The organism is Azospirillaceae bacterium (assembly GCA_028283825.1).
Taxonomy (GTDB): domain Bacteria; phylum Pseudomonadota; class Alphaproteobacteria; order Azospirillales; family Azospirillaceae; genus Nitrospirillum.
In genome coordinates this window covers 1-57,671 of record JAPWJW010000002.1, presented here as the reverse complement: position 1 = coordinate 57,671, position 57,671 = coordinate 1, and the positions used below count along the sequence as shown (strand labels likewise).

Below are 57,671 nucleotides of genomic sequence, written 5' to 3'. Positions count from 1 at the left end.
GAACAGGTGGCGCATGTCCCAGGATTTGGTCTCCCCGGTCGAACGGTCGCGGGTTTCCATGCCTTGCAGGCCGCTGCCGGCGTCGCCCGACAGGGTCGTCACCTCCGTATGGAAGTGCAGGGTGACATTGGGCAGGGCGTTGATGCGGTCGATCAAATAGTGGGACATGGTCGCCTCCAGCCCGGCACCGCGGGCGAAGACGTGCAGGTGGCGGACGCGCGGCGCCAGGAAGACGATGGCCTGGCCGGCGGAATTGCCCGCCCCCACCAGCGCCACCTCCTCACCCGCGCACAGCCTGGCCTCCACCGGCGAGGCCCAGTAGGCCACACCCGCACCCTCGAACGTCGGCAGTTCGGGCACGTCCAGCCGGCGGTAGCGGGCGCCGGCGGCGATCACCACCGATCGGGCCCGAACCGTGCGGCCGTCGGTCAGGGTCAGGACGAAAGGCTTGGGCGGATGCTGGTCCCGACCGCTGCAATCCACCGTGCGCACGGCCAGGGGGGTGGCGATGCGGGCACCGAACTTCTGCGCCTGGTTGAAGGCGCGGCCCGCCAGCGCGTGGCCGGAAATGCCGGTGGGGAAACCCAGGTAATTCTCGATACGGGCCGAGGCGCCAGCCTGCCCGCCATAACCCTGGCCGTCCAGCACCAGCACGCTCAACGCCTCCGACGCGGCATAGACCGCGGCGGCCAGGCCGGCGGGGCCGGCACCGACGATGGCGACGTCGAACAGTTCGGCCGGGTCCAGGGCCGGCATCAGGCCCAGGCCGGCGGCCAATTCCACGTCCGACGGCGCCTTCAGCACCGCACCCCCGGGGCACAGCACCAGGGGCAGGTGCTCCGTCGCCAGGCCCAGGCGCTGGACCAGGCCCTCGGCTTCCGGGTCGTGCAGGTCATGCACGGAATAGGGCTGGCCGTTGCGGGTCAGGAAACCCTCGATGCGCACCAGGGCGGGATCGGTGGGCCGGCCCAGCAGCACCGATCCGGCACCACCGTCGGCCAGCAGGGACATGCGGCGCAGGATGAAGGCGCGCATCACCGCCTCGCCGATCTCCGCCGACCCGATGATCAGGGCACGCAGGTGGGCGGCGTCGAAACACACCGCCTCGCATCCTTCATCACCGGCCCGCACCTCCACCAGGGCGCCGCGGCCGCCCAGCTGGCTGACATCGCCGGTGATCTCCCCGGGCCCGTGGGTGGTGACGGTGCCCTTGGCGCCGGCGCCGTCACGGCGGTAGATGACCGCCTGGCCGCTCAGCACCAGGAAGGACGGGGCGCCCACCTGGCCGATGGCGGCCATCTCCTCACCGCCCGCGAAGCTGCGGGGCGGTCCCTCGGCGAAGCGCCGGGCCACCGCCACCTGGGCGGCGGTCAGGACGGGGAAAATCTGGTCGTGCCGCGTGTCGATCAGGCTCATGGGGGCAGGTCCTTATCCCGGTTGGGGTCGAGCATCCCATGGGCGGGCATGCGGTTTCTTGTACGGCCATCCGGAAATGATTCTGAGAGAACCCGATAATGGCGCTATCACGCGATATTCGATGACGGGGCAGACGGGTGGAGATGAACCATGACGGCGTATAGCCATGGCGCCGTGCCGGGCGTGACCCTGGTGCTGGGGGGCGCCCGCTCAGGCAAAAGCCGCTTCGCCGAAGGGTTGGTGACGGCGCTGCCCGGGCCCTGGACCTATATCGCCACCGCCCAGGCCTGGGACGACGAGATGCGCGACCGCATCCGCCAGCACCAGGCCGACCGCGCCCCCGGCTGGACGACGGTGGAGGCGCCGTTGGATCTGGCCGGCGCCATCGCGGACGCCCCGCCGGGCCCCGTGCTGGTCGATTGCCTGACCCTGTGGCTGACCAACGTCATGTTGGCTGAAAACGATGTGCCGGCCGCCCTGGCGGGGCTGGAGGCGGCGTTGGCCGCCCGGTCCGGCCCGGTGGTGCTGGTGGGCAATGAGGTGGGTTTGGGCATCGTGCCGGACAACGCCCTGGCCCGCGCCTTCCGCGACCATGCCGGCCGGCTGCACCAGCGCCTGGCGGCCAATGCGGGCCAAGTGTTCCTGACGGTGGCGGGCCTGCCCCTGAAGGTGAAATAAGGAACGGTGAGGAGAACGCGTGATGACTGTCGAACCTGAGACCCCGCCGCCTGATGATGACGCCGCCCGCCATCGCGAGAAGATGCAGAAGCGCAAGGCGGTGCAGGACGCGCGCGTGGCCCAGGCGACGGGGGAGAAAGGCCTGCTGATGGTCCACACCGGCCCCGGCAAGGGCAAGACCACGGCGGCGCTGGGCATGATGATCCGCACGGCGGGCTACGGCCTGCGCGTCGGCTTCATCCAGTTCGTCAAGGGCAACTGGGCGACGGGGGAACAGCCGGCGCTGAAGCGCTTTTCCGACCTGATCGACCACCATGTGATGGGTGAGGGCTTCACCTGGGACACCCAGGACCGCGACCGCGATGTCGCCGCCGCGACCCGCGCCTGGGACCTGGCCCGCACCATGATGGCCGACCCGCAATACCATCTGGTGGTGCTGGATGAGATCAACATCGTGCTGCGCTACGGTTATCTGGACGTGGCCGAGGTGCTGGCCGGGGTCAATGCCCGCCGGCCCGACCTGCACGTCCTGCTGACGGGGCGCAACGCCAAGCCGGAACTGATCGAGGCCGCCGACCTGGTGACGGAGTTCCAGGCGGTGAAGCACCCCTTCCAGGCCGGTATCAAGGCGCAGCGCGGGATCGACTTCTGATGGACGGTGGCAACAGGCCCGCCCGCGCCCTGATGATCCAGGGCACAGGCTCGGACGTGGGCAAGTCGCTGATCGTGGCGGCGCTGGCGCGGGCCTATGTCCGGCGCGGCCTGGCGGTGCGCCCGTTCAAGCCGCAGAACATGTCCAACAACGCCGCCGTGACCCCGGATGGGGGGGAGATCGGACGGGCCCAGGCGCTGCAGGCACGGGCCTGCGGCGTGGCGCCATCCGTGGACATGAACCCCGTGCTGCTGAAGCCGCAGACCGACGTGGGCGCGCAACTGGTGCTGCGCGGCCGGGTGCTGGGCAATGCGGAGGCCGCCGCCTATCAGCGGCGCAAGGGCGAATTGCTGCCCGCCGTGCTGGAAAGCTTCGACCGGCTGCGCGCCCAATGCGACCTGGTGGTGGTGGAGGGGGCGGGCAGCCCGGCGGAAACCAACCTGCGCGCCGGCGACATCGCCAACATGGGCTTCGCGCGGGCGGCCGGGGTGCCGGTGGTGCTGGCCGGCGACATCGACCGGGGCGGCGTGATCGCCAGCCTGGTGGGCACCCACCAGGTGCTGGATGCGGAGGATCGGGCCCAGATCCGGGGCTTCCTGATCAACAAGTTCCGCGGCGATGCCCGCCTGTTCGACAAGGGGGTGACGGAGATCGAAGCCCGCACCCATTGGCCCTGTTTCGGTGTGCTGCCGCACCAGAAGGCGGCAAGCCGGCTGCCGGCCGAGGACGGCATGGATCTGGCGCGGTGGGCGCGGGCCGCAGGCGGCGGGGCGTTGCGCATCGCCGTGCCCATGCTGTCGCGCATCGCCAATTTCGACGACCTGGACCCCCTGCGCCTGGAACCGGGCGTGACGGTGGAAATGGTGCCGCCTGGCCGTCCCCTACCGGGGGATGCCCACGGCGTCATCCTGCCGGGGTCCAAGGCCACCCTGGCCGACTTGGCCTTCTTCCGCGCCCAGGGCTGGGATATCGACTTGGCCGGCCATGTGCGGCGCGGCGGTTGGGTGCTGGGCCTGTGCGGCGGCTATCAGATGCTGGGTCGCACGGTGGCCGACCCGGACGGGATCGAGGGGCCGCCGGGCACGGCCGCCGGCCTGGGCTACCTGGACGTGGAAACGGTGCTGGCGCCGGCCAAGACCCTACGCGCCGTCACCGGGCGGGACACGCGCACCGGGGCCGCGCTGACGGGATATGAGATGCATCTGGGTGTGACCCAGGGCCCCGATCGCGCACGGCCCCTGCTGCATCTGGACGGGGGCGGGGATGAGGGCGCCGTCAGCCTGGACGGCCGCATCGCCGGCACCTATGTCCATGGCCTGTTCGGCCACGACGCCCAACGGGCGGCCTGGCTGGCGCGCTGGGGGGCGTCTTCCGCCCTGGACAGCTATGACGGCACGGTGGACGCGGCGCTGGATGAGCTGGCGGAGGCCGCTGAACGCCATCTGGATCTGGACGCGCTATGGGCCATCAGCCGATGAAACATGAGACGCCCGATTTCGACGCCGACTTCCGCCATCATTTCCGCGACCTGCTGGTGTGGCGGCGCGACGTGCGGCGTTTCCGTACCGATCCGCTGCCCGATGGCCTGCTGGAACGCCTGCTGGATCTGGCCTGCCTGGCGCCCTCTGTGGGCCTCAGCCAGCCGTGGCGCTTCGTCCAGGTGGAGGATCCCGCCCGCCGTGAGGCCGTGCGCGATGAATTCGAACGCTGCAATGCCGAGGCGCTGGCCAGCCAGTCCGCCGACCGCGCCGGCCTGTACGCCAGCCTGAAGCTGGCGGGTTTGCGTGAGGCGCCCTGCCACCTGGCGGTGTTCGTCGATCCCGATCCGGCGCAAGGCGCCGGCCTGGGCCGCCGCACCATGCCGGAAACCCTGGCCTATTCGGCGGTCGCCGCCATCCAGACCCTGTGGCTGGCGGCGCGGGCGGAAGGGGTGGGCCTGGGCTGGGTGTCCATCCTGCGGCCCGAGATGATGAACGCCGTGCTGGACGTGCCGGCCGCCTGGCGCCTGGTCGGCTATCTGTGCATCGGTTATCCCGCCGAGCCGGACGACGTGCCGGAACTGGAACGGGCGCAATGGGAACACCGTCGGCCCCTGGCCGAGGTATTGGTCAAGCGATGAGTGTTCCCTCAGTTGCCGGGCGCCGGCATCCGCCGGCTTGGCTTATCCTCGATCTCCAGTCCGCTGACGCTCCCCTGAAATCTCCGGCGGATGCGGTCGCATCCTTGTCGCTGCGCTCCGGGTGCGCGCTACATCAGCCACGCGGCCAGCAGCGCCAGGCCCCACAGCAGGGCCAGGCTGCGGCGGTAGAGGTCCAGCGCCCGGTCGATGTCGCCGGCGGTGGCCTCGGCCCGGCCATCGCCCATCCAATGGTCGTCCACCCGCACCGCGCCATAGGTGCGTGGGCCCGCCAGGCGCAGGCCCAGGGCGCCCGCCATGGCGGCCTCCGGCCAGCCGGCGTTGGGGCTGCGGTGGTGGCCGGCATCGCGGCGCACGGCGGCCCACGCCGCCCGCGTGCCGGTACCACCCCGTGTCCACGCGGCCAGGACCAGCAGCAGGGCGGTCAGGCGCGAGGCCGGCAGGTTCACCAGATCGTCCAGCCGCGCCGCCGCCCAGCCGTAAGCCTCATGTTTAGGCGTGCGGTGGCCCACCATGCTGTCGGCGGTGTTGATGGCCTTGTAGGCCAGCAGGCCGGGCAGGCCGCCCACCGCCAGCCAGAAGGCCGGCGCCACCACGCCGTCGCTGAAATTCTCCGCCAGGCTTTCGATGGCGGCGCGGGCCACGCCGGCCGCGTCCAGGCTGGCCGGGTTGCGGCCGACGATATGGGACACCGCCTCGCGCCCGCCCTCCAGCCCGCGCGCCCGCAGGGCCCGGGGCACGGCGGCGACGAAGCGGTGCAGGCTGCGCTGGGCCAGCAGGCTGCTGGCCAGCAGGCCGGTGGCCAGGGTGCCCCAGAATCCGCCCAGCCGGGCCAGCATTCCTTGCAGCACGACGCCCACGGCCAGCGCCGTGGCCACCAGCACGATTTCCGCCAGAACACCCATGGCCTTGCGCGTGGCGAAGGGGCGGGCGTCGCCGTTCCAGGCCCGGTCCAGCCGGCCGATCAGGGCGCCGATCCACACCACCGGGTGGCGGATGCGGGCGTACAGGGCGTCGGGATAGCCCAGCACGGCCTCCAGCGCCAGGGCGGCCAGGGCCAGCCAGGGCAGGGCGGGGCAAAGGGGGGACAGATCGATCATGGCTGGGGGGATTTACCATGAACCACGCCCATGACGGTACCATCCGCCATGGCGGCGACCTGACCCAGGCGGCGCGCCTGTTCCCGGATGCGCCCGGCCCCTGGGTGGACCTCAGCACCGGCATCAACCCCTGGCCCTATCCGCTGCCCCCCATCCCGGATGCCGCCTGGACGGCCCTGCCCACGCGCGGCGCCCTGGATGCGGCGCTGGCCGCCGCCACGGTGGCCTATGGCGCGCCGGGACCGGACAGCCTGGTGGCGGCCCCCGGCACTGAACTGCTGATCCAGATGCTGCCCCGTCTGCGCCCCGTCGGCGATGTCGCCATCGTCAGCCCCACCTATGGCGACCATGCCCGTGCCTGGGATGCTGCCGGCCATCGCGTGCGGGCGGTAAGCGCCCCGGAAGATGCCGACGTGGTGGTGCTGTGCAATCCCAACAACCCGGACGGCCGCACCTGGGCGCCCGACGACCTGCTGGCCGCGGCCGACCGCCTGGCGGCGCGCGGCGGCTGGCTGGTGGTGGATGAGGCTTACGCCGACCTGGACCCGGCGCGCAGCCTGGCGGGCCACGCCGGCCGGCCGGGGCTGGTCGTGCTGCGCTCCTTCGGCAAGTTCTTCGGCCTGGGCGGCCTGCGCCTGGGTTTCGCCCTGGGGCCGGATACGGTGCTGGCGGCCCTGCGCGTCCAGCTGGGGTCTTGGGCCGTCAGCGGCCCGGCACTGGCCGTGGCCGCATCGGCGCTGGCCGACCTGGATTGGCAGGCGGCCACCCGCCGCCGCCTGGCCGCTGCCGCCGATGCCCTGGATGGCGTGCTGAGGGCCGGCGGCCTGCGCATCGTCGGCGGCACGGCGCTCTACCGGTTGGTGGACTGCGGCGACGGCCCGGCCCTATGGCGCCACCTGGCTCGGGCCGGCATCTGGACTCGGCCGTTCCCGGAGCATGCGGAGGGGGCGGGCTGGCTGCGGTTCGGCCTGGCGCCGGACGCGGCGGTGCTGGACCGGCTGGCGGTGGCGCTCATACCAGCGGCACGATTCTGACTCGTGCCGCTGTAGGCCCCAAGGGGGGCCGCCGCAGCATTTTGGGGAGCCGCAGGCGGACTGAAATGCGAGGAAGCCAAGCCGGCGGATGCCGGCGCCCGGCGCCTGAGCGGCGGCATTTGAACGTAACCGTTCAAATGCCGTGCGTATCAGACGATAATATCCGCCCATACGGCATCCGCCGCCTTCACCAAGTCGGCGGGCGCCAGGGCCAGTTGCAGGCCGCGCCGGCCGCCGTTGACGATGATCTCGGCATGCGCCTCGGCGGAGCGGTCCAGGAAGGTGGGCAGCCAGCGGCGCTGGCCCAGCGGGCTGATCCCGCCCACGACATAACCGCTGCTGCGTTCGGCGGCGGCCTGCGGCGCCAGGTCGGCCTTCTTGGCCTTGGCGCTGGCGGCCATGGCCTTCAGGTCCAGCCGCGCGCCGGCGGGGATGATGGCGCAGACCAGGCCGCCGGGCCCGCCCTCCAACTGGCACACCAGGGTCTTGTAGACCAGGGCGGGGTCCAAGCCCAGGGCCTCCGCCGCCGCCAGGCCGATGGCGGCGGCGTTGGGGTCGTAATCATATTCCAGCAGGCGGTAGGCCAGGCCCGCCGCCTCCACCATGCGCACCGCCGGTGTTCCCTTGGTCGCCATAATTCCTTGGTCCCCTTCATTCCGGGGACCGAGGGTATCAGATGCCCGCACCGTCGATGAAATTGTAAATGTCGAACGATGCCAGGCCCTTGGCGATATCGGCGACGGCCTTCTGCGCCTGGGGCAGGCGGCCGCCCAGGGTGATGAAGCCGTGCACCATGTCGGGATAGACGGTGTGCAGCACCGGCACGCCGGCCCCGGCCAGGCGGGCGGCGTAGTCGCGCCCCTCATCCCGCAAGATGTCCAGTCCGGCGGTCAGGACCACGGCGGGCGGCAATCCCGCCAGGCTGTCGGCCAGCAGGGGCGACAGGCGCCAGTCGTTGCGGTCGGCGCCGGCGGCGTAGTTGTCGACGTACCAGAGGTATTGCTCCCGGCTCATCAGATAGCCGTTGGCGCGGCGCTGGTGGGACGGGCGGTCGGCGTTCAGGTCGGTGCAGGGATAGATCAGCACCTGGGTCTTCAGGTGCGGCCCGCCGGCGTCCCGCGCCTTGAGGGCCAGCACGGCCGCCAGGTTGGCGCCGGCGCTGTCGCCCGCCACGCCGATGGCCAGCGGGTCGATGGCCAGGCGCTCGGCATTGTCGGCCAGCCAGGTCAGCGCCGCCCAGGAATCGTCCAAGGCGGCGGGGTAGGGGTGTTCCGGCGCCAGGCGGTAATCCACCGCCACGATGGTGTGGCCCGATGCCGCGGCCAACTGGCGGCACAGGATGTCATGGCTTTCCAGGTTGCCGATGGTCCAGCCGCCGCCGTGCAGGAACAGCAGGGCGGGCACCGGCCGCCAGCCGAAATTGGCGCGGTAGACGCGCACCCGCAACGGCCCGGCCGGCCCGCCGATGATCTGGTCCATGACCGAGGCGATGCCCGGCGCCTCCGGCGCCAGCGGCCGGCGGCTGGTCACGTAGCCGTTGCGCAGGCTGTCCAGCGGCACGTCGCGGTAATTGGGCGCGCCCAGTTCACGCAGCAGGGCCGCGACCTCCGGCGTCACGTCGTCGGGGACGGGGAACGAATCGTCTTCCGGCCGGCTGTCGGCGGGGCTGGCGGCCATGGCATCCTCATAGCACAGGAAATTACTGTCGGATGCCATTATTGGCGACGTCATATACGCAAGTCAACTTGTAATATTACATAAATAACACAGATAATATGTTCTATTGGGCGCGCCGCATGGCCAGGCCCACGGCGTTCAGGACCAGGGCCGCCAGCAGGGTGCCCACGAACAGGGTGATGCCGGTCCATTCCCACTCATGCCAGAAATAGCCGCCGGTGGTACCGGCCAGGGTGGAGCCCATGTAATAGGCGAACAGGTACAGGGACGACGCCTGGCCGCGATGCTGCTTCGCGCGCTGGCCGATCCAGCCCGACGCCACCGAATGCACGCCGAAGAAGGCGAAGGTGAACAGGCCCAGGCCGACGGCCAGGGTGTCCAGCCGGGTGATGTCCATGATCGCCAGACCGGCCGCCATCAGGACGCTGGAGGCCACCAGCACCCGGCCGGTGCCGAACCGCCCCGTCAGCCCGCCGAACAGGGGGGAACTGACGATGCCGAAGATGTAGACCAGGAACAGCACGGCCACGGTGGCGGGCGGCAGGCTCAAGGGCGGGGCCTGCAGGCGGAATCCCACATAGTTGAACACGGTGACGAAGGCGCCCATGGCCAGGAAACCGGTGGCGAACAGGGCCAGCAGGCCGCCGTCCGACAAATGCAGGCGCCAGGCCTCGATGAGGCCGGCCAGGAATCCGCCCTCGCGCTGGTGGAAATGGCGCGACGGCGGCAGGGCGACGGCCACGGTGATGGCGCCGGCGATGCCGACGGCACCCACCAGGCCCACCGCCACCCGCCAGTTGGAGAAATCGGTGATCAGCACCGTCAGGATGCGCCCACCCATGCCGCCCATGGCCGTGCCGCCGATATACAGCCCCATGGTCAGCCCGGCGGATTTCGGGTTCACCTCTTCCGAGACATAGGCCATGGCCACGGCCGGCAGGCCGCCCAGCGCCAGGCCCGCCAGGGCGCGCAGCACCAGGAACAGGGTCCAGGTGGGTGCGCATGCGCTGGCCAGGCCCAGCCCGCCCGACAGCGCCAATGAGGCCACCATCACCCCCTTGCGCCCCGAGCGGTCGGACAGGGCCCCGGCCAGCAGCAGGGCGAAGGCCAGCGCCGCCGTGGTGACGGACAGCGACAGGCTGGCCATGGGCGGGGTGATGGCGTAGGCGCGGGCGAAGTCCGGCAGCAGCGGCTGCACGCAGTACAACGTGGCGAAGGTGGAGAAACCGGCCACGAACAGCACCGCCGTCACCCGGCGATAGGCCGCCGTGCCTACCTCCAGGAAGGGGATGCCGTCGCTGGCCGGCTGTGGGGCCGGGGAAATGGCCGCGGGCGTGTCGCTGGGCATGCCGGGGGTCCTGAAAGCCAAACTGCGCCGCCTTTGTCGCAGGAAGGTTCCCGGCCCCGGAAGGCCCAATGCCGCATGGCACCATTTCCGGATACCCGCCCGGGGGCGGTCGTAAACCCGTCCTGGTGTGCAGGTGGACGATATTTCACACCGCCTGGTAGCGCAATTCGCTGGCATCGGCGGGGCTCCGCCCTGTATTCCTGGCGGGACCTGGAATAACAGGGCGGAACCATGTGCGGCATTGCGGGGCTTTGGGTATTCGGGGGCGCGGACGGCACGCGATTGGCGCGGCAGGCGGGCCTGATGATCGATCGCCTGGCCCATCGCGGCCCCGACGACCGGGGGGTATGGCAGGACGACCGCGCCGGCGTGGCCCTGGCCAACCGCCGCCTCGCCATCATCGACCTGTCGCCCCTGGGCCATCAGCCCATGACCTCGACCGACGGCCGGGTCACCGTCGCCTTCAATGGCGAGATCTACAATTACCAGGATTTGCGCCAGCAGCTGACGACCGAGGGCGTGACCTTCCGGGGCCAGTCCGATACCGAGGTACTGGTGGAGGCGATATCCCGCTGGGGCATGGACCGTGCGCTGGCCGCCTGCAACGGCATGTTCGGCCTGGCCGTCTGGCTGGCCGAACAGCGCCGGCTGGTGCTGGTGCGCGACCGGCTGGGGGAAAAGCCGCTCTATTGGGCCACGGCCAACGGCGCCCTGCTGTTCGCCTCAGAACTGAAGGCGGTGCGGGCCGAACTGGGGTATCACGCCGCCCCGGACGAGGCGGCGCTGGCCGACTATTTCCGCCACGGCTTCATTCCGGCGCCGCGCACCGCCTTCACCGGCATCCACCAGTTGCCGCCCGGCACCATGATGACGGTGGAGGCCGACGGCAGTTCGCAGACCCGCGCCTACTGGTCGGTGGCCGACGCCGGCCGCCGGGCCATGGCCAACCGCCTGATGCTGGGGGATGAGGAAATCCTGCGCCTGTCGCGCGACCTGCTGTCCGACGCGGTGCGCCGGCGCATGGTGTCGGATGTGCCGCTGGGCGTGTTCCTGTCGGGCGGCATCGACAGCGCCCTGGTCGCCGCCCTGATGCAGGCGCACAGCACGGCGCCGGTGCGCAGCTTCACCATCGGCTTCGATGAGGCGGCCTTCGACGAGTCGGCGGCGGCCGAGGCCACGGCGCGGGCGCTGGGCACCGACCATACCACCCTGCGCATCACCCAGGCGGACGTGCTGGACATCGTGCCCACCCTGGCCGGCATGTATGACGAGCCCTTCGCCGATGTCTCGGCCATCCCCACCGCCCTGCTGTGCCGCCTGGCCCGCCGCCAGGGCGGCGTCACCGTGGCGCTGTCGGGCGACGGCGGGGATGAGGCCTTCGCCGGCTATTCCCGCCATTTGTGGGCGGGTTCCATCGACCGCTGGCGCCGGCACCCCATCTGGCTGCGCCAGGGGCTGGCCGCCGCGGTCGATGCCGTGCCCGACGCTTGGGTCGATGGCGCCGTCCACCTGTTGCGGCCGGAGTTGCGGCAGCCGACCGACAAGGTGGGCAAGTTCCTGGGCGCGGTGGCCGCCTCGGACGAGGATCACGCCTATGTCGCCATGCTGGGCATGCGGGCGGACGATATCCTCCATTCCGGCATGATGCTGGAAACCGCCGCGCCTGTGGCCCTGCCCAAGGGCGCGGACCCGGCCTTGCGCCTGCAGATGCGCGATCTGTCCCGCTATCTGCCCGACGGCGTTCTGGTCAAGGTGGACCGCGCCAGCATGGCGGCGGGGCTGGAGGCGCGGGCGCCGCTGCTGGACCCCCGCGTGGTGGAATGGGGGCTGCGCCTGCCGGAAAAGCAGCGGGTGCGCGACGGCCGGGGCAAGTGGGTGCTGCGCCGCCTGCTGGCCGACCACCTGCCGGCCGGCACGGTCATGGCGCCCAAGAACGGCTTCGGCGCCCCCCTGGGCAACTGGTTGGCCGGCCCCTTGCGCGACTGGGGCCAGGATTTGCTGGACGGGGCCGCCAACGACCTCCTGATCCAGGCGCCGGTGGCCCACCGGCTGTGGCAGGAACATCTGGACGGCCGGCACGATCACGCCAGCCGGCTGTGGACCGTGCTGTCCTACCTGGCCTGGCGGCGCATGGTGGCGCAGCCGGTGTGATGGGGGTGGTTCAGACCGCCCGGTATTCCCGGAACCACTCCACGAACCGCCCCACGCCTTCCTCCACCGGGGTCTGGGGGGCGTAGCCGATGGCGTCGGCCAGGTCGTCGATGTCGGCCCAGGTGGCCGGCAGTTCGCCCGGCTGGATGGGCAGCAGGCGGATGTCGGCCGGCTGGCCCAGTTTTTCCTCCAGCAGGCGGACGTACCGCATCAGTTCCACCGGGCGGTCGCTGCCGACGTTGAAGATGCGGTAGGGGGCCACACCGCTGCTGGCGGGGTCCGGGCTGTCGCCCGACCAGGCGGGGTCACGGGCGGGCGGCCGGTCCAGCAGGCCCAGGATGGCCGCGACCACGTCGTCGATATAGGTGAAGTCGCGCTGCATGCGCCCCTCGCCATAGACTTCGATGGGGCGGCCGTCGACGATGGCCTGCGCGAACTTGAACAGGGCCATGTCCGGCCGGCCCCAGGGGCCGTTAGACCGTGAACAGGCGCAGGCCCGTCACCGGAAGGCCGAACAGATGGCTGTAGGAATGGGCCATCAGTTCGTTGGCGCGTTTGGTGGCGGCGTACAGCGTCGTCGGGTGGTCGGCACCCTTGTGCGGGCTGAACGGCAGGGCCGTGCTGGCGCCGTAGACCGAACTGGTGGAGGCGAAGATCAGATGGGCGGCCGCACTGCCGCGGCATCCCTCCAGCACATTGGCGAAACCGACCAGATTGCTGTCCACATAGGCCGCCGGCGCCTCCATGCTATAGCGCACGCCGGCCTGGGCGCCCAGATGCACCACCTGGCCGAAGCCGTGGTCGCGGAACAGGGCGGCCACCGCGTCGCGGTCGGCCAGGTCGATGCGCGCCTCGGTGAACGACGGGAATTCCGCCAGGCGGGCCAGCCGCGCCCGCTTCAGCCCCACGTCGTAATAGTCGTTCAGATTGTCCAGCCCCACGACCGGCACGCCCCGGCGCAACAGGGCCAGCGCCACATGGTTGCCGATGAACCCGGCACTGCCGGTGACCAGTACGGGAGACATGGGGGAACGGGCTTCCTGGCGGGGGATGAAGGGATGCGGTCCCAAGCGATTGGGATACCAACCTGAATACGCCCTGCCTACCACGTCCGCCAACGGCGCGCGACCTTCGCTTGGGGTGGGCGTGGGGCCTGCCATCCGGATAGGGCCCAAGCGGCACGGAGTTTGCGTTAACGGCATGTGTACAGCCTACGCACGGGTGCCGCCATGGACGACATTACCTATTACGATGCCGAGGAAATCCGCCAGAAATTGGAACGCGCGGCCGATGAACTGGATGCCGCCGGCGATCCCATTTTGGCTCGCAGATTGCGAGAAATTGTCGATCTGGATCGCGCGGGGGATGGTGCGCCCGCCGTGCGCCTGCGGGAAACCGATGCCGCGAAGGTGCCCTCGCGCGGACGCGGCTGGATACCCACCGTCGTCATCGGCGGTAACCAGGGGAAGTAGCGTAAGCCTGGCCCTCTCCCGGGGGAGCGCACCTGACAGGCGCATTACGCATCACGTAGGTCAACAAGCCGGTGAGCCCGGCGAAAGAGATCAACACCGTTTGTCCGGATTTGATCAATCCAGGCCGTCGCCGCCACGCGCGACACACCATGGCAACGTATTGCTGCTTCACGCACCAAGTGATGCTCGGCAAGAATGGTGGTGGGCATGATGGCCGGATCGTCGGTGTTCAGGCATATCGTGATCGGGCCATTGCGCAGTCCGAACCGGTTGAACTTTCCTCCAGGGGCGAGGGTGCCCGGGTCCGGCGGGTTCCAGCGAAATAACGGATGCGCATCGTATCCTGGGAGTTTCGCGATGTAGAGATTGGAGGTCGGACACGCCTCAATGACGATGCCTTTCGCATCGATAAGAGTCATCAGGTGGTCTTGTATGGCGGTGATAAGATCCAGTTCGTCCTGGCTGACGTAATCGACCAGTTCACCCAGCGTCCGCCCGCTTTCCCCGACACGGTTAAGTCGGATGCGCACCTGTTCTTGACCCCGCTGTGGCCCGGTGTCGGCATCGTGTGGGTTGAGGTAGCGTCGATACTCGGCGAATTCGGGGTGTTTCTGAAGATCCGGGACCTCCACTAGGTCTGGGGTCCAATAGATTGCGTCGTTGAGATTGGCATCGACGGCTTCGCCTAGCAGGCCGCGCGGGCAGTTTCTTCTCAGCCGCCAGGCGCGGTGCAAGGTCTCGAAGCTTGGTGGTTCATGGCCATGCAACTCATACAAGAAGAGATCAAGCCGACGGCGCAAATGAGGAAGCAAACGCGTGGCGATCTCTACCTTGGGGGCTAGGTGGGTGGCGTAATGCCAAAGCCAGACCATGTTGTCCACGTGCGCCTGCAAGGGGATGATCGCGATGCCCTGCCGTTTCGCCCAGCTTCGGGGGTCCAATCCCAGAGCAAGGCCATGACCGATACGGTCGTCGGTGCCAAGGCCACAGAACTCGACCGTTTCTTCCATGTGGCGCAGGCCGGAAACAAGGTGGCTGAAATCTTCACCGGCATGAATGCTGAAGAAACGCTTTGCGCAAACGCGGGTTTGGCCGCCAATGGTTTGAACGATGGGTTTGTCGCGTAGCCAGCGGAAGGCTGGTGCGAACACCTCCACCGGCATACAGGTTTCGTCACCGGCGATATCGAAACTGCGAATCCAACTGGTGATATTTTGCCGGATAGGGCCGCCGGTGGGGTGGTCCGCCGTTTCCCAGATGACGTTCGCCAACGCCGTTCTGAGTTTCTGGGCGACGTCCCTGGCTCGGTCGCGTTCCCGTCCGAAACGGATGGCCAAGTGTGGCGTGGTGCTGCTTTTCGGGGAAATGGCGCTGCGAATAAAATGGAGGGATAGATGGTATCGCTGCCAACCGTGTTGCGTCGGGTTTAGGAACGTGCCGACTCCGCTCGCTTCTTTTGCCGTTGCTTTTGCATGAGCGCTTAATTGGGTGCTCAACTGGCGTATTTTTTTTGGATGGGGCGGAGCGATCTTGGCATCGATCATATCCATGCCGTTGCCCAGCAAAGCCCGCCACTGATCCTTGGCGATAAAACTCCGCCCCCGGTACCGCATGGGATTTCGATAATATTCAACAAAAGTTCGAAGCCCAGCACCTGAGACGATGATGCAGGAGCGAAGGATATGGAAAGAATGTATGAACGCCAGGATAGATCGGTGCAGGCGCCATTCGCCTTGGTCTATTGCGGTGTGCAGGTAGAGTGCCAGAATGGCGAAAGTTTGCAGTGACTTGGCGGCGTTATCCATTCTTGCCGCACGCGCAACTCCCAGCGCCAGCTGTTGCGGAATGGATAAGGTGCTGGTGTTGGAGAGCCGCTCTTCAAAAAGCCTTGGCCATATGATCCGACGACCTTCCCATAAACCCCGGCGTTGTTCATCTGCAAGTTCCGAGAGGTCGGGCTTGAGCTGCATGCTAGCATATTCAAGAATATATCGAGCGCTCGCGCAAAACAGACGTTCTTGAAGCCGGAAATCGGAAGCGCTGCCTATTCCCAAGGTCGGGTCGAAGGCGATCTTGATGTCTGGATCGGACTTGTCGGGATAGAATAACAGTCCGGCCAAGGGGTGGGCGGTGATGCCGATGCCATATAAATGGACATGGTTATCGGCATGGGGACGGTCGGGATCCCCCAACGGCATCGCCAACGGGCTTTGCCGCTCCAACCCTGTGTCGAGGGTCGCGACATCCAGTTCTTCCTTGCACAGATGGTGCACATGGCGGGTCGCTATTAGGAAGATGGGATCGATGCTCCGTACCAAGTCACAGTAATTTTCCAGATGCTGGGCACGCACCTCATAGTGTCCACCCATGTGTTCCAAATATGTGAACGCAAGGTCCGCCAGGATGCCGTGCGGGCCCGCCGCGCCCAGGTCATATAGGCCATCGGGGCGCTTGGCCTTGTGCCACAAATCGCCGACGACGTCCTCGACATCATCCTGGCGCAGGACGTCGGCATGCGGCCGAAAAACGGTCGCAACCAAAGTACCGCGCACCTGCTTGTCGTTTATCGCCGGGTCGCCCTCGGCAAGTAGAAGTTGGGCCAGCAATCGGGCAAACGCCAGGGATCGAAGGAAGGCGATCCGCGGCGCTTGTTCCAGGATCGGCATGGCGCTCATTGCATGTCCAGGAGTAGGTGCAGAAGTTCCTCCAATCGGCCTGCGGCAGTCATGATAGATCTAATTTTCCAAGCTTCTCCGCCAATATACATTATTTGACTGGCTATCTGTTCTGATCTTCCAGTCACTTTATTGGCATTACTTCTTATCGCATCAATTATCATATCGGCGGTAATATTAGTATCGTTGCCATTTGGCGCGCCAGAAATCTTAATTCTTTCATGCAAGTTTTTTCCAAAAATACTACGCAATATTCTAGTATTAATTATCTTGTCTTCTTTGCTGAGATTATTAGCCGTATTTCTCAAGGAGTATAAATTAAAAACGAATGGCTTTTTTTCAGATCTATCATTTTTATTATCTTTCATTGTTGACCGACTCGATGCACTGGTGAGAGAGATTTCCTTGAGGGGCGGCATGTCTTCGAACAGCGGATGCGTGGAAATGGCGCCGACGAAAGTGTCTTCCACGGGATTTAGGAGCGGCACAATGTTCAGGTTCCATGCCGCAGCGGAACGGTAGTGGTTGAGTTCTCCGAGCGCGAAGTTCTCCAGCGCCAAGGCGTTTTTGTCATTCTCAAAGCTGGCGAAAGCATTCATCAGGATCAGCTTTAGTCGAAGATTCTGGTCATGGAGTGTGTCCGCAATAGCGGTCGTTGAATCGAGAGGTGCCTTGTATAAGTTAATCTGGCTAAAAAACTTGTTGATAACCTTATAGATTAGTTGTGCAGAGGGCGGCCGTTTCGCTAGCATGGGATGCCTTTCGTACCAGGTGCTGACGCGAACAAGCCATTTTTCTTCAAAGTCGCCTGTAGTTAATACGCCGGTGTTATGGTCATCCGCTGACGCCGCATCGTCCTCATCCTGTTCCGAAGATTCAATGTTGAGGTTGGTCGTCTGGGTCGGGTGGAAATAGAAATAGGAATAATAAGGAGGAGATTCCAAGATGGACCGCAGGTTCTTCTGATCAATCATCCCGAGGAGATGGGATATGATCATTTCGAGGGGGCGGCCAAAGAACAGAAGGTTCGCTGTCTGGTAGCTGGTATAATATCCCGAGTGTGTATAAAGCCGCATCATGAAGCGGGTGCCGGCATCGGTGCCGGGGATCGCAAATTTCCGCCAGTCGGCTTTCCGAATGAAAAGGTCGCGGGAAATCGTTTCAAAGGCCGGCATCGGTAACAGCGTGCGCGGCAAGGCGCCGCTCTGAATGTCGGCAAGGCTTTTCAGCAGGCGTGCGCGAAGGATAGCGGCTTGCGCGTCCAAGCTGTAGTTGGCGACGGTTTGGTCCTGCTGGCGCGGATCGAAAAACGCCACATCGGAAAGGCGTGCCGGCGGCTGTGGGGCGAGCAACTGCACGTCCGCCTGCGCGCGGATGTACAGTTCAGGCATGCTTTGATTGCGCCAATATTCATTCATGGCGTCGGCTAGGACGCGCCGTTTATCACGTGTGGTCCACGTTTTCTTGGACCATTCTTCTGACTTGATCGGTATGAGCTTTCGGCGATACAGGATAAGTAAAAGCTGCATGAGTTCGCGGGCTGTTTCAATTTCCACGGGAGGGCAGCTGCCCTCTACTCCATTTGCATTGAAGCTCAAGGCGTAGGCCAGCTGGCGCAGGAAATCGTTTAATTCAATTCCACCATCACCACATTCGATATGAATCGGTGCGTCATTCGTGTGTAGCAATTCCGGTATCGACTTGATGCGCACACGTTGATGCAGAGGCAGAACTTTCTTCAAGTATTCTCCTGCCAAGCCGCGGGCCATTGTCGGCAGGGCGGCGTTGCTCTTTTCGGACAAATCCGACGGCGTCAGCAGTTCCTTCCACGACAAGTTTCGCATTTCCGCGCTGATGCCAAGTTCCTTGGCAAAATGCGACATAACCAGTACTTCGTATTGCTTCAGATCTCCGCTGAGAATCGGAATGATCAGAGGACAGGCGAGATAACGACGCACCACCTCCAAAACCTTGAAGCCCCATTCTAAAGACATATCCACGTCATCGATCAGGATGACGAGAGCCTTGGCGGACAGGATCTCACAGGCGGCACGGAAAAAAAGGTTCAGGTTCAGTTCCAACTCGGCATGGTCACGCGTAGCCATGACGCGTTCTGCACCGAATACCTCGTTGCCAGAAAGCGTACCTCCTGCCTCCAATGCTTCAGCAACTTTTTCGAAAGTTTTCCAGAAACGATCCCCGGGACGCCCGTTCTGATGCTTGGAAACGATCCTATAGATTTGAGCAACGATGATATTGACGAAGCTGTCCGCACCATCCAGTAATGTCGGATCAATCGGGTTAAAGAAATAAAGGCTATCAGTTTGGTTAATATAATGTTCTTTCCATGATCTATTTAGGTTAAGCATGAATGCGGTCTTGCCAGAACCACGAGGTCCATTGACAAAAATGGCATTGTGAATACGAATTAACTCATCACTTGGGCTTGGAGTCAATGGTTGATTGCTCAAGAACTCATTGGCTTGCGATAGGCAGGACTCTAGACTTTGCATCACCTCATCATATGCCGTCTTTTGTAGACGGCTTTTAGCATCGAAGGAACGGGCTCGATCACCTAAAGTCACATCAATCGAAATTTTATTTTCCAAGATTTACCACCCTAAAACATTATTAGCCAACGCATGCATCCTTCGCTTTTTGCGATATGAGGGGAGGTCGCAAAGGTGGCGCAAGTTCCACGAGTATTTATGGCGAGATATAGGGGATTATATCAACCGATTTTTCCTTTCTTCGCTGGCTGGACCTTGATGGCAAAGGCATTTCCATCTCCCTTGGGGCGAACGAAAACGGCCGGGGACTGGCCCCGGCCGTTTCATGAAACGCATCACCTCGGACCGTTTTTACGCGACCTCGGCGATTTCCTTCAGACGCAGCGACTGGGCGGCGGCTTTGTGGTCCTTGGCGATCAGGGTGTAGACCGCCGGCAGCACGAACAGGGTGAACAGCGTGCCGATGGACATGCCGGTCACCACCACCAGGCCGATGGAGAAGCGGCTGGCCGCCCCCGCCCCCGACGCGGTCAGCAGCGGGAACAGGCCCACCACCATGGCGGCGGTGGTCATCAGGATGGGGCGCAGGCGCACGCGGGCGGCGTGCAGGATGGCGTCGCGCCGGTCCAGCCCTTCCTTCACCTGCATCTCGTTGGCGAATTCCACCAGCAGGATGCCATGCTTGGAAATCAGGCCGATCAGCGTCACCAGGCCGACCTGGGTGTAGATGTTGATGCTGGTGATGCCGATGAACAGGGGGATCAGCGCGCCACAGATGGACATGGGCACGCTGACCATGATGACCAGCGGGTCGCGCAGGCTTTCGAACTGGGCGGCCAGCACCAGGAAGATGACGATCAGCGCGAAGCCGAAGGTCGTGGCCAGCTGGTTGCCCTCCTGCACGAACTGCCGCGTCTGGCTCAGGTAGGAATGGCTGTAGCCGGCCGGCAGGTTCTTCACCTGGTCTTCCAGGAAGGCGACCGCCTCGCCCATGGACACGCCCGGCATGGGCACGGCCTGGAAGGTGGCGGAATTCATCTGGTTGTAGTGGGTCAGGGCGTTGGGGTCGGTGCCGTCCTCCAGCTTCAGGAAGGTGGACAGCGGCACCTGGTCGCCGGTGACGGAGGTGACGTAGAACCGCGTCAGCTTGTCCGGCGTCAGGCGGTCGATGCGCGGCACCTGGGGGATGACCTCGTACGACCGGCCCTGCAGGTTGAAGCGGTTGACGTAGTTCTCACCCACCATCAGGGCCAGGGTGTCGCCGATGGACGCCATGGTGACGCCCATCTCGTTGGCCTTGGACCGGTCGATGTGCACGCGCACCACGGGGGTGTTGTAGTCCAGGTCGCTGTCGACGATCAGGAACTTGTGGCTGGCATAGGCCGCCGTCTTGATCTTCTCCATCGTCTCATAGATGTCGGGGAAGCCGGCGGTGGAGTTCAGCACCATCTGCACCGGCAGGCCGCCGGTGGTGCCGGGCAGGGGCGGCAGGTTGAACACCAGCGCCTTGACGCCGGGCACCTGGCTGAAGGCGCCCTGCAAGGCCGCCAGCGATTGCTGCACCGGCCGGTCACGCTCATCCCACGGCTTCAGCAGCACGCCCGCGATACCCTGGGAGGTGCCGTTGGTGCCGCTGATCAGGAACCGTTCCCGCCCCTCGGGCAGGGTGCCGCCGGCGGCGTCCAGCTGCTGGGCGTAGTGCTGGGTATAGTCGATGTTGGCGTACTGCGGCCCCTTGAACAGGCTGAACAGGATGCCCTGGTCCTCTTCCGGGGCCAGTTCCGTGCGGCCGTGCAGGTACAGGTAGGGAATGCTGACCAGCACCACCGCCGCGAACAGCAGGGTGACGGGCCGATAGTCCAGCGACCGGGTCAGGCGCCGTTCGTAGAAGTTGGCCAGGCCGCCGAACACCCGGTCGATGGCGCGGGAGAAGCGGGTGTGGTCGCCGCCCTTGGGCATCAGCACCGACGCCATCATGGGTGACAGGGTCAAGGCCACGATGCCGGAGATGACGACCGCACCCGCCAGGGTGAAGGCGAACTCGCGGAACAATGATCCGGTGACGCCGCCCAGCAGGCCGATGGGGGCGTACACGGCGGCCAGCGTGATGGTCATGGCGATGACCGGTCCCGCGATCTCGCGCGCGCCCACCAATGCGGCCTGCACCGGCGTCTTGCCCTCTTCCAGGTGTCGATAGACGTTTTCCACCACCACGATGGCGTCGTCCACCACCAGGCCGATGGCCAGCACCATGGCCAGCAGGGTCAGCAGGTTCAGGCTGAACCCCGCCGCCAGCATCAGGCTGAAGGCGCCGATCAGGGACAGCGGGATGGTGACCACCGGGATCAGCACCGACCGCAGGGATCCTAGGAACAGGAAGATGACGACGATGACGATGCCGATGGCCTCGATCAGCGTGTGCTCCACCTCGCTGATTGAGGCGTTGATGAAGTTGGTGGCGTCATAGGCCACCTTCATCTCAATGGCGGGGGGCAGGTTGCGCTGGATTTCCGGCAGGATCTTGGTGCGGACGTCCTGCACCATCTGCAAGGGGTTGCCGGTGGGGGTGACCTGCACGCCGATGAACACGGCATTCAGGCCGCTGAACATGACGGCGCTGTTGGTGTTCTGGGCGCCCAGGGAGATGGACGCCACATCCTCCAGCCGCACCAGCGCCCCGCCGGACGACTTGACCACCATGCGGCGGAAATCCTCCACACTGGTCAGGTCGGTGTCGGCGGTGACGTTGGACACCGTGAACAGGCCCTTCACCTGGCCCGGCGCCGACTGCACGTTGTTGTTCTGCAGGGCGGTGGCGACGTCGCTGGCGGAAACGCCGCGCGCCGCCATGCGGGCCGGGTCCAGCCACAGGCGCATGGCGAAGGTCTGGCCGCCCAGGATGTCGGCCGAGGCCACGCCATCCACCGTCGCGATCAGCGGCTGCACCACCCGGGTGAGGTAGTCGGAGATGGCGGAGCCCTGAAGCTCCTTGGACGCGAAGCTCAGGTACATCACCGCTGTGGTGTCGCCGGTGGACTTGGTGATGACCGGGTCGTTGGCCTCTTTCGGGATCAGGTACTTGACCTGCTGCACCTTGGCCATGACGTCGGTCATGGCCTGGCTGGGGTCATAGTTCAGCTTGACGTAGACCGTGACCGTGCTCTGCCCCTGGATGGAGGTGGAGGTCATGTAGTCGATGCCGTCGGCGCTGGCCACCGCCTGTTCGATGGGGGTGGTGATGAACCCCTGCATCAGGTCGGCGGTGGCGCCCGGATAGGCCGTGGTGATGGCGATGGTGGTGGACGACAGCTTGGGATATACTGCCGGATGGGCAGCGTCGACAGCGACCGCAGGCCCACCAGCAGGATCAGCAGGCTGATCACCAGCGCCAGGATGGGCCGTTTCACGAATAGATCGGTGAATCTCATGACGATGGGTCCAATCCGATCCGGGTCACGGGCGCGGCGTCTGGGCCGGGGGCGGCGGGGCGCCCTGGTCCGACAGGGTGACGGTGCCGCCGTTCTGCAGCTTGTTCTGGCCCACGGCCACGACGCGGTCGCCCGGCTTGATGCCCGACAGCACCACGACCTTGCCGTCGGCGCGGTCGCCGGTCTTCACGAAGGTGCGGTCCACGTGCAGGCTGGGCTTGCCATCCTCGCCGTTCACCGGCTTGCCGTCCTTGTCCACCGTCGGGCGGATGACGTAGACGCTGTTGCCGTAGAGGGAATAGTCCACCGCCGTTTCCGGCAGGACCACCTGGTTGGGCACCACCGGCAGCACCACGGTGACGTTGCCGAACATGCCGGGTTGCAGGGCGTGGTCCTTGTTGGGGACGGTCGCCTGCATCTTCACCGTGCGGGTGTCGCTGCTGATCTGCGGGTCGATGGCGGTGATGGTGCCCTGGAACACGCGGGTGGGATAGGCGTCCACCGTCACCCGCACGGTCTGGCCCACGGACACGCGGCCGCGGTCCCCCTCCGCCAGGGTGAAGTTGGTGTACAGCTCATCCAGGTCGGTCAGGGTGACGACCGGATCGCCGGCCTTCACGTACTGGCCCACATCCACCTGGCGCACGCCCAGCACGCCGTCGAACGGCGCCCGCACCAGCAATTGCGCGATCTGCGCGCTGGTCTTGGCGATGTTGGCGTTGGCCTGGTCCAGCGTCGCCTGCTGCTGGTCCAAATTCTGCTGCGAGGTCGCCTGCTTGGCCACCAGGGTGCGATAGCGGGTCAGGTCCAGTTCGGCCACGCGGGCCTGGGCCTTGTAGTTGGCCAGATCCCCCTGCTGCGGCTTGTCGTTCAGTTGCAGCAGCGGCGTGCCGGCGGCCACGCTGGCGCCCGACTGGAACAGCAGCTTGGTGACGGAACCGCCCACCTCGGGCGTCACCGTCACCTGGTGCACGGCCTGCAAGGTGCCCACGGCGGGCAGCAGCTGGGGCACGTCCTCGCTTGTGGCGACGGTGCTGGCCACGGTGGTGGACTTGGGCATCATCTTGCCCAGCGCCTGGGCGATCATGGCCGGGCGCACGATCTTGTCGAAGGCGACGAACAGGCCGCCCACCACCAGCAGCACGATGATGGTCAGGGTCATGTACAGGGCCACGCGGGGTGGCCGCTGGCGCGTGCCGTAAGCCTGCTGGCCGGTCCGCGACATGCCGGCGGCCGGCGCGGCCGGCTGCGGTGCGGCGGTCGTCACGGTCGAATGGGATTCCATGTGTGGGTCTCGCTCGGCGCAAAGGGCCCGGTCCCGGCGGGGAATGCCGCCGACTGGGCTTCGTGGTCTCGACATTGGAAACGCGCACGCCCTCGCGTCGCCCGAACATCCTATGTCCGGCCGATGGCGGCCACCGGACTCGGGGGCGAACCCCAACGGGCCGCCCCCATCCATCGGGAAGGCGGCCGGATCCGGCAGCGGTGCGGTTTCCTAAACGATGGCCTGTTCCCCGGCGCGACCCGATGCCCCCGCACCCGATCTTATCCGATCCCAATGGCCCTCATTATTGTGGGCGACTATGGTTAGCGCGCGGTAAACTGCCAGTGAGCGGTGTCACATTCGCCCACTCGCTTTTCGGGAAAAGCGGAAAAATGCGATGATTGGTCCGCCGGCGCCGAATGATCGGGCTAACTGTTACCCGGCGTAATCGTCAGCCCGCGTGGCGCAGGCCGGCGCCGTCATCGCCGTCGTCATCATCCAGATCCCATTGGCTCAGCGCCAGCAGGCAGGGGGTGGGCAGGGCCGCCAGCACGTCGATGCGCCGCCGCAGGTCATGGAAGATGGCCTCGACCAGGATCTGCTGGTCCAGATCGTCGCCAGGGAACAGGGCGGGGTCGGGGTTGGGCAGGTCCCAGTGCGCGGTGGCCGCGCGGCCCGGCCACGCGGTGGCCAAACCTTCAGCTGCCAGCGCGCTGACGGTGATGATGATGTCGATGGCCGGCGCATCGGGCGCCATGAAACGGTCCAGCGGCGTGGGCGCCAGGCCGGATGTCGCGATGCCCTCGGCCCGCAGGCGGGCCAGGATGTGCGGGTTCAGGGCCGCCGCCGGCGCCAGGCCGGCGCTGTACGCCTCGAACCGGTGGTCGGCGTGGTGGCGCAGCATGGCCTCCGCCATCACGCTGCGGCCGGCGTTCACCCGGCCGACGAACAGCACGCCCAGGTGACGGTCCGGCGGGGGCAGCGGCCGGCCGGCGGGCAGGCCCGTGTGGGCGAAGGTCATGGCATCGCTTCCTTCACAGGTTCTGTATGGGGGCCGACCAGGCCTCGGTACTGTGCACCTCGGTGGTGTGCAACTCGGCCAGCCCTTCGACCGTCATGCGGGCCAGGCGCTGTTCCGGCAGGGAACAGAAGATGCGCACCCGCCGCTCGATCATGCCGAACAGCAGGTTGAACAGGGCACGCTGCTCCACGTCCGATCCCTTGAAGTCCCGCGGGTCGGGGAACCCCCAATGGGCGACGATGGGGTGCCCCTGCCACGCCGGGGCGTCCGCGCCGGCGCTCAGGTCACAGGTGTGGAAGATGAAGTCCAGGGGCTGGGCGTCCGGGCCGGCGAAGGCGTCCCAGGATTTGGGGTGCAGGCCGTCGGTGGGGATGCGGGCCTTGGCCAGCAGGTCCAGGGCGATGGGATCGCACTCCGCCACCGGATCGGACCCGGCGCTGGCGACTTCGAAGCGGCCGCGCCCCCAATGGCGCATCAGCGCCTCCGCCATGATGCTGCGGGCGGAATTGTGCCGGCACAGGAACAGGACCCGATAAGTATTGGTGGCCATCCGCGTTTTTCCCCAACCGCTGTTTGGGGCCATCGTAGACCCGCCGCGTGCCAGTCTTGTGACAGTGGCGTTGCAGACCGGCGACAGGAGAAGTCAGGCGCGATAGCAGATGCGCAGGCCGCCCCACAGGCGTCCGCGCACCCGGATGGGGGCGGACGCGTCCTTCATCAGCACGAACACGCCGCCGCCCATGTCGCGGCGATAGGTCTGCAACAGGAAGGGGGCGGTGCTGCGGCTGACGGCGGTGGCGGTCTTGTCGGCGTAGACGCGGCGGTTGCGGCCGTGGGCGGCGTTCCACACCGGATCGGTGCCATGCGGCTGGCGGAACTGCGGGTTATGGCTGGGGATCATACGGTTGTGGTCGGTGGGCGCGCAGAAGACCACGCGGGGGTCCATGGCCAGGACGGCGTCGTGCAGCGGCGCCACCGCCTTGTCCAGGAAGGGGATGTAGCGGGTCATATACTGCTGCGGGTCGGTGCCGGAGATGGGTTTCAGGTCGCGGTCGAACAGGTCGTCCAGGCTGATCTCCCCGGCCGCCACCGCCTGTTCCAGGCGGGTGGTGATCTGGGCCGCCACCTCCTGCGCGCGGTCGACGAAGGGCGTGTCCTCCGTGGCGAAGCCGGAGGTGACGGCCATCATCATGATGGCCTCCGCCCGGTCCAGCGTGCGGTCCAGGTGCGTGGACGCGGTCTTGAGGGCGGCCCCGGACGCGGCGGCGTCCTGGTTCAGCGCCTCCACCGTCTCCAGGAAACCGTCGCAGCGCTGGGCGATGTCGCCGGTGGCGGCGGCGATGGCGGCGGCGTTCTGTTCCACCTGGGTGACGGCGGCACCCACCGTTTCCACCGCCTGGCCGATGGTGGCGGTGCTGCGGCCCACGCGCTCGGCCTGCGTCGATCCGGCGGCCATGCGCCCAGCCAGGCGCCGCACCTGTTCCGTCAGGGCCTTCAGCGTGCCGTCGATCTCCGCCGTGGCCTCGGCCGTCTGGCGGGCCAGGGCCTTGACCTCCGACGCCACCACGGCGAAGCCTTTGCCGGCCTCGCCCGCCCGCGCCGCCTCGATGGTGGCGTTCAGGGCCAGCAGGTTGGTCTGTGCCGCGATGCGGTTGATGTTGGCCGACACCTTGGCCACCCGGCCCATGGCGCCCTCCAACCCCGATAGTTCGCCCGTGCTGGCGTTCACCGCTGCGACCAGGTCGCCGATGTCCGCCAGGGACTGGCGGATCTCCTCACCCGACGCCTGGATGTCGCGGCCGGCCAGTGCCGCCACGCCCTGGGTTTCCTGCGCCATGCCGGCGATGGTGCGGTTGCTGGTCACGATATCCCGGGTGGATTCCCGGATGGTGGCCAGTTGCCGTGCCTGGCCGTCGATGGCGCCGTCCACCTGGTGCACGCCGCCCACCACATCGGCGATATCCACGCTGAGGCGCCCGACCTCCGCCGCGATGGCAGCGATCAGGGACCCGGCCGTATCGGCAGACGTATCCAAGGCATGAGTGTCCAAGGCCATTTCCCCTCCCGTTTATCGTCCGTCGTCCGCACGCGGAGGCATCAAAGCCCACCTTTCGTGACGGAATCCAAGGCCAGCCGGCCTGGATGACACCACAGGATAGCCGGGCTCAGGGATTGGGGTTACCCCCACCTTGGTAGCGTAAACGTTGGGATAGGGCGCCGCCGCGGCGCCGTTTTGCGTTTCTGGCAAAAAGATTTGATCCCCGACTTTCTCTTGTAAAAGCCGGACATTCGACCAGATATGCAGTCGCAGCGATCCTGGGCAGAATATTTTCGCATTTGCGGAACGGCGCCTTGCCGCCATTCTGCCGGGCTTAAAGCATGTGTTTCCGGTGCGTCAGTCGAAAGGGTATGGCGAGGATGAGCGCGTTTCTGTCCGGCAAGGTCACCATGGTCCACCATTGGACCGATAACCTCTTCAGCTTCCGCCTGACCCGCGACCCGTCCTTCCGTTTCCGCAACGGCGAATTCGTCATGGTCGGGCTGGAGGTGGACGGCCGTCCGCTGATGCGCGCCTATTCCATCGCCAGCGCCAATTATGAAGAGCACCTGGAATTCTTCAGCATCAAGGTGCCGAACGGCCCCCTGACCTCGCGCCTGCAGCACATCCAGGAAGGGGACGAGGTCCTGTACGGCCGCAAGTCCACCGGCACTCTGCTGCTGGACAACCTGACCCCCGGCCGCACCCTGTACATGCTGGGTTCCGGCACCGGTCTGGCCCCGTTCATGGGCCTGATCAAGGATCCGGACGTCTATGAGCGGTACGAGAAGGTGGTGGTCACCCATACCGTCCGCCGCGTGGCCGAGCTGGCCTACTACGACGACATCACCAAGCACCTGCCGGAAGACGAGTATGTCGGTGAGATGCTGCGCGAAAAGCTGGTCTATTACCCGACCGTGACGCGTGAGCCCTTCCGCACCGAAGGCCGCCTGACCGACCTGATCCGCAACGGCAAGTTCTTCGCCGACATCGGCAACCAGCCGTTCGACGCCGCCCATGACCGCGTCATGATCTGCGGCGGCCCGGATGTGCTGAAGGAATTGCAGGGCCTGTGCGAGGAAGCCGGCATGAAGGAAGGCAGTTCCAACCAGCCGGGCCAGTACGTCATCGAGAAGGCGTTCGTGGAACGCTGATCCCGGCTTTCCCGATGGTTCTGAACGGCCGCGCCCCCAACCCGGGCGCGGCCGTTCGCGTTTCAGGGGCCGGTTGTCCCTGACGTCAGTCCCGATAGCTCAGCCACACCTTGTCGGCGACCTGCTTGGCCAGGGCGCGGGCCTCGTCCGCCGTGTCGCCCTGGGCCAGGGCCACGCCCATGCGGCGGTAGGGCCGGGTGGTGGGCTTGCCGAAGATGCGCACCTCCACGTCATGCTCGGTCGTGCCCAGGGCCAGGGCGTCGGCCAGGCCTTCCACGCCGAAATGGGCCGACTCTTGCGTTGCCAGGATGACGGCCGAGGCGGTGGGGCCGCGCAGGGTGATGTGGGGGATGGGCAGGCCCAGGATGGCGCGGGCGTGCAGGTCGAATTCCGACAGGTTCTGCGACATCAGCGTCACCATGCCGGTATCGTGCGGGCGGGGCGACAGCTCGCTGAACACCACGTCGTCGCCGGCCACGAAGAATTCGACGCCGAACAGGCCGTAGCCGCCCAGATTGTCCACCACCTTCTCCGCCATGTCGCGCGCGGCGGCCAGGGCCTTGGCGTCCATGGGCACGGGCTGCCAGGATTCCTGATAGTCGCCGCGCTCCTGCCGGTGGCCGATGGGCTCGCAGAACACCACACCCTGGCGGGTGCGCACGGTCAGCAAGGTGATCTCATAATCGAAGGCGATGAATTCCTCGACGATCACCTTGCGGCGGTCGCCGCGCATGTTGGCGACGGCGTAATCCCAAGCGGCCTCAAGCTCGTCCGCGCTGCGCACCGTGCTCTGGCCCTTGCCGGAGGACGACATCACCGGCTTGATGACGCAGGGCAGGCCGGTATGCTCCGCCCCGGCCTTCACCTCTTCCAGGCTTTCGGCGTAGCGATAGCGCGAGGTGCGCAGGCCCAGTTCCGTGGCCGCCACCTCACGGATGCGGTCACGGTTCATGGTCATGTAGGTCGCCCGGGCGCTTGGCACCACGGTGTGGCCCGCCGCTTCCATCTCCTGCAGCACCTCGGTGCGGATGGCCTCCACCTCCGGCACGATGTAGTCCGGCTTGTGACGCAGGATGGCGGCCTTCAGCGCCGCCCCATCCAGCATGGAGAACACCTCGAACTCATCGGCCACCTGCATGGCTGGTGCCGCGGCATAGGCGTCGCAGGCAACGACATGCGCGCCGTAACGCTTGGCGGAGATGACGAATTCCCGGCCCAGCTCACCGGAGCCCAGCAGCAGGATCTTGGCGGTCGCGGTCATGACGTCGATCCCGGCTCAGAAATAAGACTTGAGATTGGTGCGGATGCGCGCCAGCACACCGTCCTCATCCCGGGCGGGGACGTAGGTCTCACCCGTGATCATCTCATACGCCTGGATGTAGATGCTGGCGGCTTGCAGCACCACGTCGCCCGGGATTTCCGGAACATCATCGACATAGGGGTCGCAGCGGGCGACCACCCAGCTGCGCACGAAGTCCTTGTCGAAGCTCTCGGGCCGTTCACCCGCCTCGAACTTCGCGGGATAGCTGGCGGCGAACCAGTAGCGGCTGCTGTCGGGCGTGTGGATCTCATCGGCCAGGATGATGTTGCCGGCCTCGTCCAGGCCGAACTCGTACTTGGTATCCACCAGGATCAGGCCGCGCTTGGCCGCCAGCTCGCGGCCGCGGGCGAACAGGGCCAGGGCCTTGCCCGACAATTCTTCCCACTGGGCGGCGGTCAGCAGCTTCTTTTCCACGATCTCCGCCGGGGACAGCGGCTCGTCATGGCCGCCGTCGAAGGCCTTGGTCGTGGGGGTGATGATGGTTTCGGGCAGCTTCTGGTTGGGCCGCAACCCTTCCGGCAGGGTCACGCCGTAAACCGTGCGCTGGCCCTTCTTGTACATGGACAGGATGGAGGTGGAGGTGGTGCCGGCCAGATAGTCGCGCACCACCACCTCGACCGGCAGGATGTCCAGGCGCTTGGCCACCACCACATTGGGATCGGGGTAGTCAATCACGTGGTTGGGGCACAGGTCGCGCGTGGCCTCGAACCAATAGCGCGCCGTCTGGGTCAGCACCGCGCCCTTGTGCGGCACTGACGTCAGGATGCGGTCGAAGGCGCTGAGCCGGTCCGACGCGACGATGATGCGCCGCCCGTCGGCCAGGTCGTAATTGTCGCGCACCTTGCCCCGGTAGTGCTTGGGCAGTTCCGGGATGGTGGCGTCGGTGAGGACGTTGGCGGGGGCGAGGTCGGAAAGGGTGAGATCCACCGGACACCTGATGGGTTGCGGGTTGTTAACGCGGGCGCGATCCTAGTGCGCCGACGGCCGTTTGACCATTGCGCCGACGGTGGGGGGGTACCCGCACGGATGGCGGGGCGGCATCCATGCGGCGGCTTGTCCACGGGCCACTCTATATCAATATGGCAAGGGCAGGTTATGGTGGCCCCCGTCGCCACCGCATCTTGGGGCTTACCGGACCGCATGTCGCTGCGCCTTCGCCTCGCGCTCACCTTCGGTGTCCTGGTCGCCCTGGCGACGCTGGCGGCGACATTGGTCATTGGCGATCTGGCGGCGGCCCGCGTGCGCGCCGACATCGCCCGCCAGATGGCGGACATCGCCTTCCAGACGCGGGACAAGCTGGACCGTGGCATGTTCGAACGCTGGCGCGACGTGCAGGTCGCAGCCTCGCTCGACAGCATTTTCAAGGTCGGTACCGAAGAGGCGCGTCAACGCCGCTGGCTGGACCGGCTGAAGCAGACCTTCCCCTCCTACGCCTGGATCGGATTCGCCGATCCCCAGGGCCATGTCGTGGTGTCGGCCGACGGCGTGCTGGAGGGGGCGGACGTGTCGGAACGTCCCTGGTTCCAGGGGGCCCGCGCCAACGGCGCCTACGCCGGCGACGTGCATGAGGCCAAGCTGCTGCAAAAGGTGCTGGCCGAACCGGGCGCCGACCCCCTGCGCTTCGTCGATGTCGCCGCCGCCGTGCATGACGGGACGGGGGCGGTCCAGGGCGTGCTGGGCGCCCACCTCAGCTGGTCGTGGGCGGAGGAGGTGACACGCTCCGTCCTGGGGGCGGCGGCCGAGCGGTCGGGCGTGCAGATCATCGTCATGTCGCAGGGTGGTACCGTGCTGCTGGGCCCTGACGGTTTCATCGGCCGGCAGTTGGCCGTCAACAAGGACGGCCGGGGCGTGGTCAGCGTCGCCTGGCCGGATGGCGACACCAACGATTTCCTGATCGGCGCCAGCCAGAGCACCGGCTACCGCGACTATCCGGGCCTGGGCTGGTGGCTGGTGGCGCGCCAGCCCGCCGCCGTGGCCCTGGCCCCGGTGCACGACATGCAGCGCCTGGTGGCCTATGCCGGCATCGGCATCACCCTGCTGGCGGTGCTGCTGGGCTGGTTCGCCGCCGGGCGGCTGGCCGCCCCGCTGGAACGCCTGACCATTGCCGCCGAGCGCTTGCGCCTGCATCCCATCCCGGATGCCGGTGGCGGGCCCGATCCGCTGGTGGCCTTGGCTGTGGTGTCGGGGGATCGCGAGGTGGTGTCGCTGGCCGACAGCCTGCGCACCGCCTTCGCCACCGTGCGCGACCAGGCGCGCGAACTGGCCGCCGCCAACACCACCCTGGAGAAGCGGGTGGAGGAACGCACGGCCGCCCTGGCCACCGCCAACAACCGGCTGATGGACGACCAGATCCGGCTTGAGGGCCAGGCCGCCGCCCTGGCGGCCCTGGCGGAGGAACGCGACCGGGCCCGCGCCACGGCGCAGGCGGCCAGCCAGGCCAAGTCCAACTTCCTGGCAGCCATGAGCCATGAGGTGCGCACCCCGCTGAACGGCATCCTGGGCATCGCCCAGCTGCTGTTGGCCGAACCGCTGACCCCCGATGTGCGCCAGCAGGTGCGCACCCTGCACCAGAGCGGCCAGTCGCTGCTGACCATCGTCAACGACATCCTGGACGTCTCAAAGCTTGAGGCCGGCAAGATGGCGCTGGAGGAACTGGCCTTCGGCCTGGGCGATCTGCTGGACGGCGTGCGCCGCCTGATGGCGCCCAACGCCACCAAGAAGGGCCTGGCGCTGGCGGTGGCGGTCGACCCGGCCCTGTCGCCGGCCTATCGCGGCGACCCCGTGCGCCTGCGCCAGATCCTGCTGAACCTGATCAGCAACGCCCTGCGTTTCACCCAGGCGGGGGGTGTGACCGTCGCGGTGGAAGCGGCCGAGGCCGAGGCGGAGGGGGGCGGCGGCGTCACCTTGCGCTTTTCCGTCACCGACACCGGCGTCGGCCTGTCGCCGGCCCAGGCCGCGCGCCTGTTCGAACGCTATGTCCAGGCGGATGAGACCATCGCCCGCCGCTATGGCGGTACCGGCCTGGGCCTGGCCATCTGCCGCGACCTGGTGGAACTGATGGGCGGTCGTATCGGCGTGGACAGCCGGGAGGGGCAGGGCAGCCGCTTCTGGTTCACAATCCCCTTGGGCACGGCCAGTGCCGAGGAAGCGACGCGCCTGGCCCTGGACGCCGCCGGTCCCGTCCCGCTGTCCGATGCTTTCGCGGAGGCGGAGGACGCGCCCACCTTCGCCGACGGCGCCCAGCCGGCCGGTGGCGCCAAGGGCCGCCTGCTGCTGGTGGAGGACAACGTGGTCAACCAGCAGGTGGCGCTGCTGCTGCTGCGCCGCGCCGGCTACACCGTGCATCTGGCGGAGAACGGGCAGGAGGCGCTGGACGCCTTGGCGGCCGAGCCTGTCGACCTGGTGCTGATGGACATGCAGATGCCGGTGATGAACGGGCTGGAGGCCACGCGCCACCTGCGCGCGGCGGAGGCCGGCACCGGCCGGCACGTTCCGGTCATCGCCCTGACGGCCCACAGCCTGTCCGACCGGGCGGACGAACATCTGGCCGCCGGCATGGACGACCATGTGGTGAAGCCTTTCGACCATGACCGGCTGCTGGAACGGGTGGCCTACTGGCTGGCGCGCGGGTCATCCACCCCGGACGCGGGGGCTGTTGCGCCGGCACCGGACCCTGTGGCGGAGGAACGGGGACCGGCCTTTGATCCCGCCGTGATGGGGCGCCTGGCCGTCCTCGTGCCGGCGGACCAGTTCCAGATGCTGATCCGCGAGATGGTGGTCAATGGCCTGGCGCGGCTGGACCGCATCGCCGCCCAGGCCGAGGCCGACGACCTGCCCGGCCTGCGGCGTGAAGGCCACGACCTGGTGTCCACGGCCGGCAGCGCCGGCCTGAAGCGCCTGCAGGACCTTGGCCGCGACCTGGAGGCGGCGGCCATCGCCGGTGACAGCCAGCGCGCCCGCATCCTGGCCGCCGCCATCGCCGCCATCGGCCCGGGCGACTGGCGGCAGGTGGGGGGCTTGGCCCCCGACGCGCTGGCATCCTGATCCAGGCACACGGGACACGGTCGGAATGGGTCGGGCCGCAAACCTTTCGCAGGTGCGGTCGGCTGCGACCTTGTGCCTGTTGCGGTGCCGCGCTTTCCCATTGACGGTCGGGCCGGCCCAGGTTAGAACCCAATCACGTTATACTATAACGTAACAAAAACCAGGCAGTGCGGGGCCTGTCTCCCAGCCCAACCAGGCGTTCGCCGGCCGCCGTTCCCTAGATCCGTGGGGAATGGCGCCGGCGGCGGTGTGGCCGGGCCGGGTCTGTGAAGGGACCAGGGGTCGATTCCCGATGGGAAGACGGCCCCCTTGATTCAAGGTGGGAAGATGTATCGCATGTCGGGGCGCGCCGCGGTTGTTGGCGCTTTGTTGTTGGGTTCGGTCAGTTCCGTGGCACTTGCCGCCGATGAACCCGGTGGGGATATGGGCGGCAACACCGCCGGTGACCCGGGCAACATCGGCACGAATTCGGCCAGCGGCCCGGTGCCCGAGGTGGTGGTGACCGCCAAACGCCTGCTGGACGCCCGCAACAGCATCCAGCCGCAGCTGGGTGCCAGCAGCTACACGATGGATGAGAACGCGCTGGAGAGCCAGCCGGGCGGCCTGAACAACGGCCTGAACCAGGTCATCATGCAGGCCCCGGGCGTGGCGCAGGACAGCTTCGGCCAGCTGCACATCCGGGGCGAGCACGCCAACGTCCAGTACCGCATCAACGGCGTCATCCTGCCCGAGGGCATCAGTGGCTTCGGCCAGACGCTCAGCCCCCGCTTCGCCCACAGCGTCAGCCTGGTGACCGGCGCCCTGCCGGCGCAGTACGGCCTGCGCACCGCCGGCATCATCGACATCCAGACCAAGTCCGGCGCGTTCGACGACGGCGGCGACATCAGCGTCTATGGCGGCAGCTACGACACGCTGCAGACCAGCTTCGACATCTCCGGCTCGTCGGGCAACCTGAACTACTTCGCCTCGGGCGATTACAAGACCAGCGGCGTGGGCATCGAATCCCCCGACGGCAGCGGCAAGCCCAACCACGACCGCACGGAAAACGGCCGCGGTTTCATCTTCCTGCAGGACATCCTGGATCCGGACACCCAGGTCAGCCTGATGGCCGGCACCGAACGCGGGCAGTTCCAGATCCCCACCCGTTCCGGCCAATCCCCGGACCTGGGCTACAGCCTGAACGGCGTCACCGACTATCCCAGCAACAAGATTGACGAAGACCAGCGTGAGATCACCCACTACGCCGCCGCCACCTACCTGAAGGCGCTGGACACGGTGTCGGTGCAGTCGTCGGTCTACGCCCGCTATTCCAGCCTGTGGTTCAAGCCCGACGTCACCGGCGACCTGCTGTACAACGGCATCTCGCAGGAAGCCTACCGCCGCTCCATCGCCGGCGGCTGGCAGACGGACGGCAGCTGGGTCATCAACGACAACCACACCCTGCGCGCCGGCCTGCTGCTGTCGACCGAACGTTCCACCGGCACGACCACGTCGCAGGTGTTCCAGGTGGACGCCGACGGCAACCAGATCGGCACCAGCCCGACCACGGTGCAGGACAATTCCGGCAAGACCGGCTACAGCGAAAGCGTCTACATCCAGGACGAATGGAAGTTCGCGCCCAACTGGATCCTGAATTTCGGCGGCCGGTTTGACAGCTTCCAGGAATATGACAGCGAAAGCCAGTTCAGCCCGCGCGTCAACCTGGTGTGGACGCCGACGTCCAAGACGACGCTGCACGCGGGATATTCCCGCTACTTCACGCCGCCGCCGTTCGAACTGGTCTCCAACACCTCCATCCTGAAGTATGTCGGCACCAGTGCGGCCGCCGCCAACACCACCAACGACACACCCAAGGCGGAACGCGCCAACTACTTCGACGTGGGCGTGGAACAGAAGCTGACCGACGCGCTGACGGTCGGTTTGGACGGCTATTACAAGAAGTCCAAGAACATGCTGGATGAGGGGCAGTTCGGCGCCCCCATCATCCTGACGCCCTTCAATTACGCCGAAGGCACGCAGAAGGGCGTGGAGCTGTCGGTCACCTACGCGATCAGCAACTTCCAGGCCTACGCCAACTTCGCCGTGTCGAAGGCGGAGGGCAAGAAGATCACCTCCAGCCAGTTCAGCTTCGATCCCGAGGATCTGGCCTACATATCCTCCCACTACATCCCGGTGGACCACGACCAGCGCTTCACCGGGTCGGCCGGCGCCAGCTACCGCATCGACAAAACGCTGCTGACCACCGACCTGATCTATGGCTCCGGCCTGCGGGCCGACGGCGCCACGCCCAACGGTGCGGCCCTGGCCGGCTACGTCCAGGTCAATTTGGGCATCGTGCAGTCCATGGACCTGCCTACGGTGGGCGCCATGGACGTGCGGTTCGACGTCATCAACCTGTTCGATGAGAAGTACGAGATCCGTGACGGAACGGGGGTGGGCGTGGGCGCCCCGCAATATGGCCCGCGCCGCGGCTTCTATTTCGGCCTGACCAAGAACTTCTAAGGGCCCCTCAATACCTTAGGAATTCTCAAGGCTCAGGCCGGCAATTGAGCCCGGCCCCCCAGGCGAACCCGGCGGTCCCCCCGCCGGGTTCGCTTCGTTGGCAACGGATCATGCGCGCCCGCCCAAGACCACCCCTGTTCCGGGCGCTAGCCTGGCACCCGGTACAGCGGGGGATGGCATCATGGCGCACCACATCGACCTGCCGGACTGGGCGCATGCCCGGGGCCGGGGGCTGAACGACGTCCAGGCCCTGGATCCGGCCCGCACCGCCCTGTTGGTGATCGACATGCAGCGGGTGTTCATGGCGCCCGGCGAGGTGTTCGCCAACCCCCATGCCATGGACATCGTGCCGGCGGTCAACCGCCTGGCCGCTGCCGTGCGCACCGCCGGTGGGCGGGTGATCTGGACGCGCCAGACGGTCTCCACCGACCCCACGCTCGCCATGCCGGCCTGGCAATACGATCTTTCCATCCCCTTCGTGCGCGAGGCGGTGCGGGTGATGCACGCCGGTACGGCCCACCACGCCCTGCACCAGGATATGGATGTGCGCGACGGCGACACGGTGATCGACAAATACCGCTACAGCGCCTTCATGTGCCCCGCTGGCGCCCTGCGGGCGGAGCTTCAGGCCCAGGGCATCGACACGCTGCTGGTCGCCGGCACACTGACCAACTGCTGCTGCGACAGCACGGCGCGCGACGGCAACATGCTGGGCTATCGCGTCGTGGTGCTGGCCGACGCCTGTGCCGCCCCCACCGATGCCGAACACAACGCCGCCCTGTTGCTGGTCCGCCTGAACTTCGCCGACGTGAAGACGGTGGATGAAGTGGAAGGTCTGCTTTAACTTAAAGACTATCAAATAATATGACGCAGTGATGGCGGTGGCGGCCACCGGACGAACCTTGTATCAAGGCGCCATCGGCGCCCTGTCCACCTGATGGTGTCAGGTCGGGGCGCCTGGAATAGGGCACCGGGCATGAGCATCAGCGTCTTCGAACTGTTCAAGGTGGGCGTCGGCCCCTCCAGCTCCCACACCATGGGGCCGATGACGGCCGCCTGCCGCTTCGTACGCCGCCTGGCCGACGCCGGGCGGTTGCGGCCCGTGGTCCGGGTGGAGGTGCAGCTCTATGGTTCCCTGGCGCTGACCGGCCGGGGCCATGCCACCGACACCGCCGCCATGATCGGCCTGACGGGCCAGATGCCGGCCGACGCCGACCCCGACGCTTGCGCCGCCCTGGTGGCCCGCATCATCGCCAGCCGCAGCCTGCCGCTGAACGGTGTGGCGGGCCATGAGATCGCCTTCGATCCGGAGGCGGACATCCGCTGGGAAGGCGGCAGCCAGTTGCCCTTCCATCCCAACGCCATCACCTTCGTGACCTTTGACACCACCGGCGCGGAAGTCGCGCGCGGCACCTATTATTCCGTCGGCGGCGGTTTCGTGCTGGATGAGGATGAGGCGCGGGTCAACGCCCCCGCCAACCCGGGGCCGCCCGTGCCCTATGACTTCGCCAACGCCGACCAGTTGCTGGAGATGGCGGCCAAGGACGGCCTGACCATCGCCGATCTGATGCGCGAGAATGAACGCGCCGCCCGCAGCGATACGGACATCGGCGATGGCCTGGACCGCATCCTGGCCACCATGGACGCCTGCATCGACCGCGGCATGCGCGAGACCGGCATCCTGCCCGGCGGCCTGGACGTGCCGCGTCGTGCCGCCAAGATCCATGCCCAGCTGATGCAGCGCCAGGAACGCATGCTGCGCGACCCGCTGTCGGTCATGGACTGGGTGAACCTCTGGGCCCTGGCGGTGAATGAGGAGAACGCGGCCGGCGGCAAGGTCGTCACCTCCCCCACCAACGGGGCGGCCGGCATCATCCCGGCGGTGCTGCGCTATTACGAACGCTTCCACGACCCCGACCGCCGCCGCCTGCACATCTTCCTGCTGACGGCGGCCGCCATCGGCGGCCTGTACAAGCGGAACGCCAGCATCTCCGCGGCCGAGGTCGGCTGCCAGGGTGAGGTGGGCGTGGCCTGTTCCATGGCGGCGGCCGGCCTGACGGCCGCCATGGGCGGCACCAACGCCCAGATCGAGAACGCGGCCGAGATCGGCATGGAGCACAACCTCGGCCTGACCTGCGACCCCATCAGGGGCCTGGTGCAGATCCCCTGCATCGAGCGCAACGCCATGGGCGCCATCAAGGCCATCGACGCCGCCCGCCTGGCCCTGATGGGCGACGGCACGCACAAGGTCAGCCTGGATCGCGTGATCGAGACCATGCGGCGCACCGGCGCCGACATGAAGGACCTGTACAAGGAAACATCCCTGGGCGGCCTGGCGGTGAACCTGCCGGAGTGTTAGAGCAAGATGCGATCACGCGTGATCGCATCTTGCTCTTAAGCTGTTCATGATAGAGCGGATTTACACGATCAGGTGATGCCACCTGATCGTGTAAATCCGCTCTAGGCGGCCGGAAGCGGCGTTTGCGCCGGCCCTTCCCATTGTGTATAAGGATTGCCAAGTAGCTTGGGGTGCGGGAATATATCAAGTGCATGGAAGAACTCTCTAATTCTTTGCCATTTCCGCAAATTTTCTTTCTTTTGCCATATTGGTGACGGGATGGTTGGGAATTTCATGAAAAATTTGAAGAATATTAATGCGCTATTCATTCTTAATAGGGTTATTTGGTTGGTTTGTGCCCTGGTTTCTTTGGCCGGTGTGCGGCTCGCGTTAACAAATTATGTTCTTAATAGCGATTATTACTCTTCAGATAATTTTTATGTTCTTGCCTTCTTCCATGCGTTGCGCTCTGGAACTCTGGGTAGTTTCCATTTCTCGCATCTCCCAGACATTTTTCCAGAAGATTTTATAATTATTCCGCTTTTGGCGCTGCACGTTCCGTGGAAGTTGGCTTTCCTTACCTTTTCGGTGCTTTCCGTTCTGGCCTTTCTAATGGCCGCCTGCGCTATTTTGCGCAGATTACGGGTCGATACGGCTGGCCAAGTATTGCTGATCGCCCTTCTTGCGGGACTCGCCATTGTCCGTGATTTGGTGCATCTGCAATTCATCGTGGTCGGCGTTCACGGCGGTTCCTTTACCCTTTCATTTGTGATGGCTGCCATCGCCCCCCGTTTCCTGCGGCGTGCAGGGACGGTGCCGGCGTTGATGCTGTGGAATGGGGTGATCTGCCTGGCCGTGTTCTCGGATGCGCTTTTCATTTGGGAATTCGTGCTGCCGTTTATTTCCGCTCTGGTGGTGATGGCGTTATTGGGTCGCCTGCCTTGGCGTGCCGTGGCAATCATGGGAATGTCGGCGGGAAGCGCGACCGGCCTGGGAATGGGGCTGCTGCACCTGCTGCCCATCAGCCCGTTTCCGCCGGCCTCCGCCGGCCTGCTGCTGGAACGGGCGCGCCTGTTCGTGACGTCCCTTGGGCTCGAGCTTGGACTGCAACTGTTCGCCCCCCTGGTTGTGATGTTGGTCCTTTATATGGCCCGGTTCTGGTTCCGTCCCTCCGGCGGGAAGGATGGGCAAGACCAGGAAGTGGGGGACCCTGAAGTCTTTTTCTGGCATTTCGGCGTCACCGCGTCGTTGCTTTCCTTGGCCCTGATGGTCGTGGCCTACGAGGACCTGGGAACCTACCGTTACGCAACCTGCGCCCTGTGGTGGCCGATTTTGCTCTGTGTCGCGGCGGCACGGGACCAGATCAGCCGTCTGGCCAGGTGGTTTGCTTCCGCGTCCGTGGTGACCCTTGCGGCTTGCCTGATGCTTGCGGCGATTCTTCCCGCCCGATCGATCTTTACCGAGGATCTCGCGCGGTGTGTTGAGCGCGAAGGCAAGAATTTCCCTTTGAAATCGGGCCTCGGGCATTACTGGGTGGCCCATCCCGTGACCTTGTTCACCGAGTCCAGGCTTGTGGTATCTCCGCTTGATGGAAACGTTGATCCGTGGATGTGGCTTAACAATCGGACGGATTATTTCACCGACGATAAAATGACCACCGTCCGGGACTACAATTTCATCTTCATGCGCTACATGGATTCTGGCGTGGTACAGTCCCGTTATGGTGATCCGGATGGCGAGATTCGCTGCGGTGACGACCGGATTTTATTTTACCGGGATTCCAAGCGCCTGACGGATCATGTGGCGCAATGGTTGGCGGCACATCCGAAGGACTGAGTAACCCCGCTTCCCTCAGTCCGCCTCGGCCACATGCCCCGGCGGGTGGCTGCTGGCGTAACGGCGGGCCAGCACGGCGCAGACCATCAGCTGGATCTGGTGGAACAGCATCAGCGGCAGGACGATCATGCCGATGGCGTGGCCGGCGAACAGCACGTTGGCCATGGGGATGCCGCTGACCAGGCTTTTCTTGGACCCGCAGAACACCACGGCGATCTCATCGCCCCGCGACAGGTGGAAACGGCGGCTGATGAAGGTGGTGATGGTCAGGATCAGGGCCAGCAGCACGGCGTTGATCACCAGCACCTTCAGCAGGCTGGCCGCGTCCAGCTGGTGCCAGATGCCCTCGTTCACAGCGTGGCTGAAGGCGCCGTAGACCACCAGCAGGATGCTGGCGCGGTCCACCGGGCCCAGCACCTTCTTGTTGCGCGCCACCCACGCCCCGATGCGCGACCGCAGCAGCTGTCCCAGCGCGAAGGGCAGCAGCAGTTGCACGAACACCGACGTCAGGGCGTCGGCCGAAAAGCCGGCGCCGGCCTTGGACAGCAGCAGGCCCACCAGCAGCGGCGTGATCACCATGCCCATCAGGTTGCTGGCCGACGCGCTGCAAATGGCCGCCGCCACGTTGCCGCCGGCCATGGAGGTGAAGGCGATGGACGACTGCACCGTGGACGGCAGGGTGCACAGGAACAGCACGCCCAGATACAGGTCCGGCGTCAACATGCCCAAGTTCACCAGCGGCTTCAGGCACAGCCCCACGATGGGGAACAGCACGAAGGTGCACAGGGTCACCAGCAGGTGCAGGCGCCATTGCGTCAGGCCGCCGATCACCGCCTCCCGCGACAGGCGGGCGCCGTAGAGGAAGAACAGTAGGAACACGGCGATGTCGGTCGCCCAGTTGGACACGCCGATCATGGCGCCCTTGGCGGGCAGGACGGACGCCAGCGCCACCGTGCACACCAGCAGGATGGTGAAGGTGTCGGGCCTCAACCGCTTGAGCCAGACGGACAGGCCAGAGGGGACGTCGGACGGGGAAGAGGCGGCGGGGGCGGACATGGGCGAAACCAGCGGTCTGGGGTGTAGGGGTGATCTGTACCACTATAAAGCGCTGGACGGGTCATCTTGAAGACTGCTTACCATTGTTACTGTGATCGGTTTTCTGAATGGGTGGGGCGATGCTGGACCCGGTGCTGCTGCGGACGTTCATGGAGGTGGCGCGGGCCCAGGGCTTCAGTGAGGCCGGGCGGCGCCTGGGCCTACGTCAATCCACCGTCAGCCAGCAGGTCGGCCGGCTGGAGGACGCGGTGGGCCGCCGCCTGTTCGTGCGCGACACCCATACCGTGCGCCTGACCGGTGATGGCGAGGCGCTGGTGGAGTTCGCCCGTGGCATGCTGGACCTGGAGGAACGCGCCCGCCAGCACTTCGCCGGCGCCGATTTGCGCGGCCGGGTGCGGTTGGGGGCGGGGGAGGACTTCGTCATCTCCCATTTGTCGGAGGTGCTGCGCACCTTCGTGCGCCGCCACCCGGCGGTGGACCTGGAACTGACCGTGGGGCTCAGCGGCTTTCTCTACCAGAAGCTGGACGCGGGGGAGTTGGACCTGGTGCTGGCCAAGCGCCGGCCGGGCGACAGCCTGGGCCGGCCGTTGTGGCGTGACCGCTTCGTCTGGGCGGGGCGCGAGGGCGACGCGCACGATCCCGCCAAGCCCCTGCCGCTGGTGCTGTTCACCCCGCCCAGCATCAGCCGCTCCGTCGCCTTGCAAACCCTGGAGCGCCACGGCCGCGCCTGGCGCATCGCCTGCGTTAGCGGCAGCCTCAGCGGCCTGCGCGCCGCCGCATTGGCGGGCCTGGGCGTGACGGTGCAGCCGCGCAGCCTGCTGCCGGCCGGCATGGTGGAGGTGCCGCACCTGCCGGCCCTGGCCGATGTGGAGTTCGTGCTGGCCGGCCCCGGGGCGGCGGGGCGGGGGCCGGCGGCGGCGCTGGCGCAGGCCATCGTGGACAGTGCCGTGCGCCTGCAGGGGACGGGTTGATACCGCCCACGCTTCGCAAGGCGGCGGAACAGCCGGATACCTGCCACCGAAAATGGTAAAGATTTTATTAAGGTCCGCGACGAAAGGGCGGGTCGGCGCGATATTTCCTGCCGATTTTTGATAGTCAATCAAAGTCAGGTAGCCAAAATACGACGCATATCGAAATGTACTAATGAATCATTAAAATGAATTGTGACAATATCTGATGAAATGAGACTGCCGACGAATTCGTTATGTGATTGCAGCGCAGCACCAGTATTGGAAATTAATTGTATATCCGTAAGTTGTTATTGACGTATTCCCAACGCCATAAGAGAAGGAGGGTGATGGCCTATCCAGGTAGGTCTGGGATCGGGCCGGGCGCCTGTAATTTCGACGCCCCGAGGGACTGAAACCGAAGGTGGATGGCATGCCGGAAGGTCTAGCCCGGCAGATCAATCCAAGCCGCCTTCAGGGAATCGGTCGCGCGGGGTGGGCGATGGTTGGAGATTGAGTGCGATGACGAAGCGGACGATGAAGCCCGTGATTGGCCGGAAAGTTCAGCAGGGCTTTCTGCTGGGGGCGTCCGCTCTCGCCATCGGCATGTCGCTGGCGGCACCCAAGCCGGCGGTGGCGGCCGGCGTTTGCGGCAGCTTCGCCTCTTCCACCACCATCAACCCCACTTCCAATTGCACCAATTTCGTGTGGACCGGGACCGGCGGCGGCACCATCGTCAACAACGGCACCCTGGTGGCCGCCGCCAGCAGCGGCACCACGGTCGCCAACTATGCGGCGATGAGCATCCTGGGCGGCACCTCGCTGACCGCGCTCACCAACAACAGCATCATGGGGGGGGCCGGCACCCTGGGCGGGTACATGGCCCTGGCCATCACCGGCAGCCCCACCTACAACACCGTCACCAACAGCGGCACCATCACCATCAGCTACGGGGTCGCCGCCTACACCACCATCGGCACCATCGTGAACGGCAGCCTCGGCACCATCACGTCGGGCGGCGGCGGCGGGGCCATCAAGATTCAGGACGGTGTGCGCATCGGCGGCCTTTCCAACGCCGGCACCATCTATTCCAGCGGCAACAGCGCGGTGAACCTGGTCGGCGGCAGCATCGGCACCCTGACCAACACCGGCTTGATCCAAAGCACCAGCGGCGGCGCCATCGACGTCGACGTCGTCAATGTCATCAGCACCATCGGCACCCTGATCAACAGCGGTACGATCAAGGGCAACGTTTCCGGCGGCACCGGCGCGCTGAACGTGTTCGGCGTGGTGGGGTCGGTCAACAATTCCGGCACCATCGCCAACGGCGCCGGCGCCGGCGTGCTGGTGCGCAATTTCGGTGGCTGGGGCCAACGCCACCGTCGGCACCACCATCCTGCACAGCCATGTCGGCGTCGACGCCACCATCACCACCCTGACCAACACCGGCACCATCTCCGGTGTCGCCACCGGCGTCTCCATCGGCGCCGGCGGCAGCATCGTGCTGCTGACCAACAGCGGCACCATTACCGGCGCCAAGGGCCTGGTCATCGCCAACACGGTCGCGGGCAACGCCACGCTGACCCATACCGGCTATCTGGGCACCCTGCAGAATTTGAGCTCGGGCCTGATCGTCGGCGGCATCACCATCGCCGGCCAGTTGGGCATCCTGGGCAACAGCGGCACCATCCGCGGCGGCATCACCGGCGCCGGCACCCTGACCACGCTGGTCAACAGCGGCCTGATCCAGGGCAACATCTCGCTCGGCGGCCTGACCACCCTGATCGGCGGCACCGGCACCATCGGCACCTTCACCGGCACCTCCGGCAAGGGCACCATCATCAGCACGGTGGGCAATCTGGTGCTGGGCGGCGGCACGCTGCTGCTCAACGACAACATCAACGTCGGCACCGGTACCCTGATCAGCCAGGGCACCAAGCTGACCATTGGTGCCGGCTCCACCCTCACCGGCAATTACTACCAGACCATGACCACCAACACGCTGACCACCAGCGGGTTGACGGTCACCGGTTTCATCACCCTGGCCGGCGGCACCATCGCCACCTCCTTCACCAGCGGCGGCAACTACGTCGTCGGGACCCAGGCCACGGTGATATCGGCCGCCACCATCGTCAATTTGGGCGCCAACTTCCAGGCGGCCCAGTCGCTGACCGGCGCGCACTTCTCCGGCATCGCCGCCAGCGGTACCTCCCTGGTCTATTTCAACCCGCTGACCGACTATATCGGCGGCGCCATGGCCTCGCTGTCCATCGGCAACACGGTGCTGAACGGCGTCTCCAGCGTCTCGCGCACGGCGATCTACATCGCCTCCACCGGCACCCTGGGCACGCTGACCAACACCGGTACCATCCGTGGCGACATCATCAACCTCGGCGCCAGCAACCTGTCCATCCAGGGCGGCACCGCCACCACCATCGGCACCCTGACCGGCTATTTGGGCTCGCTGGGCACCATCACCAACACCACCAGCAACGTGGTGTTCGCCTCGGGCAACCTGCGGCTGAACGACAACGTCAATGTCGGCGCCAACACCCTGGTCAATGCCGGCGCCGCCGTGACGCTGGGCACCGTCGGCACCATCAACATCGCCGGCAATTTCGCCCAGACCTCCACCCTGGGCACGCTGTCGCTGGGCACCACCCAACTGTCGATCACCGGGGCGGCCAGCATCGCCGGCACGGTGCTGAGCGCCTTCGACACCGCCGTCAACCACACCGTGGGCGAAGGGATCACCCTGATCACCGCCGACGGCGGCCTGTCCCTCAGCTACGGCACCCTGACCGGCGTGGTCCGGTCTTCCGGCGTGGGCATCGCCACCAGCGGCAGCGTCAGCGGCAACAGCCTGCTGGCCATGGTGCAGAACTATTACATCGCCACCACCTACGGCACGATCACCAACACCGGCACCCTGGCCGCCACCACCGCCGTCTATGTCGCCTCGGGCGCCAGCCTGGGGGCGGTGTCCAACAGCGGCGTCATCCAGGGCAACATCGTCAACCTCAGCGCCAACGACCTGACCCTGCTGGGCGGCAGCGCCGGCACCTACGGCACCTACACCGGCCTCGGCGGCACGGCCACGGGCAGCATCCAGAATTCGCTGTCCAACGTGACCCTGGCGGGCAACGTGCTGTTGAACGATGGCGTCAACGTGGGCGGCACCACGCACGCGGTGGTGGCCGATGGGGCCTCGGTCCTGCTCAACGCCGCCATCAACGTCACCGGCAACTACAGCCAGACCGGCGGCACCCTGCTGGAGGCCGGCGGCGGCGGCGAACTGATCGTCAGCGGCGCCGCCGTGCTCAGCGGCGTCAGCTATTCCGTGGTTGGCGCCACCTCCGCCTATCATTACCTGATCGGCCCGGCCGGCCTGACGCCCATCGTCGCCGGCGGTGCGGGGTCCAGCTACACCAGCATCACCTACAGCAGCGGCATCGCCGGCCTGACCCTGGGCGGCTACACCCAGGGCAACAGCCTGTGGGGCACCGTCCTCAACGACTATGTCGGCGACAGCCTGGCCTCCATCGCCGTCGCCAACGGCACCACGCTCAGCTCCCCCAGCGTGCAGACGCTGATCTACATCTCCAGTGCCGGCACCCTGGGCACCCTGTCCAACAGCGGCGTCATCCAGGGCAACATCGTCAATAACGGCAGCGCTGCCCTGAACCTGGTGGGTGGCGCCAGCGGCACGGTGGGGACCTTCACCGGTGCCGGCGGCACGCTGGGCACCATCACCAACACGTTGAGCAACGTGGTGGTGGCCAACGGCAATGTCCGTATCGCCGACCAGGTCAACGTCGGCAGCGGCCTGCTGTACGTCACCAACGGCACGCTCAGCGTGGCGCCGGGTGTCACGGTCACCGGCAACTACCGGCAAGACAACCCCAACGGCACCCTGTCGCTGGGCGTGGGTGAGAAGCTGATCGTCACCGGTTCCGCCACCATCAGCGACGGCTACATCCAGGTCGGCAGCTTTGATGGCCTGACCAACCATGTGGCGGGCGAGACCGCCACCCTGGTGCAGGCGGGGGCGGCGTCATTCTACACCCTGACCAGCGCCGTCCAGGGCGTGCCGGTGGTTTATTCCACCGTGGATGGCTTGGGCGTCGCCGGCACCCAGGTGGGCAACAACCTGCTGGCCTCGATCCAGAACGACTATTTCGGGACCAGCACGGCGTCCTTCACGCAGGCCGGCACCATCGTGCTGGGCACCTACAACGCGACCCAATACGTGCCCAACGCCGCCCTGTTCGTGGCTGGCACCGCCAGCATCGGCACCCTGACCAACATCGGCGTGCTGGATGCCGAGGCCAGTGACGGCTACGGCATCTTCCTGGCGTCGTCCGGCACGCTGGTGGCCAGCATCGGCACGCTGGTCAACAGCGGCACCATCGCCGGCCGGGTGGGTATCGGCAACTTCTCCGGCGTCATCGGCACCATCGACAACAGCGGCCTGATCCAGGACAGCCTGCCCAACTCGGGCATCTACAACGGCAACACCATCACCCTGGTGAACAACCAGGCGTCCGGCACCATCGCCGGCGGCTACGGCATCTACAACAGCGGCCTGCTGTCCACCATCGCCAACGCCGGGCTGATCACCGGCACCGCCTCCAATGGCAGCAGCGGTGCTGCCGGCGTCGTCAACCACGCCACCATCGGCACGCTGACCAACAGCGGCACCATCGCCGCCTCGGGCACCATCAGCGCCTATACCTACAACGTCATTGCCGGTGTGCAGAACGGCGGCACCATCACCACCCTGTCCAACAGCGGCGTGATCACCGCCACCGGCAGTATCAGCGATCCCACCGGCACCATGAGCAACGGCCATAATGTGGTGGCCGGCGTCGCGAACTCCGGCACTGTGAATGCGCTGACCAACGCCAGCGGCGGCACCATCGCCGCCTCGGGCACCATCAGCGCCCATACCTATAACGTCATCGCCGGCGTGCAGAACCAGGGCAGCATCACCACCCTGTCCAACAGCGGCGTGATCGCCGTCAACGGCCTCATCACCAACTCCATCGGCACCGGCTACAACGTGGTGGCCGCCATCGCCAACGTCGGCGGCACGATTGATGCGCTGACCAACGCCAGCATCATCAGCGGCACGATGCCCGGCAGCGTCACGGTGTTGGACACCCACGCCTACCAGGTCGCCCTCTTCAACAGCGGCACCATCGGCACGCTGACCAACAACACCGGCGCCGTGATCCGCGACGATTACACCGGCGTTGAGAACTATGCCGGCGGCACCATCACGGCGCTGACCAACGCTGGCACCATTGCCGGCGGCGCCCGCAGCGGCGTCCATAACCAGGGGTTCATCGCCACCCTGACCAACAACGGCCTGATCAATGGCGGCAGCACCGGCGTCTGGTCCAACGCCAGCATCGGCACGCTGGTCAACAACGGCACGATCAATGGTGGGGCCGAGGCTTATGTCGGCTACTCCGGTGCCACCCTCGGCACGCTGATCAACGCCGCCGGCGCCACCCTGTCGGCCAACAACACCGCCATCAACAACGCCGGCCCCATCAGTCTGATCAGCAACAGCGGCACCATCGTCGGCAGCCTGTACAGCGGCCTGATCAACGGCATGGGTGGCGGCATCGGCACCGTCGTGAACGCGGCGGGTGCCGTCATCAGCGGTGGGTCGTCCGGCATCTTCAACGCCGGCAGCATCGGCACGCTGATCAACAGCGGGCTGATCAGCGGCAGCCAGGCCATCTTCAACGCGTCCAGCGGCACGCTGGGCGGCATCGCCAACAGCGGCACCATCGCCGGCACCATCACCAACGCGGCGGCCCGCGTCCTGACCATCAGCGGCGGCGCCGGCAGCACGGTGGGCACGCTGACCGGCAGCAGCGGCGGCCTGGGCAGCGCCGACAAGGGCCTGATCACCAACACGGCGGCCGGCCTGCTGTTCAGCAGCGGCAACCTGTTGCTGAACGACAACATCACCGCCACCGGCCAGACGGTGACCAACGCCGGCGCCTCGCTGCGCCTGGCCAACAGCGTCAGCATCACCGGCGCTTATGCCCAAGGGGCCACGGGCACGCTGGTCCTGGCCAGTGGTGCCGTGCTGACGGTTTCGGGTGCCGCCAACATCACGGTGGGCACCGTCACCTCCAGCGGCTTCAGCGCCACCAGCAACTATGTGGTGGGCGGCAGCAACGTCACCCTGGTGGCCGGCGGCACGGGCTCCAGCTACAACGCCACGGTGGTGGCGGGCGGCGGCATCACCGGCCTGGGCCTGACGGGCAGCGTCGCCGGCAACAACCTGCTGGCGGTGGTCGGCAACGACTATGTCGGCGGCAGCCAGGCGACCCTCAGCAACGCCGGTTCGCTGACCTACAATAACGCCAACACCGGCGCGGTCTATGTCGCCAGCACCGGCACGCTGGGGACCCTGGCCAACACCGGCACGATCACCGGTTCCATCGCGGTGCAGGTGGCCGCGGGCGGTACCCTGGGCCTGGTAGCCAACAGCGGCACCATCAGCGGCAACATCCTGAACCAGTCGGCCAATGCGCTGACCTTGGGCGGCGGCACGGTCGCCGGCACCTACACCGGCGGCACCATCACCAGCACGCTGGCCAACGTGGCCCTGGCCTCGGGCAGCCTGGTGCTGGGCGACGCGGTCAATGTCGGCAGCGGCACGCTGGTCAACAATGGCGCCTCGGTGCAACTGAACAGCATCGTCAGCGTCACCGGCAACTACAGCCAGGCCACCGGCACGCTGGCGCTGGCCAGCGGTGCCCAACTGGCGGTCAGCGGGGCGGCGTCCCTGACGGGCGGCACGGTCGTGTCCACCTTGTCCGCGACCGGCTATTACCTGGTCACCCAGGCGGCCACCACCCTGGTGGCCGGCGGCACCGGGTCCAACTATACCGGCGTCGCCGTTTCCGGCGGCGGCGTCACCGGCCTGGCCACGGGCGGCACGGTCAGCGGCAACAGCCTGCTGCTGGCCTATCAGAACGACTACATCGGCGGCAGCCTGTCGGGCGCCAACAACACCACGCTGCTGAGCGCCGCGACGGCCCTTTACGTGGCGTCCACCGGCACCCTGGTGGCCTTCGCCAACAACAGCACGCTGGCCACCCTGGTGGGCACGGCGGGGCCTGCGGTCTATGACGCCGGCATCATCGGCACCCTGTCCAACACGCGGGGCACCATCACCGTCATCGGCGGCGCCACGGCCATCTCCATCGCCAGCGGCGGCACCCTGGGCACCCTGGTCAACACCGGCGTGGTGGCCGGCAACATCGTCAACAGCGCGGTTGGCGCCCTGACCATCGTGGGCGACACCGGCACCCGCTACGGCACGCTGACCGGCACCCTGACCAACCAGGGCCTCATCAGCAATACCGGCGGCAATGTGGTGCTGTCGGGCGGCCTGGTGCTGAACGACCAATTCAACGTCGGTTCCAACACGGTCATCAACAACGGCGGCACCCTGACGCTGCCCGGCACCGTCAGCGTCACCGGCAACTTCCGCCAGGCCACCGGCACCATCGGCGTCAGTGTGGGCAGCGGCCTGCTGGCGGTCAGCGGCACGGCCAGCCTGACGGGCGGCACGGTGCGCGGCACCTTGAACAGCGGCGCCAACTACCTGGCGGGTGAGAGCTACACCCTGGTGCAGGGCGGGGCGGCCTCCGCCTACACCGGCCAGGCGGTCACCCTGGTGGGGGTGTCGGCGGTGCAGAGCATCACGTCCACCGCCACCGTGGGCGGCAACGTCGACCTGCTGCTGGGCATCACCAACGATTATGTCGGCGGCAGCCTGGGCAGCCTGGCCAATGCCGGCAGCATCGGTGGCAACAACGCCGTGGTGGTGGGCACCGGCGGCAATCTCGGCACGTTCAACAACACCGGCACCCTGGGCGCCTACTACGCCCTGACCAACCAGGGCAGCATCGGCACCATCCTCAACAGCGGCCGCATCCAAGGCGGCAGCACGGCGGTGAACAACGTCGGGACCATCGGCGTCCTGGCCAACAGCGGCACCATCAGCGGCGCCAGCCTGGGCATCTATACCAGCGGCCAGCTGGGCACGCTGGTCAACGCCGGCCTGCTGACGGCGGCCTCGCAGGCGCTGTACATCGACACCGGCGCCACCCTGGGCACGCTGGTCAACAGCGGCACCATCGCCGGCAACATCACCAACGTCGGCACGGCGGCCCTGGTCATCCAGGGCGGCACGGGCACGACCGTGGGCACCCTGACCGGCTACAGCGGCCTGGGCACGCTGACCGCCACCGGCGCCGACGTGACCCTGGCCTCGGGCAACCTGGTGCTGAACGACCGGGTGGTGGTCACCGGTCACACCCTGGTCAACAGCGGCGCCTCGGTGGCGCTGAACACCATCATCACGGTCAGCGGCAACTACGCCCAGTCGGCGGGCACGCTGACGCTGGCGACGGGCACGCGCCTGTCGGTCACGGGGGCGGCGGCGCTGAGCGGCGGCACGGTGGTGACCAACCTGGCCTCCAACGCCAACTACCTGGTGGGCCAGGCTGGCCCCACCCTGGTGGCGGGCGGCACCGGGTCCAGCTACACCGGCGTTACCGTGCAGTCGGCGCTGTTCCCGGTGGTGCTGACCGGCACCACGGCCGGCACCAACCTGCTGGCCACCAGCGTGAACGACTATGTCGGCACGGTCCTGGCCAGCCTGGGCAACACCGGCACCATCGCCAGCGCGCAGACGGCGCTGTTCGTGGCTTACAACACCGGCAGTCTGGGCACCCTGGTCAACAGCGGCACGCTGGCGGGTGTCGGCGGCCAGACGGCCTACGGCGTGCGCATCCAGGGCACCGTCGGCACGGTCAGCAACAGCGGCCTGATCAGCGGTGCGGGCAGCAACAGCGGTTATGGCCTGGCCAACAACAGCGGCACCATTGGCACCATCACCAACAGCCTGGGCGCCACCATCCAGGGCACCGCGACCTATGGCGGCGGCCTGGCCAACATCAACGGCGTCATCGGCACCATCAACAACGCCGGCCTGATCACCGGTCCGGCGCCCGGCCTGTCGAACAACGCCGGCGGCACCATCGGTGTGCTGAACAACAGCGGCACCATCAAGTCCACCAGCGACAGCTATGCCACCGGCATCGCCAACGCCGGCCTGATCAACGTGCTGACCAACAGCGGGCTGATCGGCAACCACACGGCCATCTGGCTGGGCGGCGGCACCATCGGCACGCTGTCCAACAGCGGCACCATCAACGCCCAGGGCGACGCCCTGCTGCTGACCGGTGCCGGCCGGGTCGGCACGCTGGTCAACAGCGGCCTGATCCGCGGCAATATCGAGAACTACGGCACCAGCGACCTTTCCATCGGCGGCGGCTCCAGCGGCACGGTGGGCACCCTGACGGGTGCTGTGGGCATGGGGACGATTTACAACACCCTGTCCAACGTGGTCTTCACCTCGGGCGCCCTGTACCTCAACGACCAGCTCAACGTCGGCAGCCGCACGGTCAGCAACACGGGCGCCAGCCTGGTCCTGGGCGGCAACGTGACGGTGACGGGTGGCTACAGCCAGACGGCGGGCACGCTGTCGGTCAACCCCGGCGTCAGCCAGCTGGTGGTGACGGGGGCGGCCAGCATCAGCGGCGGCACGGTGCTGGCCAGCCTGTCGGCCACGGGCGTGTACCTGGTGGGCAGCGCCTACACCCTGGTGCAGGGCGGGGCGGGGTCCAGCTACACCGGCGCCACGGCGACGGTCTCGGGCGTGGCGGGCCTGAGTGCGGTGGGCAGCATCAGCGGCAACACCTTCCTGCTGTCGGTCAGCAACGACTATGTCGGCGGCAGCATCGGCACGCTGTCCAACACCGGCACCCTGAGTGCTGCCACGGCGGTCTACATCGCCTCGACCGGCAACCTGGGAACGCTGGTGAACACCGGTGTCATCCAGGGCAATGTCATCAACAACAGCGCCAACGCGCTGACCATCAGCGGCGGCAGCGGCACCACGGTGGGCACGCTGACGGGCCAGTCGGGCCAGGGCACCATCACCAGCACGCTCGCCAACGTGGTGCTGGCGTCCGGCAACCTGGTGCTGAACGACGCCATCAATGTCGGCACCGGCACCCTGGTCAACGGCGGCGCCAACGTCCTGCTGACCAGCATCGTCTCGGTCAGCGGCGGCTACAGCCAGTCGGCCGGCACCTTGGGCCTTGGCGCCAGCCAGCTGGTGGTCAGCGGTGCCGCCAGCATCACCGGCGGCACGGTGACGGCCAGCCTGTCCAGCACCACCAACTACCTGGCGGGTGTGGCCAGTTCCACCACCCTGGTGGCGGGCGGCGCCGGTTCCAGCTACAGCGGTGCTGCGGTCGCGGTCGGCAACGTGGCCGGCCTGGCGGTGGGCGGCACCACCAGCGGCACCAACCTGGTGGTCCTGGGCCTGAACGACTATGTCGGCGGCAGCCTGGCCAGCATCGCCAACACCGGCAGCATCAGCGCCGACTACGCGGTCTATGTGGCGGCCACGGGCACGCTGGGCACGCTGTTCAACAGCGGCACGCTGCTGGGCGCCAGTGCCGCGCTGAGCAATCTGGGCAGCATCACCAGCATCCTGAACGGCACCTTGGGCACGGCGGTGAGCCCCGGCCTGATGGCGGGTGCGGTGGGCATCGCCAATGCGGGCTACCTCGGCACGCTGACCAACTACGCCACCATCCTGGGCACGACGGGGGCGGCGGTCGACAACCAGGGCACGCTCTTCGGCCTGGGCAACGCCGGCACCATGACGGGCGTGACGGCGGGCCTGAACAATGCCGGCAGCATGACCATCGTCCAGAACGCGGGCCTGGTCTCCGGCTCCATCGGTGTCAACAACACCGGCACGATCAGTGCGCTGGGCAACATCGGCTTCGGCACGCTGCTGGGCAGCATCGTCGGGTCGGCGACGGGCATCCGCAACAGCGGCAGCGGCGTGATCGGCACGCTGGCGAACGCGGGCCTGATCAGCGGCGTCACGGCCATCTACAACGCGGCCACGGCCACGCTGGGCACCATCGCCAACAGCGGCACCATTGCCGGCAACATCACCAACCTGTCGTCGGCCGACCTGGTGCTGGCCGGCAGCGGCGGCACACTGACCGGTGGCACCATCAGCAACACCGCCTCCAACGTGGTGTTCGCGGGCGGCAGCCAGCTCCTGGCCGACCAGCTCAACGTGGGCAGCCACACGGTGGTCAACAGCGGCGCCAGCCTGGGGCTGGGCGGCACCGTGACGGTGACGGGCAACTACAGCCAGGTCTCGGGCACGCTGTCGGTCAACCCCGGCGTCAGCCGGCTGGTGGTGACGGGGGCGGCCAGCATCACTGGCGGCACGGTGCTGGCCAGCCTGTCGGCCACGGGCGTGTACCTGGTGGGCAGCGCCTACACCCTGGTGCAGGGTGGGGCGGGGTCCAGCTACACCGGCGCCACGGCGGCGGTTGCGGGCGTGGCCGGCCTGGGTGCGGCGGGCAGCATCAGCGGCAACACCTTCCTGCTGTCGGTCAACAACGACTATGTCGGCGGCAGCATCGGCACGCTGTCCAACACCGGCACCCTGAGTGCGGCCACGGCGGTGTACATCGCCTCGACCGGCACCCTGGGTGTGCTGGCCAACAGCGGCCTGATCCAGGGCAACATCACCAACAACAGCGCCAACGCGCTGACCATCACCGGCGGCACGGGCACCACGGTGGGCACGCTGACCGGTCAGTCGGGCCAGGGCACCATCACCAGCACGCTCGCCAGCGTGGTGCTGGCCAGCGGCGCCCTGTTGCTCAACGACGCGGTCAACGTCGGCACCGGCACGCTGGCCAACAGCGGCGCCAGCGTCCTGCTGGCGAGCATCGTCAGCGTCACCGGCAACTACAGCCAGGCATCGGGTGTCCTGGCCCTCAACACCGGCAGCGAGCTGGTGGTCAGCGGTGCGGCCAGCATCAGCGGCGGCACGGTGGCGGCCAGCCTGTCGTCCGGCAGTCATTACCTGGCGGGCCAGACGGTGGACCTGGTCCAGGGCTCGACCCTGTCCAGCTACACCGGTGCCGCGGCGCAGATCCTGGGGGCGCATGTCGGCGCCACGCTGGGCAACACCGTGGTCTCGCTGGGCGAGGGCTCGGGCGGCGGTTCCGGCAGCCTGGTCAGCCTGCTGCGCGCCGTGCTGACCAGCGATTATGTCGGTGACAGCCTGGCGGGCATCACCAACACCGGCACCCTGGGCAGCAACGCGACGGCGGGTGTGTACGTCGCCAGCACCGGCACGCTGGGCACGCTGTCCAACAGCGGCACGGTGCTGGGTTCCAGCGCGGCGGTGAGCAACCTGGGTAGCATCACCAGCATCCTGAACGGGACGCTGGGCACGGTGGTGAGCCCCGGCCTGATGGCGGGTGCGGTGGGCATCGCCAATGCGGGCTACCTCGGCACGCTGACCAGCTACGGCACCATCCTGGGCACGACCGGGGCGGCGGTCGACAACCAGGGCACGCTCTTCGGCCTGGGCAATGCCGGGACCATGACGGGTGTGACGGCGGGCCTGAACAACGCCGGCAGCATGACCATCGTGCAGAACGCGGGCCTGGTCTCCGGTTCCATCGGTGTCAACAACACCGGCTCGATCAGTGCGCTGGGCAACATCGGCTTCGGCACGCTGCTGGGGACCATCACCGGTTCCGCCATCGGCATCAGCAACAGCGGCAGCGGCGTGATCGGCACGCTGGCGAACCAGGGCCTGATCAGCGGCGTCACGGCCATCTACAACGCGGCCACGGCCACGCTGGGCACGATCGCCAACAGCGGCACCATCGCTGGCAACATCACCAACCTGTCGTCGGGCGACCTGGTGGTGGCCGGCAGCGGCGGCAATCTCACGGGCGGCACCATCAGCAACACGGCCAGCAACGTGGTGTTCGCGGGCGGGGCCCAGGTGGTGGGCGACGCGATCAGCGTGGGCAGCCACACGGTGGTGAACAGCGGGGCCAGCCTGGTGCTGGCCGGCACGCTGAGCATCACGGGCAACTACAGCCAGGCCAGCGGCACGCTGGTGCTGGGCACGTACGCGGCGGTGGTCAGCGGTGTTGCCAGCATCAGCGGCGGCACGGTCAGCACCAGCGTGGACCCGACGCTGAACTACATCGTGGGCAGCAGCACGGGCGTGGTGCTGGTGCAGGGCGGTGCGGGGTCCAGCTACAGCGGGGTCAGCGTCACCTCCACCGTCACCGGCCTGACCCTGGGCAGCGGAGTGGCCACCGTGGGGTCCAACGTGGACCTGGTGCTGGCGGCCAGCAACGACTACATCGGCGGCACGCTGGGGACCCTGAACAACAGCGGCACCATCGCCGGCGTGCTGACGGCGGCCTACATCGCCAGTGCGGGCAGCATCGGCACGCTGTCCAACAGCGGTGTGCTGAGCGGCTCGCGCTACGGCATCGACAACCTGGGCAGCATCGGCCTGGTGAGCAACAGCGGCACGGCCACGGGGGTGATCGGGCTGTACAACCAGGGCGTCATCGGCACGGTGCTGAACAGCGGCAGCCTGCTGGATGAGCCGGAGATCAACGCGGCGGGGCTGAACAACGCCGGCCTGATCGGGGCGGTGATCAACCAGGGCACGGGCACCATCAGCAGCGTGTTCTACGGCCTGTACAACAGCGGCAGCATCGCCAGCGTGGACAACAGCGGGCTGATCAGCGCCACCAACACGGTCTCCGGCCAGGCGCTGGCCAACGTCGGCACCATCGCCAGCCTGTCCAACGGCGGTGTGATCACGGGTGTCACGGCGCTGTACACCAGCGGCAGCATCGGCACGATCGCCAACAGCGGCACCATCGCCGGCGCGGTGGTGAACACCAGCGCCAACGCGCTGACCTTCACCGGCGGTACGGGCACGGTGACGGGCACCCTGACCGGCCTGGCCGGGGCGCAGGGGACGATCACCAGCACTGGCGCCAACGTGGTGCTGGCCTCGGGCAACATCCTGCTGAACGACGCGGTCAATGTGGGCACGGGCACGCTGGTCAACAGCGGGGCCAGCGTCCTGCTGACCAGCGTGGTCAGCGTGACGGGCAACTACGCGCAGAGCGACGGCACGCTGGCGATGGGCATCGGCAGCGGCACGGCGGGTGAGCTGCTGGTCAGCGGCGACGCGGCGTTCAGCGGCGGCACGGTGGCGGTGACGGCGCTGACGGGCAGCAACCTGATCGCGGGGCAGAGCTACACCATCGCCGAGGTGGGCGGGACCCTGACGACCAGCAACCTGGCGGCGGCGGCCACGGGCTTCAGCGCCACGCTGGGCACCGGCACCAACGGGACGTCGACCGACCTGCTGCTGACCCTGCTGAGCGATTACGTCAGCGGCACGCTGGGCACGCTGACCAACAGCGGCACCATCAATGCGCCGACGGCGGTGATGATCACCAGCGCCGGCAGCCTGGGCACGCTGGCCAACAGCGGGACCATCATCGGCAACGTGGTCAACGCCAGCGCCAACGACCTGGTGATCACCGGTGGCACCGGCGGCACGGTGGGCAGCTTCTCCGGCGGCACGATCCACAACAGCCTGTCCAACCTGACCTTCGCGTCGGGCGCGGTCAGCCTGGGCGACGCCATCGACGTGAGCGGCCACACGGTCAGCAACAGCGGCGCCAGCCTGACGCTGGCGAATGACGTCAGCGTCACCGGGGCCTACAGCCAGAGTGCGGGCACGCTGAGCGTGGCGGGCCATGTGCTGAGCGTCAGCGGGGCGGCGGTGGTGACGGGCGGCCTGGTCGATGCCGGCCTGAGCGGGACGGCCAACTACCTGGTGGGTGACGGCGTCACCCTGATCCAGGGCGGCGAGGGCAGCAGCTATACGGGGGCCACCGTCACCAGCGGCCTGACGGGCCTGGACGCCACCGGCACCACCAGCGGCACCAACCTGCTGGCGGTGGCTGCCAACGACTACATCGGCGGGGCCTACGGCACGCTGGCCATCACCGGCACGCTGGCCAACACGGCCGGGGGTGCCACGGCGCTGTACATCGCCCGCACGGGCACGCTGGGGGCCTTGGCCAACAGCGGCACCATCGCCGGCAACATCACCAACCTGTCGTCGGGCGACCTCAGCATCACCGGCGGCAGCGGCAGCGTGGTGGGTGTGTTCACCGGCGGCACCATCGCCAACACCGGGGCCAACGTGGTGTTCGCCGGCGGGGCGGTTGCCCTGGGCGACGCCATCGATGTGGGCGGGACGCACACGGTCAGCAACATCGGCGCCAGCCTCAACCTGACCAATGACGTGGCGGTCAGCGGCACCTATGCCCAGAGTGCGGGCACGCTGACTGTGGGCGGCCATGTGCTGACGGTCAGCGGCCCGGCGCTGGTGAGCGGTGGCACGGTGTCGGCGGGCCTGGCCAGTGTGGGCAACTACCTGGTCGGCGACAGCGTGACGATGATCACGGGCGGTGCGGGGTCCAGCTACACGGGCGCCACCGTCACCAGCGGCCTGACGGGCCTGGACGCCACCGGCACCACCAGCGGCACCAGCCTGCTGGCGGTGGCGGCCAACGACTACATCGGCGCCAGCTACGGCACGCTGGTCGTGACCGGCACCCTGGGCAACACCGCCGGGGGTCTGTCGGCGCTGTACATCGCCTCGACCGGCACGCTGGGGGCCTTGGCCAACAGCGGCACCATCGTGGGCAGCATCACCAACCTGTCGTCGGGCGACCTCAGCATCACCGGCGGCAGCAATGGCACGGTGGGCCTGTTCAGCGGCGGCACGATCAGCAACACATCCGCCAACGTGGTGTTCGCCGCGGGGGCGGTCAGCCTGGCCGATGCGATCAACGTGGCCAGCCACACGGTCGGCAACATCG

The 57,671-nt window shown here is 66.9% G+C and carries 31 protein-coding genes and 2 pseudogenes (1 of these 33 running past the window's edge); 15 read left to right on the top strand and 18 right to left on the bottom strand.

Going from position 1 to position 57,671, the window contains the following annotated elements:
* Window positions 1-1,416, bottom strand: the 5' portion of a protein-coding gene (locus tag PW843_09120) for an FAD-dependent oxidoreductase (GenBank protein ID MDE1146767.1). The gene continues 267 nt to the left of window position 1, outside the view; 1,416 of the gene's 1,683 nt are visible here — the first part of the coding sequence; its start codon is at window positions 1,414-1,416; the stop codon falls past the left edge of the window.
* Between the two features lie 150 nt (window positions 1,417-1,566).
* On the opposite strand from PW843_09120, the gene cobU reads away from it, so the two are divergent.
* Genes cobU through bluB form a run of 4 tightly spaced genes read left to right on the top strand, consistent with a single transcriptional unit; the run spans window position 1,567 to window position 4,865 of the window.
* Window positions 1,567-2,094 (top strand): bifunctional adenosylcobinamide kinase/adenosylcobinamide-phosphate guanylyltransferase, encoded by a 528-nt coding sequence (gene cobU, locus PW843_09115; protein MDE1146766.1) that lies wholly within the window; start codon window positions 1,567-1,569, stop codon window positions 2,092-2,094.
* Between the two features lie 22 nt (window positions 2,095-2,116).
* Entirely contained in the window at window positions 2,117-2,746 is a 630-nt protein-coding gene (cobO, locus tag PW843_09110) for a cob(I)yrinic acid a,c-diamide adenosyltransferase (protein ID MDE1146765.1), read from the top strand.
* On the top strand, window positions 2,746-4,224 hold the full coding sequence (locus tag PW843_09105) for a cobyric acid synthase (GenBank protein ID MDE1146764.1): 1,479 nt from the start codon (window positions 2,746-2,748) through the stop codon (window positions 4,222-4,224). The genes cobO and PW843_09105 overlap by 1 nt, the downstream gene beginning before the upstream one ends.
* Window positions 4,221-4,865, top strand: a complete 645-nt coding sequence (gene bluB, locus PW843_09100; protein MDE1146763.1) for a 5,6-dimethylbenzimidazole synthase — start codon at window positions 4,221-4,223, stop codon at window positions 4,863-4,865. The genes PW843_09105 and bluB overlap by 4 nt, the downstream gene beginning before the upstream one ends.
* A 128-nt stretch (window positions 4,866-4,993) precedes the next feature.
* Here the strand turns inward: bluB and cbiB are convergent, their stop codons facing one another.
* On the bottom strand, window positions 4,994-5,983 hold the full coding sequence (gene cbiB, locus PW843_09095) for an adenosylcobinamide-phosphate synthase CbiB (protein MDE1146762.1): 990 nt from the start codon (window positions 5,981-5,983) through the stop codon (window positions 4,994-4,996).
* A gap of 17 nt (window positions 5,984-6,000) precedes the next feature.
* Between cbiB and cobD the strand changes: the two genes are divergently transcribed.
* The gene (gene cobD, locus PW843_09090) at window positions 6,001-7,017 is read left to right on the top strand and encodes a threonine-phosphate decarboxylase CobD (GenBank protein ID MDE1146761.1); all 1,017 of its coding nucleotides are present in this window, start codon (window positions 6,001-6,003) and stop codon (window positions 7,015-7,017) included.
* A 149-nt stretch (window positions 7,018-7,166) separates the two neighbouring features.
* Here cobD and ybaK read toward each other — a convergent pair whose 3' ends face one another.
* The 3 genes from ybaK to PW843_09075 all read right to left on the bottom strand — a co-directional run bounded on the left by ybaK (window position 7,167) and on the right by PW843_09075 (window position 10,042).
* Complete coding sequence (gene ybaK, locus PW843_09085) at window positions 7,167-7,652, bottom strand: Cys-tRNA(Pro) deacylase (GenBank protein MDE1146760.1); 486 nt, start codon at window positions 7,650-7,652, stop codon at window positions 7,167-7,169.
* A 37-nt stretch (window positions 7,653-7,689) separates the two neighbouring features.
* The gene (locus PW843_09080; protein MDE1146759.1) at window positions 7,690-8,733 is read right to left on the bottom strand and encodes an alpha/beta hydrolase; all 1,044 of its coding nucleotides are present in this window, start codon (window positions 8,731-8,733) and stop codon (window positions 7,690-7,692) included.
* A gap of 64 nt (window positions 8,734-8,797) precedes the next feature.
* Window positions 8,798-10,042 (bottom strand): MFS transporter, encoded by a 1,245-nt coding sequence (locus PW843_09075; GenBank protein ID MDE1146758.1) that lies wholly within the window; start codon window positions 10,040-10,042, stop codon window positions 8,798-8,800.
* Window positions 10,043-10,273: 231 nt separating this feature from the next.
* Between PW843_09075 and asnB the strand changes: the two genes are divergently transcribed.
* Window positions 10,274-12,193: an asparagine synthase (glutamine-hydrolyzing) gene (gene asnB / locus PW843_09070; protein MDE1146757.1), complete on the top strand. Its 1,920-nt coding sequence runs from the start codon at window positions 10,274-10,276 to the stop codon at window positions 12,191-12,193.
* 10 nt (window positions 12,194-12,203) lie between these two features.
* On the opposite strand, the pseudogene PW843_09065 reads toward asnB, so the two are convergent.
* Window positions 12,204-13,218 (bottom strand): annotated as a pseudogene (locus PW843_09065) (NAD-dependent epimerase).
* 204 nt (window positions 13,219-13,422) lie between these two features.
* Here PW843_09065 and PW843_09060 point away from each other — a divergent pair.
* Window positions 13,423-13,665 (top strand): hypothetical protein, encoded by a 243-nt coding sequence (locus tag PW843_09060; protein MDE1146756.1) that lies wholly within the window; start codon window positions 13,423-13,425, stop codon window positions 13,663-13,665.
* 44 nt (window positions 13,666-13,709) lie between these two features.
* Here PW843_09060 and PW843_09055 read toward each other — a convergent pair whose 3' ends face one another.
* From PW843_09055 to PW843_09025, 7 genes and pseudogenes are all read right to left on the bottom strand, one after another.
* Window positions 13,710-16,340 (bottom strand): hypothetical protein, encoded by a 2,631-nt coding sequence (locus PW843_09055; GenBank protein ID MDE1146755.1) that lies wholly within the window; start codon window positions 16,338-16,340, stop codon window positions 13,710-13,712.
* Window positions 16,337-18,949 (bottom strand): hypothetical protein, encoded by a 2,613-nt coding sequence (locus PW843_09050; GenBank protein MDE1146754.1) that lies wholly within the window; start codon window positions 18,947-18,949, stop codon window positions 16,337-16,339. Before PW843_09050 ends, PW843_09055 begins: the two co-directional genes overlap by 4 nt.
* A 252-nt stretch (window positions 18,950-19,201) precedes the next feature.
* Window positions 19,202-22,278, bottom strand: a pseudogene (locus PW843_09045) (multidrug efflux RND transporter permease subunit).
* Between the two features lie 25 nt (window positions 22,279-22,303).
* Window positions 22,304-23,563 carry an efflux RND transporter periplasmic adaptor subunit gene (locus tag PW843_09040; protein ID MDE1146753.1) on the bottom strand — a complete coding sequence of 420 codons (1,260 nt, stop codon included), beginning with the start codon at window positions 23,561-23,563 and terminating at the stop codon, window positions 22,304-22,306.
* 430 nt (window positions 23,564-23,993) lie between these two features.
* Window positions 23,994-24,563: an arsenate reductase ArsC gene (locus PW843_09035; protein MDE1146752.1), complete on the bottom strand. Its 570-nt coding sequence runs from the start codon at window positions 24,561-24,563 to the stop codon at window positions 23,994-23,996.
* 13 nt (window positions 24,564-24,576) lie between these two features.
* Window positions 24,577-25,113 carry an arsenate reductase ArsC gene (locus PW843_09030; protein ID MDE1146751.1) on the bottom strand — a complete coding sequence of 179 codons (537 nt, stop codon included), beginning with the start codon at window positions 25,111-25,113 and terminating at the stop codon, window positions 24,577-24,579.
* A 93-nt stretch (window positions 25,114-25,206) separates the two neighbouring features.
* Window positions 25,207-26,598 (bottom strand): methyl-accepting chemotaxis protein, encoded by a 1,392-nt coding sequence (locus tag PW843_09025; protein MDE1146750.1) that lies wholly within the window; start codon window positions 26,596-26,598, stop codon window positions 25,207-25,209.
* A gap of 383 nt (window positions 26,599-26,981) precedes the next feature.
* On the opposite strand from PW843_09025, the gene PW843_09020 reads away from it, so the two are divergent.
* Window positions 26,982-27,755 (top strand): ferredoxin--NADP reductase, encoded by a 774-nt coding sequence (locus tag PW843_09020; protein MDE1146749.1) that lies wholly within the window; start codon window positions 26,982-26,984, stop codon window positions 27,753-27,755.
* 85 nt (window positions 27,756-27,840) lie between these two features.
* On the opposite strand, the gene purT is transcribed toward PW843_09020, so the two are convergent.
* On the bottom strand, window positions 27,841-29,016 hold the full coding sequence (gene purT / locus PW843_09015; protein MDE1146748.1) for a formate-dependent phosphoribosylglycinamide formyltransferase: 1,176 nt from the start codon (window positions 29,014-29,016) through the stop codon (window positions 27,841-27,843).
* A 15-nt stretch (window positions 29,017-29,031) separates the two neighbouring features.
* Window positions 29,032-30,003 (bottom strand): phosphoribosylaminoimidazolesuccinocarboxamide synthase, encoded by a 972-nt coding sequence (locus PW843_09010; protein MDE1146747.1) that lies wholly within the window; start codon window positions 30,001-30,003, stop codon window positions 29,032-29,034.
* A 213-nt stretch (window positions 30,004-30,216) separates the two neighbouring features.
* Between PW843_09010 and PW843_09005 the strand changes: the two genes are divergently transcribed.
* The 5 genes from PW843_09005 (at window position 30,217) to PW843_08985 (ending at window position 39,796) form a co-directional block, all read left to right on the top strand.
* Window positions 30,217-33,120 (top strand): ATP-binding protein, encoded by a 2,904-nt coding sequence (locus PW843_09005; GenBank protein MDE1146746.1) that lies wholly within the window; start codon window positions 30,217-30,219, stop codon window positions 33,118-33,120.
* Window positions 33,121-33,510: 390 nt separating this feature from the next.
* Entirely contained in the window at window positions 33,511-35,622 is a 2,112-nt protein-coding gene (locus tag PW843_09000) for a TonB-dependent receptor (GenBank protein MDE1146745.1), read from the top strand.
* Between the two features lie 181 nt (window positions 35,623-35,803).
* The gene (locus PW843_08995; protein MDE1146744.1) at window positions 35,804-36,466 is read left to right on the top strand and encodes a cysteine hydrolase; all 663 of its coding nucleotides are present in this window, start codon (window positions 35,804-35,806) and stop codon (window positions 36,464-36,466) included.
* Window positions 36,467-36,598: 132 nt separating this feature from the next.
* The gene (locus tag PW843_08990; GenBank protein ID MDE1146743.1) at window positions 36,599-37,981 is read left to right on the top strand and encodes an L-serine ammonia-lyase; all 1,383 of its coding nucleotides are present in this window, start codon (window positions 36,599-36,601) and stop codon (window positions 37,979-37,981) included.
* Window positions 37,982-38,254: 273 nt separating this feature from the next.
* A complete protein-coding gene (locus PW843_08985) occupies window positions 38,255-39,796 on the top strand; it encodes a hypothetical protein (GenBank protein ID MDE1146742.1) in 1,542 nt (513 codons plus the stop codon).
* A 15-nt stretch (window positions 39,797-39,811) separates the two neighbouring features.
* Here PW843_08985 and PW843_08980 read toward each other — a convergent pair whose 3' ends face one another.
* Window positions 39,812-40,852, bottom strand: coding sequence for a bile acid:sodium symporter (locus PW843_08980; GenBank protein MDE1146741.1), 1,041 nt, complete (start codon window positions 40,850-40,852; stop codon window positions 39,812-39,814).
* 107 nt (window positions 40,853-40,959) lie between these two features.
* On the opposite strand from PW843_08980, the gene PW843_08975 reads away from it, so the two are divergent.
* On the top strand, window positions 40,960-41,823 hold the full coding sequence (locus PW843_08975; protein MDE1146740.1) for a LysR substrate-binding domain-containing protein: 864 nt from the start codon (window positions 40,960-40,962) through the stop codon (window positions 41,821-41,823).
* Between the two features lie 539 nt (window positions 41,824-42,362).
* On the opposite strand, the gene PW843_08970 is transcribed toward PW843_08975, so the two are convergent.
* A complete protein-coding gene (locus PW843_08970) occupies window positions 42,363-42,575 on the bottom strand; it encodes a hypothetical protein (GenBank protein ID MDE1146739.1) in 213 nt (70 codons plus the stop codon).
* A 309-nt stretch (window positions 42,576-42,884) separates the two neighbouring features.
* Window positions 42,885-43,154, bottom strand: coding sequence for a hypothetical protein (locus PW843_08965; protein MDE1146738.1), 270 nt, complete (start codon window positions 43,152-43,154; stop codon window positions 42,885-42,887).
* A gap of 5 nt (window positions 43,155-43,159) precedes the next feature.
* On the opposite strand from PW843_08965, the gene PW843_08960 reads away from it, so the two are divergent.
* Window positions 43,160-57,671, top strand: a 14,512-nt coding sequence (locus tag PW843_08960) for a hypothetical protein (GenBank protein MDE1146737.1), incomplete at its 3' end; no start/stop codon positions are given.

What these genes read in the sequence shown, in the direction of transcription:
- cobU (MDE1146766.1), top strand. Translation starts at nt 1,567, where the DNA reads ATGACGGCGTATAGCCATGGCGCCGTGCCGGGCGTGACCCTGGTGCTG.
- cobO (MDE1146765.1), top strand. Translation starts at nt 2,117, where the DNA reads ATGACTGTCGAACCTGAGACCCCGCCGCCTGATGATGACGCCGCCCGC.
- PW843_09105 (MDE1146764.1), top strand. Translation starts at nt 2,746, where the DNA reads ATGGACGGTGGCAACAGGCCCGCCCGCGCCCTGATGATCCAGGGCACA.
- bluB (MDE1146763.1), top strand. Translation starts at nt 4,221, where the DNA reads ATGAAACATGAGACGCCCGATTTCGACGCCGACTTCCGCCATCATTTC.
- cbiB (MDE1146762.1), bottom strand. Translation starts at nt 5,983, where the DNA reads ATGATCGATCTGTCCCCCCTTTGCCCCGCCCTGCCCTGGCTGGCCCTG.
- cobD (MDE1146761.1), top strand. Translation starts at nt 6,001, where the DNA reads ATGAACCACGCCCATGACGGTACCATCCGCCATGGCGGCGACCTGACC.
- ybaK (MDE1146760.1), bottom strand. Translation starts at nt 7,652, where the DNA reads ATGGCGACCAAGGGAACACCGGCGGTGCGCATGGTGGAGGCGGCGGGC.
- PW843_09080 (MDE1146759.1), bottom strand. Translation starts at nt 8,733, where the DNA reads ATGGCATCCGACAGTAATTTCCTGTGCTATGAGGATGCCATGGCCGCC.
- PW843_09075 (MDE1146758.1), bottom strand. Translation starts at nt 10,042, where the DNA reads ATGCCCAGCGACACGCCCGCGGCCATTTCCCCGGCCCCACAGCCGGCC.
- asnB (MDE1146757.1), top strand. Translation starts at nt 10,274, where the DNA reads ATGTGCGGCATTGCGGGGCTTTGGGTATTCGGGGGCGCGGACGGCACG.
- PW843_09060 (MDE1146756.1), top strand. Translation starts at nt 13,423, where the DNA reads ATGGACGACATTACCTATTACGATGCCGAGGAAATCCGCCAGAAATTG.
- PW843_09055 (MDE1146755.1), bottom strand. Translation starts at nt 16,340, where the DNA reads ATGAGCGCCATGCCGATCCTGGAACAAGCGCCGCGGATCGCCTTCCTT.
- PW843_09040 (MDE1146753.1), bottom strand. Translation starts at nt 23,563, where the DNA reads ATGGAATCCCATTCGACCGTGACGACCGCCGCACCGCAGCCGGCCGCG.
- PW843_09035 (MDE1146752.1), bottom strand. Translation starts at nt 24,563, where the DNA reads ATGACCTTCGCCCACACGGGCCTGCCCGCCGGCCGGCCGCTGCCCCCG.
- PW843_09030 (MDE1146751.1), bottom strand. Translation starts at nt 25,113, where the DNA reads ATGGCCACCAATACTTATCGGGTCCTGTTCCTGTGCCGGCACAATTCC.
- PW843_09020 (MDE1146749.1), top strand. Translation starts at nt 26,982, where the DNA reads ATGAGCGCGTTTCTGTCCGGCAAGGTCACCATGGTCCACCATTGGACC.
- purT (MDE1146748.1), bottom strand. Translation starts at nt 29,016, where the DNA reads ATGACCGCGACCGCCAAGATCCTGCTGCTGGGCTCCGGTGAGCTGGGC.
- PW843_09005 (MDE1146746.1), top strand. Translation starts at nt 30,217, where the DNA reads ATGTCGCTGCGCCTTCGCCTCGCGCTCACCTTCGGTGTCCTGGTCGCC.
- PW843_08995 (MDE1146744.1), top strand. Translation starts at nt 35,804, where the DNA reads ATGGCGCACCACATCGACCTGCCGGACTGGGCGCATGCCCGGGGCCGG.
- PW843_08990 (MDE1146743.1), top strand. Translation starts at nt 36,599, where the DNA reads ATGAGCATCAGCGTCTTCGAACTGTTCAAGGTGGGCGTCGGCCCCTCC.
- PW843_08985 (MDE1146742.1), top strand. Translation starts at nt 38,255, where the DNA reads ATGAAAAATTTGAAGAATATTAATGCGCTATTCATTCTTAATAGGGTT.
- PW843_08980 (MDE1146741.1), bottom strand. Translation starts at nt 40,852, where the DNA reads ATGTCCGCCCCCGCCGCCTCTTCCCCGTCCGACGTCCCCTCTGGCCTG.
- PW843_08975 (MDE1146740.1), top strand. Translation starts at nt 40,960, where the DNA reads ATGGGTGGGGCGATGCTGGACCCGGTGCTGCTGCGGACGTTCATGGAG.